At 60.2% G+C, this 57,229-nt stretch carries 35 protein-coding genes (1 of these 35 cut by a window edge); 12 read left to right on the top strand and 23 right to left on the bottom strand.

All coding sequences use genetic code 11. From position 1 onward, the window contains the following. Positions 1-1,192: sugar MFS transporter (locus GSQ82_RS17095; protein WP_158793383.1), on the bottom strand; the 1,192-nt coding region annotated here is incomplete at its 3' end. A gap of 83 nt (positions 1,193-1,275) precedes the next feature. Continuing rightward, positions 1,276-1,995, bottom strand: coding sequence for an N-acetylmannosamine-6-phosphate 2-epimerase (locus GSQ82_RS17090; protein ID WP_158793382.1), 720 nt, complete (start codon positions 1,993-1,995; stop codon positions 1,276-1,278). Positions 1,996-2,216: 221 nt separating this feature from the next. On the opposite strand from GSQ82_RS17090, the gene GSQ82_RS17085 reads away from it, so the two are divergent. Continuing rightward, on the top strand, positions 2,217-3,362 hold the full coding sequence (locus tag GSQ82_RS17085) for a lactonase family protein (RefSeq protein ID WP_254061762.1): 1,146 nt from the start codon (positions 2,217-2,219) through the stop codon (positions 3,360-3,362). Positions 3,363-3,443: 81 nt separating this feature from the next. Here the strand turns inward: GSQ82_RS17085 and GSQ82_RS17080 are convergent, their stop codons facing one another. The 6 genes from GSQ82_RS17080 to GSQ82_RS17055 all read right to left on the bottom strand — a co-directional run bounded on the left by GSQ82_RS17080 (position 3,444) and on the right by GSQ82_RS17055 (position 10,450). Further along, entirely contained in the window at positions 3,444-4,388 is a 945-nt protein-coding gene (locus GSQ82_RS17080) for a carbohydrate kinase family protein (RefSeq protein ID WP_254061702.1), read from the bottom strand. Positions 4,389-4,514: 126 nt separating this feature from the next. Beyond that, positions 4,515-5,438 carry a 3-oxoacyl-ACP synthase III family protein gene (locus GSQ82_RS17075; RefSeq protein ID WP_158793380.1) on the bottom strand — a complete coding sequence of 308 codons (924 nt, stop codon included), beginning with the start codon at positions 5,436-5,438 and terminating at the stop codon, positions 4,515-4,517. A 402-nt stretch (positions 5,439-5,840) separates the two neighbouring features. Continuing rightward, positions 5,841-6,077, bottom strand: a complete 237-nt coding sequence (locus GSQ82_RS17070) for an acyl carrier protein (RefSeq protein WP_158793379.1) — start codon at positions 6,075-6,077, stop codon at positions 5,841-5,843. Next, complete coding sequence (locus tag GSQ82_RS17065; RefSeq protein WP_158793378.1) at positions 6,074-7,549, bottom strand: SGNH/GDSL hydrolase family protein; 1,476 nt, start codon at positions 7,547-7,549, stop codon at positions 6,074-6,076. The genes GSQ82_RS17070 and GSQ82_RS17065 overlap by 4 nt, the downstream gene beginning before the upstream one ends. Further along, on the bottom strand, positions 7,550-9,043 hold the full coding sequence (locus GSQ82_RS17060) for a GDSL-type esterase/lipase family protein (protein ID WP_158793377.1): 1,494 nt from the start codon (positions 9,041-9,043) through the stop codon (positions 7,550-7,552). 3 nt (positions 9,044-9,046) lie between these two features. After that, positions 9,047-10,450 (bottom strand): MBOAT family protein, encoded by a 1,404-nt coding sequence (locus GSQ82_RS17055; protein ID WP_158793376.1) that lies wholly within the window; start codon positions 10,448-10,450, stop codon positions 9,047-9,049. 432 nt (positions 10,451-10,882) lie between these two features. Between GSQ82_RS17055 and GSQ82_RS17050 the strand changes: the two genes are divergently transcribed. Together GSQ82_RS17050 and GSQ82_RS17045 are read left to right on the top strand one after the other, a co-directional pair. After that, entirely contained in the window at positions 10,883-11,362 is a 480-nt protein-coding gene (locus GSQ82_RS17050; RefSeq protein ID WP_158793375.1) for a septal ring lytic transglycosylase RlpA family protein, read from the top strand. Positions 11,363-11,583: 221 nt separating this feature from the next. Further along, positions 11,584-12,573: an alpha/beta hydrolase gene (locus GSQ82_RS17045; protein WP_158793374.1), complete on the top strand. Its 990-nt coding sequence runs from the start codon at positions 11,584-11,586 to the stop codon at positions 12,571-12,573. Between the two features lie 13 nt (positions 12,574-12,586). On the opposite strand, the gene GSQ82_RS17040 is transcribed toward GSQ82_RS17045, so the two are convergent. The 15 genes from GSQ82_RS17040 to GSQ82_RS16970 form a co-directional block, all read right to left on the bottom strand. Continuing rightward, a complete protein-coding gene (locus tag GSQ82_RS17040) occupies positions 12,587-15,241 on the bottom strand; it encodes a heterodisulfide reductase-related iron-sulfur binding cluster (protein WP_174243087.1) in 2,655 nt (884 codons plus the stop codon). Between the two features lie 32 nt (positions 15,242-15,273). Beyond that, complete coding sequence (locus GSQ82_RS17035; protein WP_158793373.1) at positions 15,274-16,248, bottom strand: electron transfer flavoprotein subunit alpha/FixB family protein; 975 nt, start codon at positions 16,246-16,248, stop codon at positions 15,274-15,276. After that, the gene (locus tag GSQ82_RS17030) at positions 16,245-17,003 is read right to left on the bottom strand and encodes an electron transfer flavoprotein subunit beta/FixA family protein (protein WP_158793372.1); all 759 of its coding nucleotides are present in this window, start codon (positions 17,001-17,003) and stop codon (positions 16,245-16,247) included. Before GSQ82_RS17030 ends, GSQ82_RS17035 begins: the two co-directional genes overlap by 4 nt. A 337-nt stretch (positions 17,004-17,340) precedes the next feature. Beyond that, entirely contained in the window at positions 17,341-20,868 is a 3,528-nt protein-coding gene (locus tag GSQ82_RS17025) for a serine/threonine-protein kinase PknK (protein WP_158793371.1), read from the bottom strand. A gap of 88 nt (positions 20,869-20,956) precedes the next feature. After that, positions 20,957-22,018 (bottom strand): 3-oxoacyl-ACP synthase III family protein, encoded by a 1,062-nt coding sequence (locus GSQ82_RS17020; RefSeq protein ID WP_158793370.1) that lies wholly within the window; start codon positions 22,016-22,018, stop codon positions 20,957-20,959. A gap of 6 nt (positions 22,019-22,024) precedes the next feature. Then, positions 22,025-23,746: an FAD-dependent oxidoreductase gene (locus GSQ82_RS17015; RefSeq protein WP_158793369.1), complete on the bottom strand. Its 1,722-nt coding sequence runs from the start codon at positions 23,744-23,746 to the stop codon at positions 22,025-22,027. 19 nt (positions 23,747-23,765) lie between these two features. Further along, a complete protein-coding gene (locus tag GSQ82_RS17010) occupies positions 23,766-25,577 on the bottom strand; it encodes a thiamine pyrophosphate-binding protein (protein WP_158793368.1) in 1,812 nt (603 codons plus the stop codon). 209 nt (positions 25,578-25,786) lie between these two features. Further along, a complete protein-coding gene (locus GSQ82_RS17005) occupies positions 25,787-27,604 on the bottom strand; it encodes a mismatch repair protein (protein ID WP_158793367.1) in 1,818 nt (605 codons plus the stop codon). 286 nt (positions 27,605-27,890) lie between these two features. Beyond that, positions 27,891-31,424 carry a TonB-dependent receptor gene (locus GSQ82_RS17000; protein ID WP_158793366.1) on the bottom strand — a complete coding sequence of 1,178 codons (3,534 nt, stop codon included), beginning with the start codon at positions 31,422-31,424 and terminating at the stop codon, positions 27,891-27,893. Positions 31,425-31,969: 545 nt separating this feature from the next. Further along, on the bottom strand, positions 31,970-32,617 hold the full coding sequence (locus GSQ82_RS16995; RefSeq protein ID WP_158793365.1) for a GntR family transcriptional regulator: 648 nt from the start codon (positions 32,615-32,617) through the stop codon (positions 31,970-31,972). A gap of 110 nt (positions 32,618-32,727) precedes the next feature. Next, positions 32,728-34,269 carry a glycosyltransferase family 39 protein gene (locus GSQ82_RS16990; RefSeq protein WP_158793364.1) on the bottom strand — a complete coding sequence of 514 codons (1,542 nt, stop codon included), beginning with the start codon at positions 34,267-34,269 and terminating at the stop codon, positions 32,728-32,730. A 9-nt stretch (positions 34,270-34,278) separates the two neighbouring features. Continuing rightward, on the bottom strand, positions 34,279-36,501 hold the full coding sequence (locus GSQ82_RS16985; protein ID WP_158793363.1) for a penicillin acylase family protein: 2,223 nt from the start codon (positions 36,499-36,501) through the stop codon (positions 34,279-34,281). Between the two features lie 68 nt (positions 36,502-36,569). Next, positions 36,570-39,872 (bottom strand): glycoside hydrolase family 38 C-terminal domain-containing protein, encoded by a 3,303-nt coding sequence (locus tag GSQ82_RS16980; RefSeq protein ID WP_158793362.1) that lies wholly within the window; start codon positions 39,870-39,872, stop codon positions 36,570-36,572. 96 nt (positions 39,873-39,968) lie between these two features. Then, on the bottom strand, positions 39,969-41,282 hold the full coding sequence (locus GSQ82_RS16975; protein WP_254061701.1) for an ectonucleotide pyrophosphatase/phosphodiesterase: 1,314 nt from the start codon (positions 41,280-41,282) through the stop codon (positions 39,969-39,971). A 188-nt stretch (positions 41,283-41,470) separates the two neighbouring features. Next, complete coding sequence (locus GSQ82_RS16970; RefSeq protein ID WP_158793360.1) at positions 41,471-44,851, bottom strand: carboxypeptidase-like regulatory domain-containing protein; 3,381 nt, start codon at positions 44,849-44,851, stop codon at positions 41,471-41,473. Between the two features lie 405 nt (positions 44,852-45,256). Between GSQ82_RS16970 and GSQ82_RS16965 the strand changes: the two genes are divergently transcribed. From GSQ82_RS16965 to GSQ82_RS16925, 9 genes are all read left to right on the top strand, one after another. After that, positions 45,257-46,510, top strand: coding sequence for a Zn-dependent hydrolase (locus GSQ82_RS16965; protein ID WP_158793359.1), 1,254 nt, complete (start codon positions 45,257-45,259; stop codon positions 46,508-46,510). Positions 46,511-46,742: 232 nt separating this feature from the next. Beyond that, positions 46,743-48,101, top strand: a complete 1,359-nt coding sequence (locus tag GSQ82_RS16960; RefSeq protein ID WP_158793358.1) for an FAD-dependent oxidoreductase — start codon at positions 46,743-46,745, stop codon at positions 48,099-48,101. Next, entirely contained in the window at positions 48,088-49,512 is a 1,425-nt protein-coding gene (gene preA, locus GSQ82_RS16955; protein ID WP_158793357.1) for an NAD-dependent dihydropyrimidine dehydrogenase subunit PreA, read from the top strand. The genes GSQ82_RS16960 and preA overlap by 14 nt, the downstream gene beginning before the upstream one ends. Positions 49,513-49,576: 64 nt before the next feature. Beyond that, positions 49,577-50,980 (top strand): dihydropyrimidinase, encoded by a 1,404-nt coding sequence (gene hydA / locus GSQ82_RS16950; RefSeq protein ID WP_158793356.1) that lies wholly within the window; start codon positions 49,577-49,579, stop codon positions 50,978-50,980. Further along, positions 50,971-52,416, top strand: a complete 1,446-nt coding sequence (locus tag GSQ82_RS16945; RefSeq protein WP_158793355.1) for an NCS1 family nucleobase:cation symporter-1 — start codon at positions 50,971-50,973, stop codon at positions 52,414-52,416. The genes hydA and GSQ82_RS16945 overlap by 10 nt, the downstream gene beginning before the upstream one ends. Before the next feature lie 362 nt (positions 52,417-52,778). Next, a complete protein-coding gene (locus GSQ82_RS16940) occupies positions 52,779-53,363 on the top strand; it encodes a hypothetical protein (protein WP_158793354.1) in 585 nt (194 codons plus the stop codon). Between the two features lie 211 nt (positions 53,364-53,574). Continuing rightward, a complete protein-coding gene (locus GSQ82_RS16935; RefSeq protein WP_158793353.1) occupies positions 53,575-55,641 on the top strand; it encodes a PP2C family protein-serine/threonine phosphatase in 2,067 nt (688 codons plus the stop codon). A 52-nt stretch (positions 55,642-55,693) separates the two neighbouring features. Further along, entirely contained in the window at positions 55,694-56,839 is a 1,146-nt protein-coding gene (locus tag GSQ82_RS16930; RefSeq protein WP_158793352.1) for a PP2C family protein-serine/threonine phosphatase, read from the top strand. Positions 56,840-56,851: 12 nt separating this feature from the next. Beyond that, positions 56,852-57,229, top strand: the 5' portion of a protein-coding gene (locus tag GSQ82_RS16925) for an ATP-binding protein (RefSeq protein ID WP_158793351.1). It continues 69 nt past the right edge of the window; the window shows 378 of its 447 coding nt (coding positions 1-378); the start codon lies at positions 56,852-56,854; its stop codon lies beyond the right edge, outside the window.

The following is a 57,229-nucleotide window of genomic DNA, read 5'->3' as shown; positions in this document are numbered from 1 at the left end:
AGCAGAGCAGGACGATGGCGTAGCTGTGCTGGTAGCCGAAGGAGTCGGCGAGGAAGCCCTGGATCTCTGGGATGACTGCGCCGCCGACGACCATGGTGACGAGGATGCCGGAGCCCTGGCTGGTGAATCGTCCGAGATCTTTGACGGCGAGCGGGAAGATGCAGGGCCACATAACGGAGTTGAAGAGTCCGCAGAAGACGACGGCCCACATGGCGACGCTGCCGTGCGTGACGATGACGGTGGCGATGAGCAGGGCCGCGAGGAGTGAGACGAAGGCGAGGGCTCGCTGGGCGGGGATCTTGCGGAGCGCGATGAAGCCGATGAAGCGGCCGATCATCGACAGTCCCCAGTAGTAGGAGACGTAGTGGGCGGCGACTTCGTGGGAGAGGCCGCCCATGGAAGGTTGGCCGAGGAAGCTGATCATGATGCTGCCGATGGCGACTTCGGCGCCGACGTAAAAGAAGATGCCGAGGGCGCCGAAGCGAAGGTGGCTGAACTGCCAGGCGCTGCCGCCGTCGGAGGGTGCTGCGGGGTCGGCTTTTTCGATGACGTTGGGGAGTTGGACGAGGGCGGTGATGGCGGCCATGGCGAAGGCGCAGATGGCGAGGATGAGGTAGGGCATGCGGACGGAGTGGGCAAGCTGGGCGGCGGTGGCTCCGACGGCGATGAAGATGAAGGCTGCGCCGATGCGGGGCGCGGTGGTGGTGGCGATGGAGTTGAAGAAGCCGACGAGGTTGAGGCGGGAGGCGGCGGTGTCGGGGGTTCCGAGGGCGCCGACGTAGGGGTTGATGGCGACCTGCAGGAGGGCGAGGCCGCTGCCGACGACGAAGAGGGCGAAGAGGAAGAGCGGATAGAAGATGATGATCGACGCGGGAAGGAAGAGAAGCAGGCCGAGGCCCATGACCGAGAGCGCGACGACGATGCCGGATTTGTAGCCGAGCCTGCCGACGATCCAGCCGGAGGGGACGGACATGACGAAGTAGGCTCCGAAGAAGCAGAACTGGACGAGGAGCGCGGTGACGTTGGTGAGGTGGAAGAGGTCTTTGAAGTGGGGGACGAGGATGTCGTTGAGCGCGGTGATGAAGCCGATGCCGAAGTAGAGGGAGACCATCAGCATGAGCGGGACGGTGTAGTTTTTCCTGCCTGCGTCGGCGAGGGTGATGGGATTTTCTCCCGCTACTCCAAGTGCCATGCTTTGTCCTCTGTCTGCGGTGCGGTGGTGTATTTCTAGCGGCTGCGATTTCGTATAGCTGACTATACAGCCATATGGTTTTCTTATGCGAGTGATTTCGTTTGGCCGCTGCGGGTGGAGGCGGCGTGGGCGAAGCGGGCGGTGATGGTCTGGGGGCGGGTGATGGCTGAGCCTACGACGACGGCGGTGGCACCGAGGTCGAGGGCGCGGGCGACCTCTTCGGGGGTGGTGATGTGGCCTTCGACGAGGACGGGGAGGGTGAGATTTTTGACGAGGGACTCGACAAGGGGCCAGGAGGGGGTGCGGTGGTTGGCGGTGTCGGCGGTGTAGCCGTAGAGGGTGGTGGCGACGGCGTCGGCTCCGGCTTGCTGGGCGGCGAGGGCGTCGGCGAGGGTGGCGATGTCAGCGAGGACGGGGCGGCGGAGTTCGGCGTGGATGCGGGGGATGAGCTGGGGGAAGGGCTCGGCGGCGGTGAGGCGGCGGAGGGTGCAGTCGAGGGCGATGATGTCGGCTCCGGCTTGGGCGATTGAGTGGGCGGAGGCGAAGTCGGGAGTGATGTAGACGTCGCCGTGGGCGTCGTAGGTTTTGGTGATGCCGATGATGGGGAGTGGGGTGAGGGCGCGGAAGGCGGCGATGCGGGCGGGGCCTTCGGCGCGTAGACCGCCTGCTCCGCCGTGCAGGACGGAGGTGGCGATGCGAGTGAGGGTGTCGAGATCATCGAGGGGATCGCCTTCGGAGGCCTGGACGGAGACGATGAGATGTCCGCGGAGGGATTCGAAGGGCGAGTTGGATGGGCTTGGCACTTAGTGTGTGTTCGTTCGACGGTGCTGTAGGTGACAGGTTATCTGGAAATCTGCGGATGCGGTCAATCTTCCTTCCGGCGCCTCTAGCCCCGGCAGCTTGCGATGCCCGATCGTTCCCCTGGGTTACACGGTCAGCGATGTGGTTCGGGTGTGGCTCGATGCGATCGTTTGAAGTTCGCGTTATGGTGGATGGGATGGATCGAGGAGGATGTGTGCGGCAGATGACACGGCGTGGGTTTGTCTATGGTTCAGCGGCGGTGGGGTTGGTGGCGCGGCGTGGATTTGCGCAGGCGGATGCAGGAAAGCTGCTGCTGGTGGGGACGCAGACTTCGGGAACGAGCAAGGGGATCTATGCTTACACGTTCGAGGCGGGCTCGGGTGAGTTGAAGGCGCTGGGGCTTGCGGGGGCGGCGGACAATCCTACGTTTCTGGCGATGGCTCCTGACCGGAAGACGCTGCTGGTGGCGAATGAGCTGGATCAGTATGAGGGCAAGCCGGGTGCGGCAGTTTCGACCTACACGCTGGACCGGGGAGCGGCGCGGCTGACGAAGGTGAGCGAGGTGGCTTCGATGGGAAGCGGCACGTGCCATGTGTCGGTGGATGCGACGGGACGGTGTGCGTTCGCTGCGAACTATGGCTCGGGCAGTGCGGCTTCGTACACGTTGGGAGCGGGAGGGGCGTTGAGTCCAGCGCCGGTCTCGTTCTTCCAGTACAGCGGGAGCGGGTCGGATGCAGAGCGGCAGAAGGGTCCACATGCGCATCGGGTTACACTGTCGCCGGATAACCGGTTTCTGCTGGTGAACGATCTGGGGCTGGATATGATTCATATCTACCGGCTGGATGCGGCTACGGCGAAGCTGACTCCGCATGAGCCTGCGGTGTGGCGTTCGGCTGCGGGTGCGGGGCCACGTGCGCTGCAGTTCCATCCGAACGGCAAGGTGGCGTATTGCGTGGAGGAGATGGCGGCTACGGTGGCGGTGTTGCGATGGGATGCAACGCACGGAACGCTGGAGACGATGCAGGAGATTGCGTTGCGTGCTCCAGAGTTCAAGGGGCTGAGCAGCGGCGACGATATCGTGATCGACCGCGAGGCGCGGTTCGCGTATGCCACGGATCGCTTCGACGATATTGTCGTCACGTTTGCGATCTCGCCGAGCGATGGAAGACTGACGCTGGTGGACCGAATGCCGTGCGGCGGAAAGGTGCCGCGTCATCTTGCGCTGGACCCGAGCGGACGATGGCTGCTGGTGGCGAATCAGGTCTCGGACACGATCTCGGTGCTGGCTCGCGATGCGCGTACGGGCAAGTTGACGGACGCGGGGAAGAACTTTCCTCTGTCGAGGCCGCAGTGCTTGGTGTTTGCTTAGTTCTTCAGGCGGTGCTCGACGGACTGAGGCTTGATCTCTCTGAGTAGGGATAGTTCTTCCCGCTTCGAGATTGAAGAGGCCTCAGCTCACCTCCGGAGTAACGTATCGCTTGCCTGCTTCCATGAGCTGCAAGATCTCATCGACGGTGCCGATGCAGCCACGCGCTCCGGCACGGGTGCAGTTGAGCCCTGCAGCGGCACAGGCATAGTCAAGCTGGCGCTCCATGGGCCAGCCCTGGAGATATCCGTAGGCAAATCCGGCGTGGAAGAGATCGCCGGCGCCAGTGGTATCGGCGGTGGAGACCCGGAAGGCTGGACGCTGAATCGCTTGCTTGCCATCCCATGTCAGGATGCCGGCCAGCCCAAGTGTGGCCCCGGTCAGGCGACAGTGAAACTGGTCATGGAGCATCATCAGAGCCTTTTTCAAATCAGGCTCTCCCGTCAATGCTGTCGGAAATTCACGGCTGGCAAGTGCGTAATCGACCATCGGCAGCAGGTCGTTGATACCGGGACGGATGACATCCAGATCGGCGATGACGGGAATACCTGCCTCGCGCGCCCAGGTCGCGGCTGTAATCGCTGCGGCGGTGTGATAGCCATCCACGAGCAGCGCTCGCGCGGAGGTGATCGATTCGCGATCGATGTCCTCCGGCTGCATCGTCAGGCGGGGATCACGATGACACAGAACGGTGCGTTCGCCCGAGCCGTCAACGAGGATGATCGACTGCGGGCTGGATGCATCTTCCACCGTGACGATACGACTCTCGACGCCGACTGCGTCAAAGGCGGCACGGTGAAGGCGCGCAGCGTCGTCGTCGCCAAGGCGTCCGATGTAGCGTGTGCGCAACCCCCAGCGGCTGCAGGCGATTACGGCAGTGGAGATCTCGCCGCCGAGCACGATACTGCGCTCGCTGTACTCGGTCTTGGAGCCAAGGGTGGGAAATAAAGTCAGAGGTATGACGGTATCCGTGGCGTTGAGACCGACTCCAACCAGGTCAACCTTGGTAACGTGAGGCTGTTTATCCATCACTCCCATCCTAGAGGCAGGAAGTGATATCGCAATAATGCGAGTCTGATTCCGCTCACCAAAGAGCACGGCGGCTGCGAGACGAAGAATATGGTCTTCATGTTAGCGACAGGGTGTGAGTCTTAGTCAGGCGGGGAGGGCGAGGATGCTGCCCCAGTTGAAGCCTGCGCCAAAGGCTGTGAGGAGGATGGGCGCAGTGGGTGCGGGGTTGGCGGCGTGCCACTCGGAGGCGGCGATAAGGAGCGAGGCGGAGGAGGTGTTGCCGTAGCGATCGACGTTGACGAAGAAGCGTTCTTCGGGGAGCTGGAGGGTGGAGGCTACCTTGCGGATAAGGTTGAGGTTGGCCTGATGCATGAGATAGGTGCCGACCTCGGCAGGCGTGAGGGAGTTTTTGGCGAGGAGATCCTGGATGGAGCGGGGGATCTTGCGAGAGGCCTGCATGATGACGGAGAGGCCCTTCATCTCGAGGGTGCCGGAGTGCTGGAGTTGGAGGGCGTCGGCGTAGTTGCCGTCGGTGGAGAGCGAGGTGTCGGCGATCTTCGCAAAGCCGTGGGTGGGGGAGACGATGCAGGCACCGGCGCCGTCGCCGAAGAGGATGGCGGTATCCGGGTCAGCGTCGGAGATGCAGCGGGACATGATCTCGGAGGCAACGACGAGGACGTTGCCGTAGCGGGGGGCGAGGTCGGCGGCGAAGGCGAGGGCGATAAGGGAGCCGGCGCTGGCGACGGGGATGTCGATGGCGGGGGTTGCGGTGAGGCCGAGTTTGGCGGCGAGGACCGAGGCTGGGCCGGGGAAGGCGCGCTCGGAGGAGCCGCTGCTGAAGAGGATGAGGCCGATGTCGGCGGCGGTGAGCGCGGCGTTGGCGAGGCAGATGTTGGCGGCGGCGAGGCCGAGGTCGGCTACAGTGGTGGCGGCGGGGGCGTAGCGGCGCTCGCGTATGCCGGTGGTCTTTTCGATGGAGACGGCGTCGCGGCCGGTGCGGGCGGCGAGGGCTTCGTTGGTGATGACTTCAGCCGGGACGTGGTGGCCGAAGGAGAGTAGGTAAGGCATCGTCGTGCTCCTGATGCTTGGACTGATCTGCGAAGGATTCGCTTGTTGCTTGGGTTTGGATGTTTTGGAGCTACGGCTGTTCGCGAAAAACTTCGCTCAGGATGACATATTTGATGAATGGGAGACGATTCGCGCCCCCGGAGACCCTACCTCGCAGCCTCATGCGCCGCCTCAGCCGCAGGGCTCAAAAATAAATCTCTAAAACCTGTCACATTTTTTCAATCCTGAATACGACCGCTAAGCCACCACCATCCACCACGCTAACTACCACAACTCACCAGCAGGAAACCACGCCCAGCCACCACGTTTTTGCAAAAACCCCAGCAAAACACCCTATTCATCCCATGAAATAAATCTGCAAATTCCAGCCTGAAAAATGGCTCACTTCGCCGGGTATAGAGGCTAGGTTTCGCGGCTGGTTAGGTAGGCTTCGATCTTGGTGACGGTGTCGAAGCGTTCGGGGACGAGGTCGGAGTCGGGGATTTTGACGTTGAACTCCTGCTCGAGACCGGTGACGAGGTCGGGCAACGTGAACGAGTCGAGGGTGCCGGAGTCGAAGAGGCTCTCATCGGGAGCAGGGTCGTTGGGGAGGTCGGAGACTGCGTGGATGACCTTGAGGATGCCTGGTTGTTTGCTCATTGCGCGTCTCCTGCAGCCTTGTCTGCGGCTGCCTTATCTCTTGCGGAACTGTCTGCTGCGGCCTTGGAGGTTGGGTCCTGATCGGCGTCGTACTGCTGGACTATATCGGAAAAGAGGGCACCGGCCAACTCGTTGTATCCCTCGGCGGTGAAGTGGGTGTGGTCGGGCTGAGCCCAGGCGATGGAGACCCAGTCGCGCATGGAGCCGAAGCCTCCCATGCGTGCGCGCTGGTCCCAGTAGGCACAGTTCATCTGGCGGCAGACGGTGCGCTGGGCCTGGACGATGCGGTCGACTCCGGTGAAGGCGGCCCAGCCGTGGCGGCCGTTGTGGAGGGCGCGGTCGGGCGGTCCGATGACGAGGATGGAGGCGCTGGGAGCGAGGCGGCGGCAGCGCTCGATGATGCGGCGGAAGAGAGCAGCGTAGGAGTCTTCGGTCCAGTTGTGATCCCCGGCTTCGTTGGTGCCGTAGGAGAGGACGATGAGAGCGGGGTTGGCCTGGAGCATCAAGGTCTGCTGGAGGGCTTCGTTCCAGCGGAGGAAGAGCGAGGCTTCTGCGCCGTTGATTCCGGCGGCCTCGTAGGTGACGCCGGAGGCGTTTTCGGTGGAGAGGCCGAGGAGTCGGACGGGAGCTTCCTGGGTAGTGCGGACTTCGATGTGGTGTGGGCCGGGGGCGAGGGTGGTGTCGTAGTGGCCTGCGGTGTTGGCGGTGGATGGGTCGGTGCTGGCGGTGGGGATAGTGGTGAGCTGGGTGTCGCCGTCGTAGACGTCGATGGTGCCGCCGTTGGGTTGGATGAGGTACTGGACTTCGAGGGAGGAGGCGTCTGCGTCGAGGGAGACCCAGTTCCCTGCTCCGGTGGTGGAGAGGCTGATGCCGCCCATGCCGACGAGGCCGTCGCCGATGTCGCGGAGGTGGGTGCCGAGGGCGATCCAGCCAGTGGACTGGGCGCGATGGGTGCCATGAATGCGATAGCCGGTGAAGGGATAGCCGGGGTATTGAAAGCCTGCGCCGCCATCGCCGAATTTTGTTTGGAAGAGGGTGCGCATGGCGCCGGTGAAGATGTCGGCGGCGGTGTGGGAGTCGCCGAACTGGATGATGCGGATGAGGCTGGAGTGGGGGTCGAGCTGGGCTTGATGAAGCTGGTCGAAGAAGGGGCGGAGGGCCTTGGGGTTTTCGACGCCGAGGCGAGGGGTGGCGAGGTTCTGGGTGATGCGCGCGGCGATGGCTTCGCGGCTGCTGTACGGGATAGGGCGGAGGGAGACGGCGGTGGCCGTCTTGGTAGATTTTTTCGACTTGGTGGATTTGGTTTTGGCTGGCTTTGCGGCGGGGGCGCGCTTTGGTTTAGGCGTGGTGGTGGAGAGGGTTGAGGCGTGGAGTAGTCGCGGGGTGATGCTGCTGGCGAGAGTCAGGAGGAGGAGCGCGAGGAGGGTGCGGCTGATCTTTGGGTATCGGAGATGTGGGGGGGTGATCGGCATCTATTGGACTCCGATCGGGTGGGCTGGATTGATTTGCTTCGCGAGAGGTGGCGTGGGCTTGGCTGAGTGGCCGGGCGAGGCGGCGGATGCGATGGGCGGGGACGTGCGTTGGGCGGTCGCGTGATTTTGCATGTACCGTTCGTAGCCTATCAGGAGCTGGCTGGTGAGAAGCTGGGCGACGATGCGGGCTCCCTGGGGGGTGGGGTGGATGAGGTCGGCGGCGACCATGCGGGGGTGGCCGTCGTACCAGCGGGACATGGTGCCGTTGCCGCCCATGGCCTGGTAGGTGTTGAAGAAGCCGCAGCCGGTCTGCTGGGCGACGCGCCGCTGGATGGCGACGATCTCGGGGATGGCGGGCATGGTGGAGATCTGGTCGCCGCTGCGGTCGCCGCGGTCCATGGGGCTCATGATGAGGATGGAGGCGTTGGGGAGGGCGGCGCGGACTCGACCGATGGCGCGGATGAGCTCGGGCTCGTACTGCTTTTCGACGTAGGCGGGGTAGCTGGACTCGTTGGTGCCGTAGTTGATGACGACGAGGTCGGGGTTGCGGTGCTGGAGGGCGAGGGCAAAGGTGGCGGGGTTGAAGGCACGGGACATAACCGTGGTGGAGGCGCCGTTGAGGCCGATGCTGTCGTAGGTGAGGCCTCTCTCCTGCGTGCTGAAGGCTACGCCGAAGAGTTGGACGGGGTTGCCGGAGACGGTGAGTTCTACGGTTTTGGTTCCGGCGGGGAGGGTGATGGAGGAGGCGTCGTCCTTCTTGGTGTCGGCGGCGGTTTGGATGGTGCCTGCGGGGTTGCCGTCGGCGGTGATGTCGAGCGCGCCGCCATTGGGCTGGGCGAGGTATTGGACTTCGATGGAGGTGGAGTTGTGGGCGATGAGGTGGATGGTGCTGGAGGCTCCGACGGGGCCGGTGAAGATGACTCCGCCGAGGCCATAGTTGGCTTCGTGCATGGAGCCGACGGCGGTGTCGATCTTCCAGTTGGAGCCGGAGACGTCGACGCCGTGGTGGCCGTACCAGGCCCAGGGTTTGGCGATGAGGATGAAGCCGGGACCGGCGTTGCCGAAGCGCTGCTGGAGGAGCTCGCGGGCGTCGCCGGTGATGAGGTCGGCGGTGGTGGGCGAGTCGCCGTAGTGGACGATGCGGACGGTGGGCTGGCTGCGACCGGAGCTTAGATTTTGCAAGGCGGCGTAGAAGTGGTCGAGCGCGCCGTTGTCGTCGATGAGGAACTGGGTCTCGGGGGAGGAGTTGGCGAGGGCGGAGGATGTGCTGTGGCCGGGTGCGAGGGGGTCGGGGATGGCGAGGGCGGTGGGAAGGGCCGGTGGGGCGACTTTGACGATGGGGAAGATGGATGCGCGGCCGGTAGGGAGCTGGGCGATGGGACGGAGGCTCGCGGGGTCGAGGCCTTTGCTGCCCGCGGTGCCGTAGTGGACGGCGAGCAGGATGGCGGCGAAGGTGGCGACGGCCTGGAGGGTTTTGGTGGGGAAGGTGGGCATGGGCTAGAAGTTGCTGTAGACGAAGGAGGTTGAACCGCGGCCGGAGAGGAGTTCGATCAGGAGGACGACCGATGCGAGGCCGGCACCCTGGAGGACGAAGGGTGCTTGGCTGAAGAGTTCGACGCTGCGGTCGAACCATTTGGCTGGGATGGCGTGGAGAGCGACGCCGATGATCATGACGGCGAGCATGGGGAGGGTGATGTTGGTGACTGAGAAGGTCATGGAGCCGAGACGGGCAAGGACGGATTGGGCGGTGGCGACGTCGGGCGAACGGAAGAAGATCCAGGTGAAGCAGATGAAGTGGAAGGTGACGAAGATGCTGAGGTACCTGGCCCAACGCGGCATGGGGGTTGCGGGACGCTTGCCGTATTTGGTCTGGCGAATCTGTTGGAAGATGCGGTGGGTGGTGAGGGCGATGCCGTGGATGAGACCCCAGAGGAAGAAGGTCCAGCCGAGGCCGTGCCAGAGGCCGCCTAAGACCATGACGATGATGGGGTTGATGTAGTTCCAACCCTTCCACTTGCGGGAACTGGGGAGGGAGAAGTAGAGGTAGTCGCGGAGCCAGTTGGAGAAGGTGATGTGCCAGCGGCGCCAGAAGTCGGCGATGTTGAGGGACTGGTAGGGGCGGTTGAAGTTGTCGGGGAGGGTGAGGCCGAGGAGCAGGCTGACGCCCATGGCGATGTCGGTGTATCCGGAGAAGTCGAAGTAGATCTGGAGGGCGTAGGCGTAGACGCCGAGGAGGACCTCGGCTCCGCTGTAGAGGGTGGGGGTATCGAAGACGCGGTTGGCGATGTTGTTGGAGAGGAAGTCGGCGATGAGGAGTTTTTTGAAGAGGCCGGAGGAGATGAGGAGGAAGGCTCGGGCAGCCTGGGTCTGGGTGAGGGAGAAGGGTTGTTGGAGCTGCTTGACGAGGTCGGAGATGCGGTTGATGGGACCGGCGACGATGACGGTGAAGAGGGTGGCGGAGGTGAGGTGGGTGAGGTAGCTGCGGGTTCCTTCGCGGGTGCCGCGGAAGAGATCGATGGTGTAGGTCATCGACTGGAAGCAGTAGAACGAGAGGCTTAGCGGGAAGACCCAGCGGTAGAGTGGACCGAGGTCGATGAGTGCTACGGGGATGCACTTGGTGGAGGCGAGCAGTCCGACGTTGAGCAGGACGCTGACGGAGACGAGGACGCGGCGGCGAGGTGTCTGAGCGCGGGGGATGTTCTGGAGGCCGAGGCCGACGAGGAAGTCGATGGACGCGGCGGCGAGGAGGAGGATGGGGTAGAACCAAGCGAGGCGGGCGAGAAAGAAGAGGTTGGCGGCGAGGAGGAGGGAGAGGCGTGCTTGTTGCCAGCGGAAGCAGACCCAGAAGAGGGTGATGACGAGGGCGGCAAATGCGAAGTACGCCGGGCTGAGGGGCGACATGGTGGAGCTCCATCCGGGGCGGATTGCTGACGGAAGAGGACCTGGCGGCTTCCCTGTCCGATCGACGCTGGTGAGACGGTTGGCGGCGAAAAGGGGTGTTTTTGGGAAGATGCGACGGGGCCGCTTTCTACGCCCATCGTGACATGAGCCTGTGTGCGGCGCCGAAGGAAATAAAAAATCGGGACCCAGGTACCCCCTAAATTAGCCGTTTTGGAATTTGGCCGTGTTAACCCGCCTGTAATGTGCACTTAGGAGGGTGCGATTTTTAAGAAGATTTTTGGGGTGTCCAGGCAACCTGAAAACGGGTTGACAAGAGGCTTTGGGTGTGGTGAACCGGGGCTCATTTTTGTGGCGAAAAATTACTGTTTAATGCCGTAATTTCATATACTTAAGCCTATGGTTCTTACACCCGGAAACGAACGTACAGCAACGATGACAGGAAGGTGCCGGACGGCGTTTACGCTGGCTGCGCTGGTTGTCCTGTCGGCCTTTGCGAGCGACACCGCCACTCCGGCATCCGCCTACGCGGCGGAGACACCCGTGACGATGCATGATGTCAGCCCGGCGGAGATCGTGACGACCGTGCCTGTACCAAAGATCACGGTTCTAACCCGCATCAAGAGCGGATTTGCCAGTTGGTATGGCGAAGTCCTGCAGGGTCACCTCACGGCGAGCGGACGGCGGTTCGACAAGAATGAACTGACGGCAGCGCACCGGACCCTTCCATTTGGCAGCAAGGTGAAGGTGACGGATCTGCGCAACAAGCGGTCTGTGATTGTGACGATTACGGATCGGGGAGTCCTGTTCCCCGATAGGGTGATCGACCTGTCGCTGGGCGCGGCGAGACAGTTGAACATGGTCAGGATGGGCGTCGACCCGGTTCGGCTGGAGCTGCTGAGCTTTCAGAACTAGCTTCCGCTGAGCGGCTGGGTGATCTCTTCCCTGGCGTTTGGCGGATCTAACTCACTTCTAACTCTTTTACGCGCTTCAGATTTTCCACAGAGGCGATGCGTTCTTGCGCGTGCCCGGGAGGATCAGGCGTGCGCAGGGGCTCTTTTGTCTGTTGGTTAGACGGCTACGGGACAGATTCCGATGGGCTGCGATGGAGATTGGTGCCGGGATAGGATGGCTGTATGCCTGTCGATCTTAAACTGCAGACTCTTTTGGACGCCGCAAAGGCGTTGGGCCATCCACCGACACACGAGTTGACGCCGGAGCTGGCGCGACAGCATCGGGCGGAGATGATGGAACGGTTTGTGGCGATGCCGGAGTACGCCGGGGTACGGGTGGAGGCGAGGACGATTGTGGTGGAGGCTGAGGGCTCCGCTTCTGCTGATTTTGCTTCTCGGGGTGCTGGGAGGGAGATTGGGGTGCGGGTTTATACGCCGCCAGGTGGTGAGCGCGGGCCGCTGCCGGTGATGGTGTTCTTTCATGGTGGTGGGTGGGTGACGGGGACGCTGGAGACGCATGATCCTTACTGCCGGGCGTTGGCTACAGAGGCTGATGTGGTGGTGGTTTCGGTGGATTACCGGCTGGCGCCGGAGCATAAGTTTCCTGCAGCGGTGGAGGATTGCACGGCGGCGACAGAGTGGGTGCTGGCGCATGCGGGGGAGCTGGGCGGGGATGCGTCGCGGGTGATGGTGGGCGGGGATAGCGCGGGGGCGACGCTGGCGGCGGTCGCGGCTTTGCTGCTGCGGGATAAGGGGGTAACAGGGCTGGTGGGGCAGATGCTGCTGTATCCGATTGCGGGCTACTACGATCCGCCTACGGGGTCGTATCTGGAGAATGCAGAGGGGTATGGGCTGACGCGGAAGGCGATGATCTGGTTCTGGGATCACTACCTGAGCGATAAGGCGGAGGGGAAGGACTTTCGGGCTGCGCCGCTACTGGCGGCTTCGCTGGCGGGGTTGCCGAGGGCGTTTGTGGTGACGGCGGAGTATGACGTGCTGCGGGATGAGGGGCAGGCCTATGCGAGGCGGATGGCGGACGAGGGAGTAAAGGTGACGCACGTGTTTGTACCGGGGATGAACCATGCGTTTGCGGCTTCGGCGAATGAGTTTCCGTTTTTGACGCAGGCGAAGGATGTGTTGCGGCAGGCGGCGGGGTGGGTGAATGCGGGTTAGCGGTCCGGGCGGCTTAGCTGGGCTTTTTCGGGGTCCACTTCTTGCGGGTGGGTGGTGCCTCGGTTGATGCGGTTGGGGTGGTGGGTTCTGGGTCGGAGTCGCTTGCAGACGCTGGAGCGGCGGTCTGCATGGATTTGGGTTGCCACTTTTTACGTTCAGGGGATGGTGCGGCGGGCTGGGCGGCAGGCTGATCTGCTGGTGCGATGGGAGGGACTGAAGTCGGAGTGAGGTTTTGTTCGGGAAGTGAAGTCGTCGCTGACTTGGGTTGCCATTTTTTGCGCTCAGGGGATGACGGGGCCGATGGCGGTTCGACGATGGGAGTTTGAGCGGGGGCAGGGGTTGTCGGGGTGGTTGGAACGTCTGCTGGTGGTGTGGCGGTAGAGGCTTTGGGTTGCCACTTCTTGCGTTCGGGAGAGGGGGATGTTGGAGTCGCGGTGGCGGCTGGCGGCGCTTCGCTAATGGCGGCGGTGGTGAGAGGTGCGGGGATTGGTTCCGGTGTTGGCGATGGGGCGGCGATGGCTGGGGCGGTTTCGATTTGCGGGGGTGGTGCAGGGGTAAGGCCTTTGCTGCGGCGGACGCCTTCGAGGAGGAGTTCGGCGACGTCTTTGATGGTGATGTCTTCGGATGCGGCTTTGCTGGGGGTGCTGCCAAGCATGCTCTTGCAGAAGGGGCAGCCTACGGCTAGGACTTTTTCTCCGGTGGAAGGGGCGAGGGTCTGCTGAACTTCGCGAAAGCGGTTGTCGGAGATGCGCTCGTCTCCCTCTTCCTCTTCTTTCCAGAACTGGGCTCCTCCGGCTCCGCAGCAGAAGGAGTTTTCGCGGTTGCGGGGAAGTTCGGGGGTGGAGTTCGAGAGGATGTGGAGGAGGTTGCGGGGTGGCTCGTAGACGTCGTTGTGGCGGCCGAGGTAGCAGGGGTCGTGGTAGGTGATGGTGGCTTCGCTGGGCGTGGGGGTGAGGCGCTTGGTGGCGACGAGGGTTTCGAGGTACTCGGTGTGGTGGAGGACCTTGTAGTCGCCGCCGATCTGCTTGTACTCGTGGCCGATGGAGTTCATGCAGTGGGGGCAGCTGGCTACGATGAGTTTGGGCTGGACGGTGTTGAGGGTGGAGACGTTCTTGTCGGCTAGCTGGCGGTAGAGATACTCGTTGCCGGCGCGGCGGGCGGAGTCTCCGGTGCAGCACTCTTTTTTGCCGAGGACGGCGAAGTTGACGTCGGCGTGTTGCAGGAGTTCGACGAAGGCGCGGGCGGTCTTCTGCGCCTGGGGATCGTAGCTGGCGGCGCAGCCTACCCAGTAGAGGACGTCGGGGGTGGGGTTTTCGTCGGTGGTTTTGACGTTGAGGCCGTCGGCCCAGGCGAGGCGCTGCTCGTGGTTGATGCCCCAGGGATTCTGGGCGCGCTCCATGCCGCGGAAGGCGGATTGGAGCTGCGAGGGAAACTCGCCTTCGATCATGACCTGATTGCGGCGGATGTCGATGATGTCGAGCATCTGCTCGTTTTGTGTGGGGCAGACCTCCATGCAGGCTCCGCAGGTGGTGCAGGCCCAGGCGGCTTCGGGGGAGAGGGCGAACTGGAGGAGGGGGTGGGGGCTGGCTTGTCCTTTTTCGAAGGGGGCAGGAGTGAGAGCGAAGGGGCTGTGCTGGGCGGCGAGGTCGTTGAGCTCCATGCGCTTGTTGATCTCGAGAGCGGCGGGGCTTAAAGACTTGCCGGTGGCGGTGGCGGGGCAGACGTCCTGGCAGCGGTTGCACTGGATGCAGGCGTAGGCGTCGAGGAGGCGAGGCCAGGCGAGGTCTTCGAGTTTGGCGGCACCGATGGTCTTTGCGTTGGCTTCGTTACTTTCTGATTCGAGGTCGAGGGCTGCGGGTGGAAGGACGCCGGAGGTGGGTTCGCGGGCGACGAGGTACTTGGCCGGAGCCATGAAGATGTGGATGTGTTTGGTGTAGGGGAAGTAGGCGAGGAAGGCGAGGACGGAGCCGAGTGCTCCCCAGTAGCCGAAGATGCGGAGGGCTTCGGCGTGGGCGGGGTTGATGAGGTGCGAGAGAGCCGTGGCGAAGGGTTGGAATCTGTCGGGGCCTTCGAGGGCGATTTTGGCTGCCGCTCCGATGGCTCGGCTGCCGACGTGGAAGAGGATGAAGGCGGAGACGATGAGGGAGTCGGTGGGGATCTTGCGGCGAAGGACGTCGGGGTGGAGGAGGGTGCGGGGGTTGAAGCGGAAGTCGGTACGGCTGGGGAGAGCGAAGCGGCGGATCACGAGGGCGATGACACCGAGGAGGACGAGGAAGCTGAGGATGTCGGCGAGCAAGGTGTAGGCCACGATGAGGAAAATAATGGCGATGGCGAGTGAGAGGAGGTTCGAAGAAAAGCTGATGCCTTGTGGTATGAGAACGTAGCCTTCGATGGCGTCGACGATGTTAACAAGACCGTAGAAGACGAAGCCGTAGAAGATGAAGGAGTGGAAGAGGCCGATGGTGGGGCGCTTTTTGAAGGTACGGCTCTGGGTGAGGGTGGTGATGAGCGCGTAGCCGATGCGGACGGGGAGTTGGTTGAGGCGGGGTTCGGGGTCGGGAGTGCCGCGGCGGATGCGGAGGTAGAGGCGATAAAAACCTTGCGCTCCGAGGGCGAGGGTGACGGCGGCGAAGAGGAGGAAGGCGATCTTGTGGGGGAGTGGAAGCATTGTGCCGGCACCGCTCGCTTCTTATCGGATGATTATTTTTTTAACTCAGTGAGGATGGCGGGAACGAGTTGGGAGACGTCGCCTACGATGCCGTAGTCGGCGATCTTGAAGATGGGGGCTTCGGCGTCGCGGTTGATCGCGACGATGGTCTTGCTTTTGTTCATGCCCGAGAGGTGCTGGACCGCGCCGGAGATGCCGATGGCGATGTAGGTCTTGGGCTGGACGGTCTTGCCGGTCTGGCCGACCTGTTCGGCGTAGGGGCGCCAGCCGGCGTCGACGATGGCGCGGGTGGCTCCGACGGCTGCGCCGAGATGGTCGGCGAGGGCTTCGACGTATTGGGTGAAGCCTTCAGCGCTGCCGACGCCGCGGCCTCCGCTGACGACGATGTCGGCTTCGGTGAGGCCGACGCGGGAGCTGCGTTCGATGTTCTTGCCGGTGACTTTGAGGCGCGGGGTGGGAAGGTTGAGATCGACGTCGAACTGCTCGGCGGACTCGGTGCGTGGAGTGGCCGGGGTGTAGATGCCGGGTTTGATGGTGACGACGGCGATGGGTGATGTAGCTTCGATGGTCTCGGTGACGCGGGCGAGGTAGGTGTAGCGTTGGGCGGTGAGGGTGTCGCTGCTGGCTTTGAGGCTGATGACGTCTTCGAGGAGCGGGGCGTCGAGTTTGATGGCGACGCGGGGGCTGTACTCGCGGCCGCTGCGGCTGGCTCCGATGAGGATGACGCTGGCTTCGCCTTCTGTGGCGATCTGGGCGACGGCGGCGGACCAAAGCTCGGGGTCGTACTGGGCGAGGGCGGGTAGATCGGCGACGAGGACCTGGTCGGTGGCGCGGGCAATCTCGGCAGCGATGGGGGCTATGTTGCTTCCCTCTCCGCCTCCCAGAACGAGGGCAGTAATGGAGGTGTCGCCTCCTTTTTGGTGGGCGAGTTCGCGGGAGGCAGTGACGATCTCCCAGGTGCTCTTGCTGACTTTGCCGTTGGCGTGCTCGACGACGATGAGAATCATGCGATCACCCTGGCTTCGTTGCGGAGTAGGTCTACAAGCTGCGCGGCGGCGGCTGGAGCGTCTTTGCCGTCGAGGATCTTGTTGAGACGGCTTTTGACCTGGATCTCAGCGGCGAGGAATTTGAGTTTGGGGGTGACGTTGAACTGGTCGAGGGACTCTTTGCGAAGCTCTTTTTTCTTGGATTTCATGATGTTGGGAAGTGTGGGGTAGCGGGGTTCGTTGAGGCCCTGCTGGGTGGTGACGACGGCGGGGAGTTCGAGGGTGAAGGACTCGCTGCCTTCGTCGGCGTCGTGTTTGCCGGTGAGGGTTGTGCCGGAGAGTGTCAGGGCGGAGGTCCAGGTGGCCTGGGGCCATTGGAGGCGCTCGGCGGTGGCGGCGGCGAGGGCGTGGGAGTCCCAGTCGGCCTGCTGGCCGCCGGAGAAGATGAGGGTGGCTTCTTCCTGGGTGGCGATCTGGGCGAGGACCTTGCTGAGGGCGATGGGGTCGAGGCGGAGATCGGTTTCGACGTGGATGGCGCGGTCGGCTCCCATGGCGAGGGCGGTGCGGAGGGCGTCCTGGGTGCGGGCGGGGCCGACGGCGATGGCGATGATCTCAGTTTCGACACCTGACTCGCGGAGGCGCAGGGCCTCTTCGACGCCGTACTCGTCCATGGTGTCCATGACGAGCTTGCTGTTTTCGAGGGCGACGGCCTGGTTGGTGATGCGGACGCTCTCTTCGGCGTCGAGAACCTGGCGGAGGTAGGTCAGTATGCGCATGTATTCTCTATGCTCTCTGTGTTCACTTCATTATCCATGGCGTTCATTTTAGGCGTTCGTTGTTGCGCCGTTTGGATGGCGAGGCCTTTGCTGGAGGCGGATTGCCCTGACGGGGGAAGGATACTGAATGGATATTCAGAAAGTCAACGAAGGGCTTGGAAGAGGCTCAAAGGATGTGGCCTGACGGCCGGTCGCCCTGCGCGGGCGGCGATCACTTCGTGATTTGTGTATCCCTCGGGTGCCGCTCCCGATGGTCGCCATAATCTTGTGCCGACCATCGGGAGGGCCGGGCGAAGCGGTATACACCCCACGAAGTGGGCGCTCGCCGCGCAGGCGCCTAGTGGCTGTGGGAGGTTTCGGCGGTGCGGGGGTGGGGTGCGGCTCCGCCTGGGGCGAGGAGTGTCTCCTGGATGTGCATGGCCTTGGCCCAGGCCTGCCAGCGGTTGTAGGAGGCGAGGGCAGCCAGGGCGTGCTTATGGGCGGGTTCAGGCTCGCCGATCCCGGCGAAGAAGTGGGCGGCACGCTCCTGCACTAAGGCGAGATCGTGGAGGAAGCCGCTGGCTTCCGCCGAGGCGACCGCATCCTGGTAGGCGCGGGCAGCGGTGGAGGGCAGGGTGCGCTGGCGGCAGAGTTCGGCGTGGATGAGGTCGCGTTTGTGGAGGAAGGTGGAGGGGCTGAGGGTGGACCAGTCGGTGAAGTTTTGCAGGAGTTCTGCGGCGGCCTGGAAGAGGGGTTGACGCTCTTCGGGCTGGACTTCGAGGGCGCGGCCGAGAGCGGCGAGGGCGCGGTAGAAGGCGAAGTCCCACTCGACGACCTGGCCACGGAAGGCGGCGAGGAGAGGGAGAGCCTTTTCGGAGTAGTCGAAGGCGGTCTCGTAGTCGCCGTAGAGATAGTGGAGGCGCATCTTCGCGACGTAAAAGTAGCCCATCTGGTTGAAGTTCGAGGTGGCGAAGATGGAGGCGAGGTCGCGGTCTTCGTCGTAGGTGTCGTCGGTGAGGCTGAGGCGGCGACGTGTGCGGCCCATGAGAGCGAGGGCGAGCTGGCGCTCCAGCATGCAGTGGAAGGCGGAGATGAGGACGCGTCCACGGACGATGGCGAGCTGTGCGTCGGCGGCGTGGACGATCTCGTCCAGCGGAGGGCCGGTGAGAGCGAGATACATGACGCTGGCTGCGGCGCTGAAGCAGCCGTAGAGGAGATCGTTGCCTTCGGTGGCTTCGAGGCCGAGGCGTGCGCCCTGCTGGGCCAGAGCGATGTTGGTTTCGAGCGGGTTGAGCCAGTGGTTGATGAACCAGGCGTGGAGGAAGGCCACCGAGGGACTGATGGCCTGGTTGAGGCGCTGATCGAGATCGATGGCGAGGCAGCTGAACTCGTGGGCGAGGCGGACGTTGCCGGTCATGGCACGGACGACGGCGGCGTACATGGCAACGACGGAGGGGGCGTCGCTGCCTACGCCATGGGTGAGGGTGAGGAGAAAGGATTTGAGGACGCAGAGGGCGAAGAGCTCGGGCTTCTGGCTGATGTGCGCTGCGGGGCCGATGAGTTGCAGGATCTGGATGATGCGGGCGGTGTGGGCGTCCTGGAGCGGGGGGAGATTGATGAGTTCGGCGGGGGGGCGGTTGGCAAGGGTTGCGCCGATGGACTGCATCTCGGCCCCGATGGCGGCTCCCTGCCCTGCGCGATCTTCCGGCAGATCGAGGCCGAGCTGGCGGGCGGCGTCGGAGGCGAGTTCGGCGGCACGTTCGGGAACGCCGACGGAGAGCATCTGCATGGATGAGGCGAGGAGATACCGGGCGGCTTTGTCGGGGACTCCCGCTTGTTTCCAGAGAAGCGCCTGGGCGTGGATGAAAGCGGGGTCGGTGTCGTGGAGCTGCTCGATGGCGGTGGCGGCGCGGAGGCTGAGCTCGCGGCGATCGAGGGGGTCGAGCTCGTCGAGGACGGCTTCGCGGAGCTTGTTGTGGGTGAAGCGCCAGCCGTAGCCGTGGCCTTCGAGGATAGCTGCGTTGCCGCAGACGATGAGGAGCTGATGAAGATCGAGGGCGGGGTCGGCGGCGCGGAGGACTTCGAGGTCGATGTCGCGGCCGAGAACGGCGACGAGCTGAATGGAGCGCTGAGCCCAGGCGGGAAGGCGCAGGAGACGGCGTCGGACGTAGGACTGCATGCCGTCGGAGAAGACGCTGGCGGGAAGCATGTCGGCGGAGATGCGGTCGAGACGGCCGGAGTCTTCGGCAAGTTGGCGGACGGCTTCGACGAGGAAGAAGGCGTTGCCTTCGGTCTCGCGTTCGAGGAAGGAGAGCAGGATGGGGTTACTGCCCATGGCTGCGCCGAGCATGGAGACGGACATCTGGCGGATCTCCGCGGGACTGAAGCGCGGGATGTGAAGGACGCGCATTCCCTGGCTCTGGGCGGCAAGCTGCGGGCTCTCGTTGTCGCGATAGGAGGCTACGACGAGGAGCTTGCCTTTGGGGGCGAGCTGGGCCAGACGGAAGAGAAGCTTGAGACTTTCGCCGGCGACGTGACAGTCTTCGACCTCGAGCAGGATGGGATCGGGGTGACGGGCGAAGAGCTCGACGATGACCTCGAACAGGCGTTCGGAGAGCACCTGTGGATCGAAGGCGAGGATGTTGGGGATGTTGTGACCGAGGATGCGCTCGATCTCGGGGAAGACGGTTTTGAGGACGGCAGCCTCTTCGTCGTTGATGCCGGCGACGAGGGCGAGGCGGAGGACGCTATCGCGAATGATGGAGTAGGGTGCGCCTGCTTCTTCGGCTCGACCGCGGAGGACGAGGAAGCCTTCGATGTGGGCGCGGGAGCGGAGTTCGTCGAGGAGGCGGGATTTGCCGACGCCGCCTTCGCCGCCTACGAGCCATCCGCTGCCGTTGCCTGCGGCTGCTTCGTGCAGGGCGATGAGGAGCTGGGAGAGCTCCTCGGTTCGTCCGGTCATGGGGGCGGCCTTGAGATAGCTCTCGCGGTGGGCGGAGGTCTCGTGGGGAATGTCCATGCCGGCAGCGAGGGCGAGGTCGGCGAGGAGGCGTGAGGCGTCGGTGTATCCGCGCTGAATGGGATCTTCGGCGAGGAGGCGCTGGATGATCTCTCCGACGGCTCCGTTGGCTTTGAGCGGATGAGGCTCGGAGGCGTGACGGCGATTGCGCTGTTGGGCACGGATCTGGGAGAAGGACTTTCCGGTCAGCATCTCGCAGGCGATGGCGGCGACGGCGTAGAAGTCGCTGGCGGGGGTGGGCGGCGCGCCGAGAAGAACCTCGGGGGCGATGAAGTCCGGGGTTCCGGCTACAGTGTCATCGGAGAGGCCGGAGACGCCGAAGTCGAGCACGGTGACGTGGTTATTGGTGACGAGAATGTTGGAGGCTTTGAGGTCGCGATGAACGACACCGTGGCGATGGAGGTAGGAGAGGGCTTGGAGGATCTGGAAGAGGAGATCGAGCTGGAGCTGGAGCGGCTGGCCTTTGGCCGCGCTGACGACGGTCTGGGCGTTGGGAAGCAGCTCCATGGTGAAGAAGGGCAGGCCGTTGGTCTGGAAACCGTAGTCGAGAACGCTGACGATGTTGGGATGACGAAGCGAGGAGAGGACGCGGAACTCGGAGGCGAGGGCAAGCATGTTGCGTGCGCCTGAGGAGGTTTGGGTGAGGACGCCGGTGCGGATGGTGGAGTGAGGCGAGGTGATCTGGAGATGAGTCTGAGAGTAGAGCGGCTGGGAGCGATTAAAGCTGATGATGGGCATCTGGAGGGTGCGCTTGAGAGCGACGATCTCTCCGGTGATGCGGTCGTGCGAACGAAAGACCTCACCCATGCCGCCGATGCCGATCGACTCGAGGAGCTCGTATCTTCCGCCAATTCTATCTGTGATCATGTATTCCCTTACCTTACGGGTGGGCCAAGGTAAGAGCAATTATTTCAGTTTCTAAATGACAAAGAAAAGACACTTTAGGGTAAGTGCTTTACGGTTGTTGTCGTTGCAGCAGGACGGCGTTGGCGTGCATGTCCGGGCCAAGGGCGAAGAGAACGAGATTGGGTTGGGTGATGGGTTCGTTTTTTACGGACCAGGCGAGGGTTACGGGGATGTTGGCGACTGTCATGTTGGCGAACTGTTTGATGGTCTCGATGAACTGCGCGGGCTGGATGGCCTCCTGCCAGGCGGTGAGCAGGGTTTGAGAGGCCTGGTGGGTGATGAGGGTGATCTCGGAGGCCTGAATGCGATTGCGGGCGAGGAGATCGAGCACTGCGGCGGGGGCTGCTTTGCCGCCAAAGCTGCCGAAGGCGGTGAATCCTGCGGGGGTGATGTGGAAGACGGGGTTGCTCCAGAGGTGGGAGTGGCCGCCGATGGGAGGGTTGATGTCGTAACGCGTGCCTTGGGTGAACATGGTTCCGAAGTTGGAGGAGTCGGTTAGGGTGCACTGGTCGATGACCTGCCAGAGAGTGGGATCGCTGGAGAGGCTGAGGACGGCGGCTCCGGCTCCGTCGGCGGCGGAGATGGACTGGACGGTGTGGTAGTCGACGTGGCGGGTCCAGTTACCGGCGACGGCGATGAGGATGGTCTGGGCTCGGCCTGCGCGGATGAGCGCGTCGGCAAAGACGAGGCCAGCGTTGAGATTGGAGAACTCGTTATTGAGAGGGACGACCCAGGTGCGCGCGGGGAGTCCGAGGCGTTCATGGAGAAGGCAGAGGTCGTTGGGATCGGGCCAGGGGCTGATGGAGGCAAAGCCCAAGAGGATGTCGACCTGCGAGGGCTCGATGCCGGCGTCGTCCATGGCTCGACGAGCGGCGGGGATCATGATGGTCATGAGATCTTCGTCCGGACTGAGGACGCGGCGCTGATCGTACCCCTGGAAGGGATTGCCGGGTGTGGGATGCTCTTTCAGCCAGTCGAAGATGGGGTCATCGTTGGTGCGGATGGCGGCGGGGACGGAGTAGCCGAGGCCTGTGATCCTCGGCTGCAGGTTTGATGTTGCCGGTTGAGGAGATGAGGCTGCGTACTGTGGCTCTTGCTGTGGCTCTAACATGGAGGCTCACTTTTTTTGTTTTGTTTTGTGGGGTGGTGGATTGGGAGTAATCCAGGTGGGGGCGGGAAGGCCGAGGCGCTTCTGCAGGACGATCTCTGCGGTCTGCAATGCGCCTTCGACCCAGGTCTGGTTGGTGGAGTAAGCTTCGCCGCAGATGTAGCAGGGGAAGTCTGCGACGGGTTGGGTGATGTCTTCGAGAACCTCCCACGACTTGTAGCCGCGATTCCAAAAGTGGACGCCGCCACCGTAGGGATCGGCGGACCAGTCCATGAACGCGGCTTCGAGCGGCTCGGGAGCGTACTGGACGTTGTGCATCTGGACGAGCTGGCGGTGCATCTCCTCGACCATGAGTTTGGGCGCGGGGTGGTCGTCCCAGTTTTTGCGCAGGAGTTTGGAGAAGTCGTCGGTGGGTGCGGCGGCGTTGGGCATGGGCTGGCGAGCGAACAGGGCTGCTGGTGTGGCTGCGGCCTTGAGGCGATGCGGGAGTGAAGGGTGATGTCTGGCTGGAGCTCCGGCGAGGCCAGCCCAGAAGTCGACGTTGAGCAGATCGTTGTAGGCCATGATGAGCGCGTTGCCGGTGGGTGAGGGTGCGCTGCCGTCGGGTTCGACTGGCCAGTAGAAGCATTGGCGGATGGGGATGTCGGTGAGGGAACGGCCCTGCGAGACGCCGACCGAGGTCCACCAAGGATAGGCGTAGGCGACGAAGAGCTTGTAGAGGGGGATGGGCTCGACGGAGTTGATCAGCGTCTGGACGTGCGGTGCCCTAGCGGGGTCGAGGACCGGGCCTTCGGGCTTGAGGAGCTCGAGGGAGCGGCGCGGCATGGCGAGGATAACGGAGCGAGCCGTGACGGAGGGGCGGCCGTCGCTGAAGTGAAGGATGACGCCGGTGGTGTTGTCGTCGAGGGTGATCTGGTCGAAGCCGGAGAGCCACGAGTTGGGGATGACCTCGCCGCCGGCTGCCTTGAATTTTTTCTCGAGGGTCCAGGGAACAGCATCGTAGCCCTGGTTGAAGAGGTAGTACTTTACGCCGGGGGTGAAGTCGAAGTACTCGGCGAGGAGATCGACGGCGTTGGCGTTGGAGCCGAGGCAGTCGTAGCCGACGAGGGTGCGGGCGATGGAGTAGGCCTCGGGCGTCATAGTGCGGGCGAGGAGGTTCCAGAAGCCGTGTTCGTAGAGGGGAGTTCCGTCGACGATGGCGTTGCGGAGATACTCGCCGAGGGCTTCGCCGGTGAGATGGTTGACGCCGGGAAGGAGCTTCGCTGCGGCCCAGCCGATGAGGGCGCTGGGAGTATTTTGGCGGACGAACTCGGACTCGGCCCAGTCCAGATCGTATGGGAGGTCGGATGGAGTCTTCAATTCGGAGAGGCGCAGGTGCTGGCGACGGAGATAGGCTATGTTTTCGTCGCAGTCGACGACCTGCTCGAAGCGCGGAAGCTTGAGCTCGTTCTCGACGAGGCTGCGCACCAGGACCTGCGAGGAGACGTAGCGCATGCCGCCGATCTCGGTGACGGTGTTCTTGAAGCCGGGAGGACGCGCGGAGAGGAGACGTCCGCCGATGCGGTCGCCGCCCTCGAATACGGCGACCTTGAGTTTTTTCTTTTTTGGCGCCCACTTCTTCAGGGTCTTCGATTGCGAGGGATCGGCTGTGATGAGACGCCAGCCGGAGTAGATGCCGGAGACACCGCCGCCGATGATGGCCACGTCGTATTGCGGAGAGGAGTTGCTCATGGAAGTACGCTCGCTTTCGCTATTGAGTGACAGGTGGATTTGGGGCAGGCGGTTTGGGCGGGAAGAAGGGGTCTAACGCGGTGCGGTTGATGCGGGCGACGACGACCTGAGGCTTGTTGTGGTTGTTGGCGCGGTCGAGGATGGTGGGCATGAGAGCTGTGAGCTGAGCCGGATCTTCGATGAGGTAGGCGTCGGCTCCGAGGCCTTCGGAGAATTTGACGAGGTCGGGAGTGCCTAGCTGATAGAGGTGGTCCCAGACGTCGGGATCTTTGGCGTCGGGGTAGAGATAGGTCATGCCCTGGGTGACCATGTGGAGGTCGTCGTCCTGGAGCACGACCCAGATGGCTCCGATGTTGTAGGTGGCGGCGGTGGAGACCTCGGAGCCGTGCATCATGAAGGCGCCGTCGCCGACGAGGCCTACGCAGGTGCGGTCGGGGCAACCCATCTTTGCGCCGATGACAGCGCCGACGGCGAAGCCCATGGGTCCCATTGCGAGAGCGCTGTGGAGCTGCATGGGCGCATCGACGACGAAGTAGTGAAGGCCCCAGCCGACACAGTTGCCAGCGTCGAGCATGATGGTGGACTCGCACGGGAGGGTTTGCTGGAGGACGCGCACGAGGGCTGCGGGTTCGATGGGAGCGGAGTTGGAGGCGTACTGGCTGGGGCTGTAGAAGGGTGAGTGCTGCTTGATGGCGGCGAGGGTCTTCCTGCGGTTTTGAACATCGGCTTCGACTGGGGGAATCTCTTTCGAGAGGGTGTGGGCTTCGCGGATGAATGCTCCGACTTCGCCGACTACTCCGAGGGTGATGGGGAAGGCTCGGGCGATGGCGTTCTGATCGAGATCAACCTGGATGAAGGAGCCGGTGGGAACGAGGATGGGATTCCAGTTGTTGGTGGAGAGACCGCGGAGTCCCGTGCCGAGGACGAGAAGGGCGTCGTAGGCGGGTTCTTCCGCGGGCTGCATCCACATGGCGGGCCAGAGGCAACTGGCGCAGCCGTAGACGCGCAGGGAGAGCTCGTGGGTCTCGGGGAAGATGCCCTTGCCGTCCGGGGTGGTCATGATGGGGATGGCGTATCGCTCGGCGAAGTGGGTGAGGGCTTTGATGGTTGCGGGATCTTGTAAGACTTCGCGGCATCCGCTGCCGAGGAAGATGAGGGGACGCTTTGCAGTGAGGAGTTGCTGGAGGGCTTCGCGGACACGGTCGCGGGATACGCCGTCGGGCGTGGCGCGATATTGCGCGGGCGAGGTGGGGATGGATATGGAAGGGATGACCTGGGTGGGAACGTTGTTGGGGACGCTGAGATGCGTGGCGTTGCGCGGGATGGAGAGGGCGTCGCGCAGAGCCTGTTCGATGAGGACCTGGACGTCGGATTGGTCGGTCAGCTCTACGCTGTACGCGGTGGCCGCTTTGTAGATTGCGCTGATGTCGAGGCCGAGATCGGCGCCCTCCTGCAGGTAGCCTTTGCCGAAGAATTGTTCGGCGACCTCGCCGGTGATGGTGAGCATGGCGCTGCCGCCAGCCTGGGCGTTCATGGCACCGGTGAGTGCGTTTGTAGCGCCAGGGCCGGTGGTGACCATGACGACGCCTAGTTTGCCGGTGGCGCGGTAGTAGCCGTCGGCGATGTAGGCGGCTCCGGTCTCGTGACGGCAGACGATGTAGGTGAAGCGATCGCGCTGGTTCTTGAATTCGACGAGCAGATTTGCGATGCCGCCGCCGGGAATGCCGAAGACTTTATCGACACCTTCGAGCGCGAGATAACGTAGAAAAACCTGCGCTACAGTGAGATTTTGTGAGGGAACCAAGTGAAGAGAAGCAGTAGACGTTGCCATATATCCCTTCCGTGCAGGGTGCAGCCGTGGCCGCATGGGTACTTATAAACAGACGTGAGGAGAGTTGGGAGAAGAACAGGCACTTTTGCGATCGTATTTTCAACTTCGCCGATTATCACATGCTTTTGTTAACGCGATATATGTTTCCTTGCAGTACTGGAGTGTCTCTTTTTGTTCCTGAATGGATGGACCATATTTGTTCGGCGGTACTAGACCTTTAAGCCGATGAGTCTCATCAGCTCGATGCCGTTGCTCTTGGTGACGACGCCGTCCTGCAGCTTGAAGTCGAACTTCATCTTGCCGTTCTCGATCTCATCCTGGAGGTGGACGTTGCGCAGGCGGGGATCCGCGTGTTCGCCGATGTTGGTGAGCGCGAGATCGTGAGTGCTGATGAAGCCAATGGCACCGCTGCCGAGGAGAGCACGCACGACGCCTTCGGCGCCGATGAGGCGGTCTTTGGAGTTTGTCCCCTGGAGGAGTTCGTCGAGGAGGAAGAGGATTGGAGGTCTGGTTTCGGCGAGGTCGCAGATGTGGCGCAGGCGCGTGATCTCCGCGTAGAAACGGGAGCTACCTTCCTGGAGAGAGTCGTTGATGAGGATGCTTGCGCCGATATGTAACGGAGTGAGTTGCATACGTTGTGCGCGGACGGGAGCGCCCGCCATAGCGAGGACGGTGTTGATGCCGACGGCTCGCATGAGTGTGCTTTTGCCGGACATGTTGGAGCCGCTGATGAGGAGAACCTGCGTTTTACCGCAGATGCTGACGTCGTTGAGGACGCACTTTGCGGATGGAATGAGGGGGTGGCCGAGGCCTTCGACTTGCAGGCAGGGAGACCCCGTGACGATCTCGGGGAAGGGATCTTCGGGATGCTCGTAGGTGTATGCGGAGAGGGATAGAAGCGCTTCAATGTCGCCGATTGCGTTGAGCCAGGACCGGACTGCGGCTCCGTGAGCGCTGCGCCAGGCCTCGGCCGCGTAGGCGGTTTGAACGGTGTAAAGGAGCGGGATGTCGAGCAGACGCATGATGGGGTTATCAAGCGAGTGAATGTAATCGACGATAGTTCGCAGGCGGGCGATGGCCTGCGAACCGGAGAGATAGTGGGAGGAGAGTTGCTGCTTAATGGCCTGGAGACGCGGGGATTCGAAGTGTTCGCGTTCGATGCGGGCGAGGAGAGAGGAGAGCAGTTGGAGGTCTTCGAGGGCGTGTCCAGTAGATTGGAGGACCTTCGCGGTCTTCTTTCGCAGAGCGGCCGTGATGCAGCTTTCGACGATGACGATGGCGAAGAACGCGGCCTTTGTTCCTAGTTCCGCCCATACGATGGCTGCGGCGATGGCTGAGAGTGCGAGCAGAAGAGAGAGCCAGCGAAGCCAGGGGTGAGAGAGTTCGTTCGGTGCTTCGGCCCACTCGGTGAGGGCCTGGGGGTGGACGCTTACCTTGAGGTCTTTGCCGAGGATGGCTGCATCCTCGCGGAGGTCAAGTTTGGTGCGGAGTTCGGAGAGCGCGGCCTGGCGCTGGAAGATCTCTGCGGCCGGCGCTGGGGCGAGGAGCCAGTTGGCGAGTGCGCCTTCGCCCATGCGGGTGCGGGCGAGTGAGAGGAGCTGGAATAGGCTTCCGGGGCCGAAGAGATCGAGGTCGGTGGCGTAGAGGCTGGAGTGAATGTCTATGTGGGACGGGGCTTGGCCTGCGTTTGGCTGGGTTGTTTCTGTCCAGCGATCTTCGATGCGGGCGAGGCCATTGCGATAGAAGGCGACGGCGCGTTCGGCGCAGGAACGGCGCTGCAGGAGCTTAGCGTGGAGGATGGCGATGACGAGGAAGAGAAACAAAGGGGATAGGAGCCACCATAGCGAGAAGGCCTGGCGGTAGAGGGAGAACCAGGCTGCGACGAGGGCGGCGATAACGAGGAGAAGGCGGAGATTACCGAAGCGGAGGTGGGATTTTTCGAGTTGTGCGACGCGGAGTTCGCGGGTTTGCTGGCGTTTTTTGTACTCTTCGGACGGGGACGAGCTGAGGGGATGCACAGAGGTCATTATCGCTTACCGCTGCCGCTTCCCTGCTCTGCGCTGCTTTTGTGTGCGAAAAAATGTGGGTGTGGTGGAGATGGTGATTTGCAGGGTTTTTGCGAAATTGTGGTGGAACTGCGTGGTTTTTGGTGGTGAGTTGTGGTGATTTCGGTGGTGGGTCGTGGTGATCTGCATGGTGTGTTTTAAGAGCAGAAAAATGTGACAGGTTTCGGGATTTATTTTTGGGTAAAAAAGAACCGCCGGCGAAGAGGAGTTCTCTTCGCCGGCGGGTTGGGTTGGGATTGCGGTTGGGTTAGAACAACACTTTGAGAGCGAACTGGTACTGCCGTGGGTTGTAGCCCGGGTCGGTCTGCGAGATGGTTCCGAAGGCCGAGTTACCGAACTGCTGGTTGCCCGTGTTGTTGTTTCCGATGAAGAAGTTAGGCGTGTTGGAGATGTTGAACGTCTCGATACGGAACTGGACGGTTGCACGTTCGGTAACCGGGAAGTTCTTGAAGAGAGAGAGATCGACGTCGCGGTAGTGTGGCCCGAACATCGAGTTGCGCGGAGTGCTTCCGATGGTTCCGAGAGCTTGCGGAGCGAAGGCTGACGTATCGAAGAACTCCGTCAGGGTCTTGTGACCGAGGCGAGGATCCTTGATGGTGTCGGGGCGATCGTTGCCGCCGGCGTTTTGCGGGACGGCACGGTTGCTGTATCCGTACTGCTTGGGGGTTGGGTCAGCGGGACCGAAGTCGAACGGATTATCGGCACCGGATCCAGTCTGGTCGATCGAGAAGACCTTTCCGGACTGCCAGACGGCGATGATGTTTGTCTGCCATCCTGAGACCAAGACCTTCTTGATGCCGGTGAACTCCTTGCCGTACTGCAGCTCGTAGTTCAGCGACAGAGCAAAGCGGTTTTGAATGTCCGTATCCGTATTGCCGTATTCGACTGCGCGGATGTTGGTTGGAAGAGCGTTGCTCCAACCCTGATCGCCTTGCTGGGAGAAGGTGCTGGTATCAGAGAGCCCCTTAGCCCAGGTGTAGTTCGCATCGAATGCCAGCCCCTTGGTAAAGCGGCGCTGGAAGGAGGTCTGCAAGGCGCTGTAGTTTGAGACACCTTCTGTGGCGAGATAGCTGACGTTGTTAAGGTTCGGCAGATTCCCGTTCGCTGCGAGCGGACGTAGACCACCGACTGGGTTCTGGGCGCTGCCTACGGGAAACAGTGGATTGTAGGGCAGGGCCTGGTTGATGTTGTTGATGGACTCCGGCAGGTGCTGGCCGATGTTGCCGACGTAGCCAATGATGAAGACGTTCGCTCCAACCTGCTGCTCAATCTGCAGGTTGAACTGCTGGATGAGAGCGCTCTTGAAGTTGACCTGATCCGCTGTGAACGACAGGCCATTGATCGAAGAGAGGTTCCCAATCTGAGCTGCGGTGAAGGGGGTAGGAGGCAGAATGCCCTGGCTCAGGTTGCCGTTTTGGCCCTGTGCTGCGCAATCGCCGTTCTGGCCTGCAGGGAGAGTTCCACCGTTTTGAGCGATTTCAATCTGAACTGCGAGGCTGGATTGGCAGGACGGAGCGTTGGACGAGGTGAATGGGACGTTCTTCAGATCGCCGTTCGAGGTGTAGTTGTCGGGGAAGTAGCTGAGTCCGTAGCCGCCGCGAATGACGGTGGTGGGGCTCGCCGAGTATGCGAAGCCAACGCGCGGAGCTACGTTGTTGTACTGCGTTGGGATTCCGGTTGTGGAGCTGACGCCATTGACCCCGGCGATCTTCAGAGCGCTCGATACTGTTCCAGGTGTGTCTGAGAGAGCCTGCAGGTAATCAAAGTTTGAGATGCGGTTATGAGCTTCGGTGAAGGGTGTGAAGATGTCGTACCGAAGACCGTAGATGAGGGTCATCTTGGAGGTCAGCTTCCAGCTGTCCTGTGCGAAGACGCTTGGCTCCCAGCTGCGGTAGTCAGGCGGCGTGAAGTTGAAGGCACGCTGCTGCTGGCTGAACGCACCGAGAAGAGTGGAGGCGAGCTGGTAGCCCTGCTGCGTCAGTTGATCGGAGTTGGAGTCGGATTGAATGCCGAAGTTGTAGGCACCCACAGCAGATGCGCTTTGAACGTTGCGAGCCTGGCGGCGGATCAAGCCTGCTCCGAATTTGATGTTGTGGTTGCCCTTGGTCCAGCTAACGGTACCGGCGTACTGAAAGCTGTTGTCGATGTCCTGAAGGGGGACATAGGCACCGTCGCCGAGATCGGAGAACGGTCCAATGGCAAAGGGGGTAAGAGAGTTTGCGAAGGGGCTGAAGCTGGTCTGGCTCGCGGGGAAACCGACTGTCTGATCGGCGCCTTTGCCATAGTTGAGCGGCAGCGACAGGTTGTTGATGCGCGTGAAGCCTGCCCTGAGGTCCATGAGGAGTCCAGGGGTGAAGATGTGGGTGTAACCCAGTTCGTACTGTTGGGCGATATCGGTGGCCGGGCCGTCGAAGTCATATCTTCCGCCGCTGATCTGGAGACCGTTTTGCGTTCCGAGGCCGGGCGGGGTGAAGGTATCGACGGTGTTGTAGGCGAAGCGTGCAAAGATCAGGTTCTTATCGTTGATCCTGTGATCGATGCGGGCGTCGTAGGTGTTGGAGTTCTGAGTTTTGCTGGGACTGGTGATGTAGTTGTTTGAGAGATTGGTGTTCGTTGGCGCAGGGAACAGCAACAGGTAGTTGAGAGCGACCTGATTGATGGGAGCGCCTGCAGCGAAGGCCTGAGCCGTGCCGTTAGCGGTTGAGAGCAACGACTGGGGGTTGGTGTGAATGGCGTTATATTCAGCGAGTGTTGGTACGGTCTTGGTGTAGGTGACGCCAGAGACCTGACGGAATCCTTCGTAGTCGAAGTAGAAGAAGGTTCTGTCGCGGAAGATGGGTCCGCCGATGCTGGCGCCGTACTGATTCTGACGGAGCTCAGGCTTGCCGCCGGTGCTCTGGAAGAAGTTGCGGGCATCGAAGATGTCGTTGCGGAAGTACTCGTAGGCCGATCCGTGGAAGGCGTTCGTGCCAGAGCGGGTGACAACGTTGATGACGCCGCCAGCGGTACGACCGGCTTCCGGCGCATAGCTGTTGGTCTCGATCGTGATCTCCTGGATGCCTTCGACGTTCGGCTTTACTCCGATGGATCCGATGACACGTTCGTTGTCGTCGATACCGTCGACGACCCAGTTGTTGAGGGACTCGTCCTGTCCGTTGACGGAGAGGCCGGCGGCGTTGGTGCGGCGATCGTCTGGACGGCCACCGCTGGAGAGCGAGTTACCTGCACCTGGGTTGGCACCGGGTACGAGGGCTACGAGCTGAACGAAGTTACGACCGTTCAAAGGAAGATCCTGCACGGCCTTCGCGGTGACGGTTGAGCTGACGGTAGCGCTGTCTGCCTGAAGCAGCGGGGTGGTTGCCGTTACTTCGACGACGGTGGACTCTGCACCGAGCTGGAGGTGGACGTCGTTGCGGGCGCGGTCGCCTGCTTCAACGGAGAGGTCCTTGGTGACGGAGAGTTCGAAGCCGCCGGCTTTGACCGAGACGGAGTAGTGGCCGACGGGAAGGATGTTGAAGCTGTAGTCGCCGGAGCTGTTGGTGGTGGTGGTGCGCTTCTCGTTGGTGCCGGTGTTGGTGAGGACGACTGCGGCGTTGGGAACGACGGCGCCGGTTGCGTCGGTGACGGTGCCGAGGATGTCGGCGGTGGTGAGCTGGCCGAAGGCGGCCGAGGTGAAGAGAAGCAGAAGCGCGCAGATGACGAGCGGCTGCCTCCATGCTTGGGCGATGTAGCGTCCGCACTGGCCAAGGCGGTTGAGACGATTGCTTGATTTATGGTTCATGACTTTCCTCGATACTGGTTGTGTGGGTCGTTTAAAAGTTCAGGGCTCTCCCCGGTCTTTAGCGCAGGCGTCTGCGTAGAGACAGAGAGGCTGAGTAGATTTTTTTAACTGGAAGATGCCCATTCTTTGCTGGGCTGAGATTTGCCTTTACCCCACACCGAGTTAAAACGTTTGAATAGGGAACGATACGTATATCTCTCCCGGCTGAGGATATTGCGGGATTGGGGTGAGCCTTGTCAAACAATTTCTTGCGAGGAAAATGCGAACTAGATCGTTTTAGTAAAGGGGTCTGACCACTTTCGTGGCGGCAAGGCGCTTTTGAGAGTTCCCTTGTATAGACAGGCGGTTTTATGGGGTTTCAGGATGGCGGAGGTGCGGGATTGGTCCGACAAACTGCACGTAACTTTCGGAGTTCCCATAAAGGGAATTTAGGAGGGTCGACAGTGTTCGGGACGCTGGAGGGCTTCACGAGTGCATCTCGGTTGTGGTGGTGGCGGGAAGAGTTTCTGATTGCGTCGGGAGGTGGGGAGGTACGTGTGCAGCGATCAGTTAGAGGGGTTGAAGGTTGCCAGCAGGCGCTCGCGAACGAAGACGATGTGTTCGCGCATGGCGAGGCGTGCTTCCTTTTTATTTTCGTCTTTGAGGGCCTGGAAGATCTTCATGTGGGCAACGGGAGCGGTGGTGGCGGAGAGCTCGTATGACTTGGAACGGCAGAGCAGGCTCTTTTGCTGCACGTTTTCGAGGACGCGGGAGAGCTCTGCGTTGCCGGTGGCGGCGGTGATGAGGGCGTGAAAGCGCAGATCCTCTTCGATGTGGGCTAGCTTGTTGCCGAGCTTGAGGTGCTTCTTGGTGCGGGTGATGCTGGCGGAGAGGTCGCTGAGGAGCTTGGGGGTGATGGTGGCGGTGTCGATGGAGTGGACCTCGAGCATCTCGCGGAGTTCGTAGAGGTCGCGGATCTCCTTGGCGGAGAACTGGCGGACGTAGGCGCCGCGGCGGGATTCGATGCAGACGAGGCCCTCGGCTTCGAGGCGGTTGAGTGCCTCGCGGACCGGGGATTTGCTGATTCCGAGCTGCGTCGCGAGGGATTCTTCGGTGAGTCGAGAGAGTTCGCCAAGTGTTCCGTCCAGCACATTTTGCTTAATGCTGCGATAGGTGAGTTCAGTGAGATTTGGTATTTTCGCCAGCTTGATCATGATTGGGGTTGGTCTCGTGGATTTTACACGAATGCGGTTTATAGCCAACTCGCGTGGTTACTGAGACGGGGTTGCGGAGGGCGAAGTTTCGATTGCGGGGAGCGCCCTGGTTAGCGTCGTGCGATGTAGCCGACCTCCATCGATCGGCCGGAGAGAACGCGGTGGTAGGTGAAGTTTGCGGGGATCTGGGAGACGAGGTAGGTGTCGAGCAGGATGAGGCTGGGGGTGGAGGTGACTGCGGCGTCGAAGGTTTGGGGTTGGAAGAGGTATTTGTCGGTGGGTGTGCCTAGGGGAACGGGCTGTGGCTGGACTTGCTGGACGGGGCGGTGGGCGTAGAAGACGCTGGTGGCGATGGAGCGGGCGTCGCCCTCCCACCAGACGAGAAGGGGGCCGGACGTGGGTTGCGGCTGGCGGGAGACGGCGCGGAGGAGCTGGATGGACTCCTTTTCGGCGGAGACGATGTTGGGGCCGACGCGGGCTTCGTGGAGGTGGCTTCGGGGATGGGCGGTGAGGAGGGCGCTGGCGATGCTGAGGAAGAGAGCGGCGACGGCTGTGGTGGTCCAGAAGGTGGTGGGGGATTGCGGGCGGCGGTGCTGGAGTTGGCGGAGTTGGTCCGAGAGGTAGACGGCAGTGAGGAGTGCGAGGGCGGGGTAGGCGGGGGCGATGTAGTGGGGCAGGCGGGTTTGGGCGATGGAGAAGAGGGTGATTGTGATGATGGCGAAGATGGACCAGGCGCGGAGTTGTCGGCGGCGGAGCCCGTTGAAGAGGGCGAAGGGGTATAGGAGAGCGAAGGGTGCGGCGGAGATGAGGATTACCCAGAGGTAAAACCACCAGTGGGTGATGTGGTTTTCTATCTGGTGGGTGGCACGGGTGAGGACGTGGAAGCCGAGGTACTCGGAGACGAAGGCTGCGCCGTAGAGGTGGAAGAGGTACAGGTGCCAGGGAAGGACGGCGAGGAGGAAGAGGGCGAGTCCCTGCCAGAAGTGTTTGCCGAAGCGGATTGGGTTTCGGCGATCGATAGTTCTTTCGGCGGCTAATTCGACGGCGATGAAGACGGGGATGGTGAGGACGAGGACGAGGCTGGCTGCGCCCTTGGTCATGATGGCGATGGCGAGGCCGGCCCAGAGGAGATACCAGCCTTTGAGGTTGCGCTGTTGTACGGCGGTGAGTCCGCAGAGGGCGATGCAGCAGCCGAGGGAGAGCAGGACGTCCGTTTCGCCGACGCGGCAGACGTGGAGGAAGCCGAAGGTGCCGAGGAGAAGGAGCGTGCTGATCCAGGCGGCTAAGGTGTCTTTCTGGCGGATGAGCCAGTGGTGAAGCAGGGCGACGATGGCGACGCCGGAGAGGGCAGAGCCGGCGCGAGCCCAGAAGTCGGTGACACCGAAGAGCTTGAAGAAGATGGCCGTGATCCAGAGCATGAGCGGCGGCTTCTCGAACCAGGGTTGGTAGTTCCAGTGGGGGACGAGGGCGTTGCCGGATAGCATCTCGCGGGAGACCTCGGCGTAGATGCCTTCGTCCCAATTGGTGAGGGACTTATGGCCTAGGAGGGGTAAGAGCACGACGCAGGCTAGTGAGGTCGCGAGGAGGGTCGAGATGGTTCGGCGGTGGGCTGGGGTGGATGGGAGTCGGGTTTTGGGTGGCGAGTGTTGCATGAGGAGAGGTCAGCTTCCGGGGTGGTACTGGCGGGCGGTGTGGCCCTTGAGGTCGGAGGGGTAGAAGTAGACGTCGCGGAGATTGCCGGTACTGTAGCGCAGGGCCTGATCGTTGAAGTGAGGCGAGGATGGGTCTCCGCTCTCGCCGCCTGCGGTGACGGCTTTGGCGCGGACCTTGTCGCCGAACTCGACGACGGCGACGAAGCTGTTTCCGCTGGTGCCGTACCACTTCTTCGTGCCGGGATAGGGGCGTGCGCCGAAGGAGGCGAGCGAACCCCAGAGCGAGGAGGTGAAGCCGACGGGGATGCTGGGGGCAGCGTCGTTGAAGGGCTGGACGATGTCTCCGGTGATGCGCTGGTAGCGATTGATCTCGCCCCATGGGGTCTTCCATGTGCCGAAGTCGGCGGTGAGGCGGTCGGAGGAGGTGACCAGGGAGTTGAGAAGGGCTTGTCGAGGGACGCTGGCGGCGATGTAGTTTTCTACGAGGACGCCTGCTTTTTTGGCGTTGTCGAACTCGAGGCGGCGGATGTCTTCGCCCCAGGTGACGGCGAGGGATGTAGGGATGGAGGAGGTGCTCCAGCGGGTGTCCCAGGTGCGGAGGGTGGCGATCTGGCCGGCGAGCTTTGCTTTGAGCGGATCGGTAGCGGGAAGGTCGTCCCATGCTTTGAGGAGGGCGGGGATGGTCTTCTCGAACCAGGGGAGGTAGCTGTCGTAGGCTGCGGTGATGAGGGAGTCGAGGGTGAAGTCTTTTTTGTCCTGCAGGACTCTGACGGCGTGGAGGCCGCGGGCGGTTTCGGTTCCGGTTTCGACGTAGGCGGGGAAGTCTTCGCTGCGGAGGCTGCTGGCGCCAGCGCCGGACCAGGGCCAGTTATTGCTGTTGTAGAGCCAGCCGCTCTCGGGGTTGTGAAGCTGGGGGAGCTCGTCGATGTTGAGGAGGCCGTGCCAGTCGGTGTCGGGGTTGCTGCCGTCTACGGGTTTGGTGAAGTCGAAGCGGGTGTTGCGGCGAGGGATGAAGTTGCCGTGGAAGTAGGCGATGTCGCCGTCGACGTCGGCGAAGATGGTGTTGTTGGAGGAGTTTGCTTTGAGCTCAAGAGTCTGCCGGTAGGAGGTGTAGTCCTTGGCCTTGGTGCGGATGTAGGACTGGGTGAGGGCTTTGATGGGCTCCTGCATGAGCTGGATGCTGACCCATCGGTCGTTCTCTTTGCGGATGATGGGGCCGTGAGAGGTGTAGAAGACGGTGAAGGTTTTTTCGGCCGGGCCGTGATCGGTCTTGTAGGGTACGGTGATTTGTTTGGAGGTGAGGGGGCGCTGTTCGTCTCCGTATTTGTAGAAGAAGCTGTCGCCTTTTTTGACGACGGCTTCGAGGTACTCGTCGACTGCGTCGACTCCGCTGGAGGTGTGCATCCAGCCGACGTGCTCGTTGAAGCCCTGGTAGACGAAGAACTGACCCCAGGTGACGGCGCCGTAGGCATCGAGGCCTTGGTCGCTGACCATCTGGAGTTCGGAGCGGAAGAAGAAGGAGGTGTGGGGGTTGATGAGCAGGAGGGCGTGGTGGTCGCGGGTGTTGGAGGGGGCGATGGCCATGCCGTTGGAGCCGGTGGGTTCGGGTGGGTCGCTGTCGTGGACGAAGGCTGTCTGGATTTGCGGCGCCGCGGAGTTGTCTGCGGCGAGGATGGGGGGATTGCTGTAGAAGGCTTCGAGTTGAGCGAGGTTTACGCGCTCGATGTCGCCGCCGATGCTGCCCTCGGTGAAGGAGAGCGCCATCCACGGCTCGAAGTGGCGGATGACGCGGGGCTTTACGGCGGGGTGTTTGTAGAGGTAGAAGTTGAGGCCGTCGGCGAAGGCGTTCATCAGGGCTTGTAGCCAGGCGGGGCTGGCGGCGTATTGCTGTTGGAGCTGGGCGGGATCGATGAAGAGTTTCATGCGCAGGTCTTGGTAGACCTTTGATTCGCCCTCGGTCTCGGCGAGTCGACCCATTGCGTTGAGGTAGTTGGTTTCGATGCGGTTGAAGTCGTCCTCGGCCTGAGCGTACTCCATGCCGAAGACTGCGTCGGCATCGGTTTTGCCGTGGATGTGGGCGATGCCCCAGTCGTCGCGGAGGATGGTGACGTTGGCGGATTCGTGTTGCCAGCGGGAGAGCTCGGAGTTATTCGCTGCGTGAAGCAGGGGCGCGGAGGAGCAGAGGATCGCAAGAGCAAGAAGAGAGGGCTGCAGGGAACGGCGGGGCTTCATGGCTGCTTCTCTCCGTGGACGGTCTGGAGTGGTGCCGACTGGGTTGCGCAGTCTGCGATGAATTTAGTTTACGGGTGTGTCGGCGTCGCGGCTGGTGTGTAGTCGGCTCGAACGGTGAGGATCTCGTATGGCTTGATGTCGAGCGAGATCGTACCGTCTTTGAGGTCGGCTGGAGCTTCGGCTTTTTCCATGAGATTGGTGGCCGTGGCGGTGGTTGATCCGTTGGGTATGCGCAAATGCACGGTGGCGGGTTGACCCGCCCACTCATAGAAGCGGAAGAGGAGGGCGTTGGAGTCTTCGGCTTTTTTGACTGCGGAGATGATAACGTTCTCAGGCTGGATGCTGGCGAAGGAGAGGCTCTGCGGCATTGCGCCGGTGTGTGAGGCGACTTGTACGGCGGTCATGGGGTCGTTGAGCTCGTAGCCGCGATGGATGGTGAGGGCGTGCTTCCAGTCGCCGGTGTGGGGATAGAGCGCGTACGTGAAGCGCTGGATGCCGCGGTCGGCGTTGGGGTCGGGCCAGGTGGTGGAGCGGAGGAGCGAGAGGCGAAGGACGTTGCCGGCGGCGTCGTAGCCGTACTTCGCTTTGTTGAGGAGGCTGAAGCCGTGCTGGGCGTCGCCGAGATCGGCCCAGCGCTGGGCGGGGACTTCGAAGCGGGCGGTCTCCCAGGAGTTGTTGCGTGTGGTCGGACGCTGGATGGTGCCGAAGGGGATCTCGTAGGTTGCGTTGGGCGAGGAGGCGGCGAGGGGGAAGGCGGCTTTGAGCAGAACGTGGGTCTCGTGCCAGTCGACGATGTTGTTGATCTCTACCTGGTCGGAGTCGGCGTAGAGGACGATGTCCTGGGTGAACTTCGAGCTCTGCCAGGTGCGCTGGATGCGGATGGTGCTGCGGAGTGCGCCGGACTCGATGAGTTTGACGGAGTCGACGGAGGTGATGGTGGTGAAGTGGTCGAGGGTACCGGGGTCGATGTTCCAGGCGTCGTAGTCTTTGGGCTTGTCGATGAAGGTCTGGAGCTGGTTGCCGCAGGCGCCGGGGGCGAGGCTCTCGTAGCTGGATTGCTTGAGGAAGATGCTTTGGATGCAGCCGTTGGATGGATCGATGGAGACGCGGAGATTGTGGTTTTCGAGTGTGAGGTTGTGGGCATGGAGATCGGTTGGGGCGTGGCGGGGGCCGGCGGCGACGTGGAGGAGTTTGTAGCCGAGCGAGGGGACGTCGTGCACGTCTACCAGGAGCTTGTAAGTGTGGTTTGCAGGATCGCTCTCGAGGATTTGGGATGGCTGCAGCGAGTTGTTGGCGTCGAGGACTTCGACTCCGGCGGGACTCCTTGATGAGAGTTGGACGTTTATCTCTACGAGGCCGGAGCGCTGCCAGCCAAGGGGATTGAAGACGAGGACGGGGACGCCGGTGGGGACGACGGTGTTGATATTGGCGGCGACGGCTTGAAGTGAGGAGGTGCTGATGCCGCCAGCGATGCGGCGGACTTGGCGGTAGTCGTCTTCGGCTTCTTTATAGATGGTGGCGATGCCGGAGCCGGCTGCGAGATCGTGAAACTGGTTGAAGGTAATCTTCTTCCATGCTTCGGTGAGATCGTCGCCGGGGTAGGTTTTGCCCTGGAGCCAGGCGAAGGAGGCGTAGCGTTCGGCGTCGAGTGTAACGACTTCGCTCTCGCGCATGTTTCGTTTATGCCCGGCTTGCGTGGTGTAGATGCCGCGGTGGTATTCGAAGTAGAGCTCGTCGTTCCAGGTGGGGACGTGGATGGCGCCCTCGGAGGGTAGGGATGGGGATTTGTAACCGTCGGCGATCGAGGCGTAGTTCCAGCGGGGAGAGTCCTGATCGAGCTTCTTTTCCACGCTGGAGAAGAAGTCCTGCGCGAGGGTGAAGCGCATGGCGGGGGCGACCTGTCCGGGTTTGGACCAGGCTTCTCCTTCGTCGAGGACCATGCGTGTGGGGCCGCCGCCGTGGTCGCCTATGCCGTAGAGATCCATCGATTCACGGAGGCCGGGCGCGAGCTTGGCTTGATGGACGGCGTCACGCGAGACACGGACGGGGTCGAGGTCGGTGTGAACGTAGTCGGTGGGAAAGTAGGTGAGGACTTTGCTGCCGTCGGGAGACTGCCACCAGAAGAGGCTGAAGGGAAGCTGATGGGTGTCGTTCCAGTGCATCTTCTGCGTAACGAAGTAGTCGACGCCGGAGCGCTTGTAGATCTGTGGGAGCTGCCAGTTGTAGCCGAAGGAGTCTGGGTTCCAGCCGATGCGGATGTCTTTTCCGTACTCCTTCGCGTAGAAGCGCTTTCCTAGAAGGAGTTGACGGACGAGGGATTCTCCGTCGGGAAGATTGAGATCGGGCTCGACCCACATGCCACCGACGAGTTCCCAGCGGCCTTCGTCTACACGTTTCTTGATGTCGTCGTTGATGGCGGGATACTTCTCTGTCAGCCAATCGTTGTAGGCGGCGGCCGATTGCGTGAACTTGTAGTCCGGGTACTCGCGCATGAGTTGGAGCGCGGTGGAGTAGGTGCGCTTGACGGCATCGACGGATTCGGTCCAGGGCCAGAGCCATGCTGCGTCGATATGGGAGTTGCCGACCATGTCGATCGACATCTGATGCAGCACGGGCTGGAGGGTCTGGAGAGCGGTCTGCGCACGATTGAGAGAGGCGTCGAAGGCTGTCTGGTCGCCGGAGTCTAGCGCGTGGAGGTCGACGAGTTCGAGGTCGTGGTCCAGCTCGCTGAAGCGGCTGGGAGCCAGGAGTGGCAGAAGCTCCGCGGCGGAGGCGGCTTGCTTGCGAAACTGCTCTGGGTTGGGACGGTTGGTTGCGGGCTCTACATTGAGTGTGATTCGAGAGATCTCTCGGGTGCCGGCGGTGGGAAGAAGTTTGACGGCGACCACGATTTTTTCGCCGGGTTTGGCGTCGTCGAAGAGGACGATGGATTCAAGGTCTTCGCCCATGGCGGCACGACGGCCGTTGAGATAGATGATCTCGGTGACGGGGCCGTCGGCTCCAACTTTAAACTGAAATGAGATTCTGGAGCCGGTGAGATTGTAACCGTGGAAGTTCTTCGGCACCTCGATGGTGCGGCGAAACCACTCCGTCTCGCTGGGGAGTCGTTTTTGGATCGGAGCTACTGCCCACGCTGAGTCGTCGAAGTTGATCTCTTCGGCGTGCGGCGCGTCGGAGGAGCTGTACTTCCATTGGCCAGCGGGGAGAATTCGCAGATCGTCGAGCCGGCTGAGGACTGCTTGGGACTGTAGGGAGAGTTGGCCGGTCGGGGAGGGGACTGGCTGAGCCAGCAGAGGCGAGGAGAGAACGGATGATAACCATACGGCTTTCCAAACGTAAGACCTGAACGAGCTGCCAACTTCTTGCGACATAATCTCTCCCTGACTCTGATCGTCTCCAATGCTAATGCATTAGCCTATCGTTGAACGACCCATGCGGGAAGACGACGTGCTTCGATTGCCAGAAGACTACTTCGATACCAGGGCGGAGGGTCGCGTGCTGGGTCGTTTGAGAGCGGGCAGGAGCGGCTTTATCTCGCCATCGTTCGGTGCGGGAGTGAGGCCGAGCAACTGAGCGATGAAGTCGTAGACATCGACGTTAGGGAAGCTTGGCAGCTTCGTTCCGGGGCGTATGTCGGGGCCGTTGACTACGAAGAGGGCTTTCATCTCGGGCATGCGGGTCACGTCGTATCCGTGCTCACCGACGGGAGGTTTGCGGGAGTTATCGTGGGCGCGGAAGATGTAGGGACCGTTGGGCACGATGACCGGGTCGCCCTCGCGCGGGTTTTCGTTGAAGTGGAGATAGGAAGGCACATCGGCGCGGCGGTAGACGGTGAAGCGTGGATCGGGGTGGGCTCGAAAGCTCTCGTAGGCTTTGGCGGCGTCGGCGGCGGTCTCGGGATAGAGAAAGGCTCCGTCGGTCTTGAAGTGCGAGAGGTCGGCGTAGGCATCGAGTGTGATCCAGTCGCCTTGTACTTTGATCATGCCGTGATCGGCGAGGATGATGAGGTCGATGGGCAGATGGGTGGCATCGAGCTTCTGCTTGAGATCGCCCATGAGGGTGTCGACGTGGTGGACCTGCTCCTTTTCCTCATCGGAGTCGGGGCCGTAGTTGTGTCCGGCGTGATCGGTGTTGCTGTAGTAGAGGGTGATGAAGTGCGGGCGCTCCGTCGGGGGGAGCTTGAGCCATGCGATGACCTGGTCGATTCGTTTTTCGTCATCGAACTTGTCGTCGAAGTGGACGTACTCATCGGGACGCTCACCGGCGATCATCGCCTCAGATCCTGGCCAGAAGAAGGATGCGGCGCGCATTCCCTGCTCTTCGGCGAGCGACCAGAGCGGGGTTCCGCTGTACCAGGTGCCGTCTAGATTGGTCTTCGTGTCTTTGTAAGAGTAGCTGGCGTTGCGTGCAGGGTCGTAGAAGGTGTTGCCCACAAGGCCGTGATGCTCTGGGTAGAGGCCGGTGATGATTGTGAAGTGATTGGGGAAGGTGACGGAGGGATAGGACGGGAGCATGCCTTCGGTGGCGGTGGCTCCGGTGCTTGCGAGGTTAGCTATGTTTGGCGCGCCCCACTCCTGCGGGTAGTTGTAACGGAAGCCATCGAGCGATACGAGCACGACGTAGTGCTTCTTCTGCTGTAGCGCCGAGTTAGGAGGGCCGCCGACATCGACGATCTTTGCGGTGTCGGGATCTGGCGGCGGAGTGGACTGGGATGTCACGGCATGTGGGATGAAGAGAGCGGCGCAAAGGCATGAGGCCGAGATGAGATGCCGGACGGACAAAGAATGCTCCTTGGTAGATTGCATTGGCGAGCCTGGAGATTAGACGGGTTTATGAAAGGCATAGACGCAGCGTCTGCATAATCTTTTATTTGTGAGCTGGAACCAGGCTATGTGTCAGATGCAGCATTAGGTGCAGAGCAAAAAAAGGCGACAGCCGAAGCTGCCGCCTTTTGGTTTCAGTGAAATGGTTAGAAGGAGAATTTGGCTGCGAGTTCCAACTGTCTTGGTGTGTACAGGAAACCACTATTGTTCGAGCTGGTAACTGCACCGAAGGCGGTTGTACCAGTTTGACCGTACTGATAGGTCGCAGTGCCGGTTGTTGTGCCGGTGGACTGGAGTTGGTAGCCGGTTGTGCTGATGCCGTCGACGTTCTGATGGTTGGCGATGTTGAAGGCGTTCGCTATCAGCTGAAGGCGATATCTCTCAGTGATAGCAAACTGCTTCTCCAAACGAAGATCGTCGACGATCTTTCTTGGATATTGGAAGGTGTTGCGTCCGACCTGCGGGATGTAGGTCGAACCGGAGGCTCCATTCCAATCGCTCAGAACGGCGTTGCCTGCGAAGCCAGAGACGGTCTCCGTGTAGGGTAGGCCATTCTGCATCTGGAAGGAGTTATCGAGCTTCCAGTCATTGATCAGATACTTCAGCCAGCTATCGCGACTTAGATTGGGGAAGCTGTAGAGAGCATATCCAACGAAGCGGTTAGGTACGTTGTAGGCGGAGTTGCCGTAGTTGGCACGGGGATTCCCGTAGGGGTCGTACCAGTTATTCCCGGAGACTGTGGTCGTCGCATTCTGCGCGTAGTCCAGAGCGTGAGACCAGGTGTAGTTGGCGTCGAACTGGATGCTGCGGAAGGTGTTGTTTTTGATCTCAAATACAACGGCGTGGTAGCTCGAGTTGATGTTGCTGGTCACTTCGGTGATTGCCTGATACTTCGTAGCTACAGCGCCGAACAGAGCGGTGTTGCCGTAACTGCTGTAGGTTGGAACTATGAAGGAGGCACCGTTCCGCAACGGTCCTTTGTTGGAAGGATCGATGGCGGTGATGGTTACAGGCGTCGTTACGGGGTTCAGGTTCAGGTCGAGGAAGTTCGGCAGTTCCCTGCCCAACGCACCCATGTAATAGACCTGAAAGACGGTGTTCCTGCCGAGATCCTGCTGGATCTGCAGATCGAACTCGTGCACCATCGGGTTCTGCAGATTGGAAGCGAGATAGTAGGAGCTTGGCGTAGGAGCAGCGCCGGTAGAACCGACGATATTTGGGAACTGGGGTGCGCCTGCCGCGTTTGGCTTGTAGGTGGTGGTGTACTGTCCGTTCGGGCTGCCAGTATCCAGGAGCACGTTCAGGAGAACACCGTTGGTGATGCGTCCGTAGTACATGCCGTAGCCGCCGCGCAGCACGGTTTTGCCGGTGCCGTAGAGGTCGTACGAGAAGCCGAGACGGGGGCCGACGTTGTTCTTGTCGCTTGGATTATTCGTAAGCCCAGGATACGGAGTGAAGTTTGCAGTTGCAGACGTGAGGTTCGCGACCGTGGAGGGGAGAGCTTCGTAGTCGTATCGAACGCCAAGTTGCAGCGTCAGGCGTGGGGTGAGCTTCCAGTTGTCCTGGGCGAAGACGCCGTAGTCAAAGGTGTTGATCGCAAAGACAGGCGACCCGAAGCCCTGAACGAACGAGGAATAGCAGGGAAAGGCGCCGACGCCGGTAGCACTGCTGGTCGCCGCGGAAAGAGCACTGCTGTTACATGTATTGCCCTTACCATCCTTTGAGTTCAACAGATCGTTGATGTAGTTGCTGACGTAGCCGTAGGTAATGTAGCCGTTGCTTTCGTAGGTGTTATTGATGAGGTCGTTGTTATGGACCGTGTCGACACCGAACTTGAAGCTGTGGTTGCCCTTGCTGTAGTAGAGGGTGTCTCCGATCTGCCACTTCCGTTCGTCTGGAAGAGCTTTGCGATAGGAGTAGTACGGAGAACCCAGGAAGAACGCGGACGATGTGGCCAGTGCGATCTCGGGAACATTGCCGCCTGCGCCGACAAGGTTGCCGAGCGTGTAGGCGCTGTAGGGCTGCTGACTCTCGTCGTTCAACTCCCGGCCATACTGGTAGAGCAGCTCGTTACTTATATTCGACTTGATGAGGCTGGTGAGCTTGGTGACACCGTAGTCCAGCTTAACGAAGTCGTTGCCCCAGGTGTCGACGGCATAGTTGTCTGTGGGGGTGGTTTGAACGCCCCCGGGTGAGTCCCAACGAAGCCGGTGGTAGAGGACGCTGACGTGCTCTTTCGGGGTGATCTGATAGTCGATCTTCGGAGTGTTGATCTCCTGATAACCGGCGCGAGGAACGGTTCCGAGGTCTGACAAGAGACCGAGAATGCCGTTTGTGTAGGCGGATGCCGCGGCTGCATAGCTAATCCCCTGGCGGGCGGCCAAGGTGCAAGTCTGGCTGTCGAGAGTGTAGTTGGAGTTGGTCGAAGCGCTGCCTGAGAGGAAGCCGTTGGCCAGGTTACAGGTAGGATTGCCCACGATGGACGCCAGGGTCGTATCCGGCTGCGCGAAGAAGGCGCTTGGCTTGTTCGGGACTGCAGAGCCAGGGAAGATGCGGGAGTGCTGATCGTAGGTGTAGATCCAGAACAGCTTGTCCTTGATGAGCGCGCCGCCTACGGTGAAGCCATAGATCTTGCGCAGATCTTTTGGTTTGAGCGGGGTGGTGAGGAAGCTTGTGGGTATGGTCGCGCCGTTCGCGAAGACCGGGGTGGTGATGGTGGAGAAGTCGTTGAACGCGGCCCAGTTGCTTTGCCGGTCGTAGAAGTACAGCTCGCCGTGGAGCTGATTGGTGCCGCTTCGCGTGACGGAGTTGATGACTCCTCCGGCTGCTCGGCCATATTCTGCCGCATAGACACCGGAGTTGACTGCAAACTCGCGGACTGCGTTCTCAGAGGTGGAATACGCCTCGCGCGTGCGTCCGCGCTCTTCTGCGTAGTAGGCCTGGTTGTCGTCGGCACCATCAATTTCGATGTTGTTGAGGATCGGGCTGATGCCACGGATACTTACCAGACCGAAGCCGTTCGAGTCCGATACAACGCCAGGGGTGGTCATGGCAAGGCTTGACCAGCGGCGGTTGTTGACTGGAAGGTTGTCCAAAGCACTTTTGTTGAGAACAGAGGACAGATCCGGGGATTCGAAGTTCAGGATCGGTGTATCCGCTGTTACTTCTACTATCTGCGCTGCTCCGCCTGCGGCGAGACGAGGCGCCACGGTAGAAAGTTGACCAACCTGCACGATGACATTCTCTGCCTTGTATTGGCTGAAGCCTCCAGCCGATACTGTAACGGTGTAAGTGCCGGGCTCCAGAAGGGGAGCTTTAAAGTAGCCGCTGTCATCTGCGGTTAGGGTAATCTCGGCGTTGGTGCCATTGTTGTGGATGGTTACGGTGGCCTTCGAGACGATCGCATCGGTTGTGTCGAATACTGTTCCGCCGATGGCGCCCTGCGTGCTTGACTGCGCAAGCATTGGGCCGACACACAGGCAGAGCACGGTGGCAAGCAGCGCGATCTTACTCAATATGTTTGTCATTCTGTTCTCCTCAAATGGGTGACGTCCACAAAACGCATGAGATCCGTTACAGATTCAATTGTTCGCGTGAACTACCTATGTTTGGTCGCCGCGTTCGATGCGCGGTGATACTTCATTGATGTTTTATGAACAGAACTTTTGCTCTGCATGATCGGTTCTACCGGCAAGCGCCGGTTCCAGCGATATGCATGAAGTTCTGTGCCTCTAGTGTATCGCGCATTCTGGCGGATGAATCTAAAGTAGATCCTCCAGATGAAATAGATATGAACAGATTCGGGCAGGAGATTTGGCGTGTATTTCAGGTCTGCACGACGTGTGATTTTGGCTCGTGACGAATCCTGGATACTGCACTCTCATATGCTGGTGTGGCTAGAGGAGTAATCTTTCATCTTCAGGAGGAGACAGATGGCGGTGGATTCGCTCAGGGTTATCTCTGACTTGCAGGAGCTTCGCTCACTAACCGCAGACACAGGTGGGGCGCAGCGGATTGCGTGGAGTCCTATGTGGCTAAAATCACGTAACTGGTTTCGGCACAAATTGGAGGAGTTTCCGGTAGAGCATCACTATGATGCTGCGGGAAACTCCTGGACGACGCTTCGCGGAGATTCGGATCGCGCTCTTGTTCTTGGCAGCCATCTCGATTCGGTTCCGAATGGGGGATGGCTGGACGGGTGCCTGGGAGTTCTCGCCGGTCTTGAGGTACTGCGTGGATTTGCGGAGGAGTTCCATGGCAGGCCTCCGATCACAATTCGACTGGTGGACTGGGCGGACGAAGAAGGAGCGCGATTTGGGCGGAGCTTGTTTGGATCTTCCGCATTTGCAGGAACGCAGACGATTGAAGCAGATCGCAAGCGCGTCGACAGAGATGGAGTTCGCCTGGAGGATGCTTTGCATGAATGCTGGGTCGATGTGGAGCGAGTCGGCGATGCGGCTGCGGAACAGAGGAACGCGGGGGCCTATCTGGAGTTACATATTGAACAGGGGCCAGTGCTTGAGACGATGGGCCTTCCGCTTGGCGTGGTGCTGGGAACTAAAGGAGTCGAGCGACACGCGATCGTCTTTCATGGGCAGGAGGCGCATTCAGGATCGACTCCGATGGGTGCGCGCAGGGATGCGTTGGCGGCGGCGGCAAAGCTGGCACTCGAGATTCGAGCGATTGCGCGGAAGCATGCTGACGCCGTGGCGACGATGGGAAGCGTAAAAACTTTTCCTGGGATTGTGACAGCGGTGGTGGGACGGTGCGAGACGACGCTGGATATGCGCGACCTTGAGGCTGGCGTCCTCGAGTCGATGTTTGTGGAGGCGAAGGCAGCGAGTGAACGCTTTGCCGCGGAAGAGGGTTGCACGGTTGCATGGACGAAGATCTGGAGTATTGAACCAATTCCATTTCATAGCCACTTGATCGCACTATGCGATGAGGCGATTCGTGAGACGGCTGGAACGTCGCATAAGCTGCCCTCTGGTCCGTTGCACGATGCTGCAGAGGTTGCACGTGCGAATATTCCGACTGTCATGATGTTTGTCCAGTCGCTCAACGGACTTAGTCATAACAAAGCAGAGGATACGAGAGTGCAGGATCTGAAGCTCGCAGTGGAGGGATTTGACAGACTTGCCCGTAAGACAGCGAAGTGGCTTATGACAGAGATGGCAGCAGGCTAGTAAGAATGAGGCGGCACCGTTAGGCTAGCCATTATCGGAGATAGTGCATAATAGTCATTCCTGTTTCATGACAGTAGAACGAGACCGCAAGGAGGATCATGTCGTCTTCCGTGATGCACCGGCTATTGGTTCAAGGCAGTTTGTGTTGCACTGCGTTTAGTGTCGCGAAGTTTTGCGATATGGAGCTTTGCTTTCATGGGTGCCGTCTCTTTGCGTACAAGGGAGCGTTCTAATGAGCGAGCGGATTCCCTTTTTTCAGCAGAGTGCCATACCACCAGAGGTGATTGAGCGTTTTGGCGATCTGCATCCGTCGTTCGATAGACAAGCGGCTGTCGTTGAGGCGAATCGTTGTCTTTACTGCTTCGATGCTCCATGCACTGGCGCTTGCCCTACCCATATTGACGTGCCCAGCTTCATTAAGAAGATCGCCAGCGGCAACCTGAAGGGATCTGCGCGAACTATCCTCGATGCGAACATTCTTGGAGCTAGCTGTTCGCGTGCTTGTCCTGTGGAGGTACTGTGCGAGGGCGCATGCGTTATGCATCGCTACAATAAACAGCCGATTGAGATTGGGCGACTGCAGCGCTTTGCGATGGATGCTCTGCATAAGAGTGGCGCTCCGTTGCCGTTCGAGCCTGGGGCAGACACAGGGCTCAAGGTTGGGCTGGTTGGTGCAGGACCTGCATCGCTTGCCTGTGCTGCGGAACTTCGACGTCGTGGTATCCATGCCGATCTATATGACGCTCGACCGCTGCCGGGTGGACTGAATACATACGGAGTTGCCGAATACAAGCTGCCGCTGGTGGAGAGTCTGCGCGAGATCGAGATGCTTGCGCAGCTGGGAGTGCAGTTTTACTTTGAGACGATGATCGATGCGGAGAAGCTTGCTGAGATCGAGCACACCTATGATGCGGTCTTTCTGGGTATGGGGATGGGCGCGATTCATCGACTTGGAATCGGCGGCGAGGAACTGGGTGGAGTAACGAATGCGCTCGATCTGATCGCTGGGTATAAGTCGGGGAAGATTACGATGGTTCCTCGTCGTGTGGTGGTCATTGGGGCGGGAAATACTGCGATCGACGCTGCAATCGCTGCACGTCGGCTTGGAGCAGAAGAGGTGCAGATTGTGTATCGACGTGGACCGGAGCAGATGTCTGCATTCAAGTTCGAGTACGAACATGCGCGAGCCGAGGGAGTTAAGTTTCTGTGGCACACACAGCCGACCGAGATTCTCGGCGACAGATCCGTGGAGGGGGTGGAGTTGATAAGACTTGAGGCCACGGAGGATGGGTCGATTGTTGCGCAAACTGATTCGGCGTTCTGCGTGGAAGCAGATTTGATCGTCTTATCGATCGGGCAATCGACATACACGGCTTTTCTTGATGAGTTCCGAAGTAAATCAGGGAAGGTGCAGCTTGAACGCGGGCGCGTTGTTGTTGATCGTATGACTGGACAGACGACACATCCTAAATTTTTCGCGGGAGGCGATTGCACGAACGGTGGCCGCGAGGTTGTGGATGCTGTCGCGGATGGTAAGCGTGCTGGCATAGGGATTGCTGCCTGGCTGGAGGCACATCATGTCATCGCTTAAGTCGACCTTGGAGACTACGTTCTGCGGGATACCTTGCATCAATCCGTTCTGGCTTGCCTCGGCTCCGCCGACGAACTGCGGGGAACAGATTATGCGGGCGTTCGATGCGGGCTGGGGCGGCGCGGTGTGGAAGACGATTGGCGAGCCGATCACCAACGTCAGTTCACGCTACTCCTCTATTGACTGGGAGGGACGGCGCATGATGGGCTTCAATAATATCGAGCTTATCTCCGACCGGCCGATCGAGGTGAACCTGCGGGAGATCGCCGAAGTGAAGCGAAGATATCCGAAACATGTGGTCATCGCTTCGCTGATGGTGGAGAGCAAGCGGGAGACGTGGCACGAGATGGTGCAACGTGCGGAGGATGCTGGAGCGGATGGGCTGGAGTTGAACTTTGGCTGTCCGCATGGAATGAGCGAGCGCGGCATGGGCTCGGCGGTGGGGCAGGTGCCGGAGTACTGCGAGCAGATCACTTCGTGGGCGAAAGAGAGGGCGCGGACGCCGGTGATTGTGAAGCTGACGCCGAACATATCTGACATACGCATGCCTGCAAGAGCAGCTAAACGTGGGGGAGCCGATGCTCTGTCTGCGATTAATACGATCAATTCGATTACGGGGATCGATTTAGATACGCTTCAACCTAATCCGAACGTTGATGGTAAGAGTTCGCATGGCGGATACTGCGGACCTGCGGTGAAGCCGATTGCGTTGAACATGGTGCAGCAGGTGCAAGCGGATCCCGAGAGTGCTTTGCCGCTGTCTGGGATTGGCGGCATTGGGAGTTGGCGTGACGCTGCCGAGTTTATTTTGCTGGGGTGCGGGACTGTGCAGGTGTGTACGGCTGCGATGCACTACGGCTATCGCATCGTCGAAGATATGCAGGATGGGTTGCTGTCGTGGATGGAGGATAAGGGATACAGGACGATCGAAGATTTTCGCGGTCTGTCGTTACCGAATGTCGTTGAGTGGAAGAAGTTGAATCTGAACTATCAGATCATTGCTCGTATCCACGAAGACCTGTGCATCGGTTGCCAGCTCTGTTACACCGCCTGCTGGGATGGGGCACATCAATGCATTCATCTAGATCGCGCCGCGGCGATTCCAGATACGACGAGAACGCCGGCGATGGTAGAGGCGGAGGCCGCACGAAAGATTTCGACGACGCCGATTCCGAAGCTTGATGCAGGCACCTTGGATGGTGATACTGCGGTCACTCCACTCGAGCGAATTCCGCGCGTGGATGAACATCATTGTGTTGGCTGCAATCTTTGCTCGCTTGTGTGCCCCGTAGAGGGCTGCATCACGATGGAGCGTATCGATAGTAGTCTGCCGGCAGAGAGCTGGGAGGAGCGTGGCGCAAAGGGGGCGACGCCACCTGGAGGGCGTGAAGTGATGAATACGAACACTTGATATCGCGGGGTGTCGTGAGCGGTCGTGATGCAGCTACTCCAATGTTGATGAGCCGGGAGCAATCATGGGAACTCTGATTCAAAACGGAACCGTTGTCACCGCCGATCGCATGGAGAACGCGGATGTACTAATTGAGGGCAGCACTATACGAGAGGTGCGCGCAATGATTGATCCTATGGGCCACACTGTGGTGGATGCCTCCGGCCTCTTAGTTATGCCGGGCGGCATCGATGCGCATACCCATATGGACATGCCTTTTGGCGGCACGATGTCTGCGGATGATTTTCTGACGGGCACGCGAGCGGCGGCAATTGGTGGGACTACGACCATTGTCGACTTTGCGATTCAAACTAAGGGTTCGCGCATGCGGGATGCGTTGGATATCTGGCGAGCAAAAGCTGAGGGGAAGGCGTGCATCGACTACGGCCTGCACATGATTGTGACGGACCTGGGATCGGATAACGGCAGGCAGGGCTTGAACGACATGGACGATATGGTTCGAGAGGGTGTCGCCAGCTTCAAGTTATTTATGGCATATCCGAATGTGCTGATGGTAGATGACGGAACGATCTTCAAGGCGCTACAGCAGACCGCGAAGAATGGCGCGCTGATCTGCATGCATGCCGAAAATGGAAGCGCCATCGATGTGATTGTGCAACAGGCATTGGCCGATGGAAAGACGGCTCCCGTCTACCATGCGCTAACACGGCCGACGAAGGCTGAGGCAGAGGCGGTGAACCGTTCAATCGCGCTCGCGGAGATTGCAGGCGTGCCGGTATACATCGTCCATCTGTCGAGTGAAGATGCACTTAACCAGGTACGCGAGGCGCGCGATCGAGGGGTGCCTGCATTTGCAGAGACGTGTCCGCAGTATCTTCTGCTGTCGATTGAAGACCAGATGCCGGGGAAGAGTTTTGAGGAGGCGAAGTACGTTTTTTCTCCTCCACTGCGTGAAAAGAAGAATCAGCCGAAGCTGTGGGATGGACTTGTCCACGATCATCTGCAGGTGGTCTCTACGGATCATTGTCCATTCTGTTTTGCCGACCAGAAACAGGCGGGCAAGGATGACTTCACCAAGATTCCGAATGGCGCTCCGGGCGTAGAGAATCGTTTGCAGTTGCTTTATCACTTCGGCGTGAATGCGGGGAAGATCTCGCTGCAAAGATTCGTCGAGATCACTTCGACCGCTCCGGCGCGGATATTTGGCATGTATCCAAAGAAGGGGACGATCGCTGTCGGATCCGATGCAGACATTGTGATTTGGGACCCTGAGGCGCAACATCTGATCTCCGCGTCAACCCATCACATGCGTTGCGACTATTCCATGTTCGAAGGTTGGCAGGTGAAGGGCAATGCGCGCCTGGTTTATTCGCGAGGTGAACTCGTCGTAGAGGGCGGCCGGTATATAGGCGGGATTGGGAGAGGGCAGTATCTGCGGCGAGAGGCGAGAGGAGGGGCATGGCAGTAGGGTCATCGACATCGGCGGGTCTCGATAGGGCAGCGGGAGAGATTGCAGCGGAGCATGACCCGCGTCTCTATAACGACGACCTGGCACCTACGACGGCGGCGCACCGGACCTGGGGAACATACAACTACATTGCGCTGTGGTTCTCGATGTCGATGGAAGTGACGACTTACATGCTCGCCTCTTCGCTGATTGCGGGTGGCATGAACTGGAAGCAGGCAGTCTTCACCATCTTGCTGGGGAATCTGATCGTGCTCGCGCCAATGCTTTTGAATGCGCACGCTGGCGCTAAATATGGGATTCCCTTTCCCGTGTTTGTGCGTGCGAGTTTTGGGACGCGGGGCGCGAACCTTCCAGCGATGTTGCGTGCGATTGTGGCGTGCGGATGGTTTGGAATTCAGTCCTGGCTGGGTGGACAAGCGATCGCTGCGATGATCGGCGTTTTGTGGCCTGCGACGGTGCACATGCCGGTCGTGCTGTGGGTAAGTTTTCTCGGATTCTGGTTATTGAATATGTGCGTTGTGTGGCGCGGCGTGGAATCGATACGTTTTCTACAGAGTTTTTCTGCGCCGTTTATGCTCGTGATGTCGCTGATCCTTTTATTTTGGATGCTGCATAAGGCGGGAGGTTTCGGGCCGATGCTGGCTGCACCCAGCCGCTTTCAGACGACGGGAAGTTTTTTTCACTTTTTCTTTCCTTCGCTCACAGCCATGGTGGGTTATTGGGCGACGCTCTCGCTGAATATTCCGGACTTCACGCGCTATGCCAAGTCGCAGGACTCGCAGATCGTGGGGCAGGCGTTTGGCCTTCCGATCGCAATGACCCTGTACTCGTTTATTGGGATCGCCTGCACTTCTGCTTCGGTCACGATCTTTGGCGAGCCGGTATGGTCTCCGATTACACTGCTGGGGCGATTTCACCAGCCGATGGCTGCGTTACTGGCGCTGGTAGCGTTATTGATTGCGACGCTCAATGTGAATATTGGGGCGAATGTAGTATCACCCTCGAATGATTTCTCGAATCTTGCTCCTGGCTTGATCAGCTTTCGTACTGGTGGCCTGATTACTGGATTTCTTGGGCTCGCGATGATGCCGTGGAAGCTGATGGATAGCTTTGGAAGCTATATCTTCGGATGGCTGATTGGATACTCCGGATTACTGGGCCCTGTGGCCGGGATTATGGTCGCAGACTACTTTCTGATTCGCGACACCCGCCTGGATACGGTCTCGCTGTATCGCCGGGGAGGCACTTACGAGTACACACGAGGAGTCAACCCGCGAGCGATCGTCGCGCTTGTGGGGGGCGTGGTGATTGCGTTGATCGGTCTTGCGGTGTCGGCTCTGCGATTCCTTTACGACTACGCATGGTTTGTTGGCTTTTTTGTTGCAGCTGCCACCTACTACATCCTCATGCTGAGATACAGGGTCGGACGGACCTAACTTCGTGATGCGACTGATTGATCAAACTGTCGGAGAGATGTAGCTCGCGAAGGTTACTAGAAGCGATTGATTTAATAATGGATGACCATTGTTGAAGTGCAACTTCATAGGAGATTTCGTCTCACAAAATCCGATTTGTGATGGCGCAGGAACTGAATGAATATGCACCTATTTGCAGCTTAAGTGGAACAACATTAGACACGCACAATACAGGCGCAGAGCCAACTTCAGCGAAGTATCCTCGCGCAAAACAATTACGTTGACACTGTTAGAAATCATCGCGTAGTCTCCGAGACACAAGCCCCCATCGGCCAGACACCTTGCTACTGGAATATCTATATTCACAGCTTGAGGAGATTCTTATGAAAACGCTTCGTTGTTTATTTCTCGTTGTAGCTGCCTCCTGCATGTCTCTGCCCGCATTTGGCGTCAATTTCCATACCAACATTCTCGACCCTAATATTCCGGTCGAATCCATTACATCAAACGACTTCATGTTCAGTTTTTCAGCTTGCCAGCCAGGCGAACTGCCGAACGGGGTGACAGCCGATGGCTGTTTCGCTGGCGAAAATGCTACGGGGCAGACTTGGACTTCGCTGACGTTGGAGTTCTCAGGATCCGGCATCTTGGCGGGCGGTACTGCCGACTGCACACCGGCGCCTAGCGATCCCACAACAGGAAATAACCCAAATATCTTTGCTGTGGCCTCCTGCACATCCGGCAATGAGTTCATCATGTCGTTTTCAGACGGATCCATTTTGTCGGATGGTTTACCTGTCAGCACCTTTCTCATCACAGAGAGCGGCGTCACCGATTACTCGCAGATTCCGGGAGAAGGACTTGCGAATGAAACCCCGGAGCCTCAGTCGTTTGTATTGATGTTTACCGGAATGCTTTTGCTGGGATCTTTTTTCAGCCCTCGCTTCCGTCAGTTGGTCCGCGGCTGACTTTATCAGTCTTCCGATTGACTGCTGGATACTCGAGCACGCAGGCATCATGGAACACCTGCATGTTTGCAGAAGATGAAAAAGAGATGACGGTTGTGGTGCCCTGCGCATATGCTGCAGGGCACCTTTGTCTATGATGGTGCTTCAGTATTGAACCTGCAGGAGACGGACTCCTAATTAGCAGGCAAGAACAGGATTGAGATGAGTCCATATGCGCCACGTTGTGTTGTCTATCGCGTTGTTGCTGCTCGTAGGCCTAACGGCTGAGTCTCGCGGGCAGAATACTCTCAATGTCCCGAAGAATGAATCTCAGCTCGAGGTAAAACTGGGAGACGGGACTGCGGAGTTGTCCGGAGCGTGGAAGTTTCACATCGGCGACGATATGGCGTGGGCAGGGCGCGACTTCGACGACAGCAGCTGGGGATCGATCGACCTGACACCTCCAGCGGGTTCGGCGAATCCAGAGTTGGGAATCAGCGGATTTATTCCGGGATGGACGGATGCCGGTTATCCCGACCACTCAGGGTATGCGTGGTACAGGTTGCGGATTGACGTGCAGAGTTCGCATGGAGCGCTTGCAATCAAGATGCCTGCTCAGGTAGACGATGCGTATCAGGTTTATGTGAACGGCGAGCTTATCGGCGAGTTCGGCAAATTTACTGACCGTGGAGTCACAGCCTACAGCACCCTGCCAGAAGCTTTTCGGCTTCCGCGCGAGCTGCGTACGGGACCCATGACTATTGCCATAAGAATGTGGATGGACAGTGCGACACCTTTTAGCACCCCTGACGCTGGTGGGATGCATGGACCTCCTGTGTTGGGACATGCAGCAGTGATCGGAACGCTGGTCCAGCTGGATTGGGATGACATCGGTCACGATATCGGCAGCGGCTTTGTGGAACTGCTGATTCTGTTTCTCGCGTGGCTGATCGCCATCAGCCTTTTGTGGATGGACCGCACGGAGGCTGCGTATCTGTGGCTGAGTCTGGTGTGCGCTGTGACGATGTTGAGTATCGGCGTGGTGCTCATCGTCAACTTTTCTACATGGATCCCACAGGTGGATCGCGTTTTATTGACCGATGTTGTGCTGGGGCCGATGCGAATCGGACTTTGGGTGCTGTTCTGGGGATACTGGTTCCGCGTCGTTCGGATGGACTGGATCCAACGTGCAGTGTGGACGATGGTGCTTCTGCTGATGATCGGTACGGTCATGCTGCGTCCTCCGCTGTATGGAGAGAAGATTCCCGTGCATGCGGCGGTGTATCTCTCCCCTGCCCTGCTAGCGGTGAAGCTGGGTCTGGCGGTACTGCTTTGCGCGATTACGTTTTGGGGAATCAGCAAGCAGAAGACAGAGGGTTGGCTGGCACTATCTGCGGTGCTGCTGGTTGCTGTCGCGCTTTATCAGCGAGAGCTCGTCATCCTGCATGTACGAACGAGCTTCAACGTACTCGGATTCAACGTTCATCTTGGAACCATCTCGACGATCTTCTCCCTCTTCCTGATCACATTCATGTTGCTGCGGCGCTTTTTACACACGCAGCGCAAGCGGGAGCAGTGGAAGGCTGAGATCGAGCAGGCGCGGCAGGTGCAGCATGTTCTGATTCCGGAGGAGATCCCCACTATACGGGGACTCGCAATCGAGAGTGATTATCGTCCGGCACGCGAGGTTGGAGGGGACTTCTTCCAGATTATTCCGATCCAGAGCGACGGCAGTGTGTTGATCGTTGTAGGCGACGTGACGGGCAAGGGATTGCAGGCGGGGATGCTTGTCGCGCTGATCGTTGGTGCTATTCGTACGTCGGTGCGCTATCACACTGATCCGCTGACTCTGATGGACAGCCTAAACGATCAGCTGTGCGATCGAGGAGGCGCTAGCGCCACCTGCCTGATTCTTCGAATTGCGGCGAACGGAGAGGTGACGCTGGCGAATGCCGGACATCTGCCACCCTATCTGAATGGAGTGGAAATGCAGATGGAGGGCGCGCTACCGATTGGTGTGATTCCGGGTGCGGATTTTCTCGTGATGCAGTTTACGCTGGCACCTGCGGATACCTTGATGCTGATGTCGGACGGAGTTGCAGAGGCGCAGGATGCACATAAGGAGTTGTTCGGGTTTGGGCGGATCGAAGAGATGTTGCAGAGGCCGATATCCGCGGCTACACTTGCATCCGCAGCGCAGGCGTTCGGGCAGGAGGACGACATACTCGTCCTGCGAGTTCACAAGGAAGCCCAGCCTCAAAGTGTGATCAACGCCGGAGCAGCGCTGGTGGTGACATAATGATTTCGTCCAGCAGAGATGATGATGAAACAATTTTATTTGTGGGAATATCATGAGCGCCCCTTCCATCTCACCAACTCGCGATACAGAACTGATCGATTTGCAGCAGCAGGTCGCACGGCTGCAGGCTCTGCTGGAAGCTACCCGGCAGGTCCACTCCACCACCTCGCTGGACCAGGTGCTGATGCGCGTGCTCGAAATCGTGGTGCGTGAGCTGGAGATGCCGGGCGCAGTGTTCACCGATCCTCCGTTGACGTACGGGATGGCGAGTTCCGTAGAGTGCGAAAACTGCCGGTTCCCTCTGCGCGACAAGGAAGGCAAGCTTCTGACGGAGCTTGTGGTGACGGTACCCCCGCAGCAACAACTCTCGATTTATGAGCAGGATTTTTTGGAAGGGCTTGCGCTGCAAGCGGCGGTGGCGGTTGAGAATGCGCATTATCATCGGCGAAACCTGGAGTGGGTGCGGGTACAGCGGGATCTGGACGCGGCGCGACTGATCCAACGGAGTCTGTTGCCGCAGGAGATGCCGACCATCGCCGGCTACTCGCTCGCTATGCGTTCGAGCGCGTGCTACGAAGTGGGTGGGGATTACGTAGATATCGTCGAGCTTGCGGATGGCTCGCACATCATGGTGGTTGCAGATGTGGCAGGAAAAGGGCTTGCATCTGCAATTGTGAGCACATCGTTCCGGTCTGCGTTCCGCGCAATGGCGTTGTCAGGGCTAGGGATGGAGGAGATGGCTGCGCGCATGAACGCTCAACACTATGCGGAGGGTGCGGAGTCGCGGCGCCGATATGTCACGGCAATCTTTGTGAAGCTGGACGCAAAATCGCATGAGATTGAAGTGGTCAATGCCGGACATAACCCAGGATTTTTGATTCTTCCGGGTCAACCGATTCGGGAGATAGAGGCCAGTGGGACGCCTCTCGGCCTGATTCCAGCGATGGTCTATAAGAGCGAACGGATGACGTTTGAACCTGGTTCGCGTCTACTTCTCTACACTGACGGCCTTACAGAGGTGTTTCGAGACCTTGATGAATTTGGATCAGAACGATTACAGAATGCGTTTCTTGAGTGCAATTCATCGGAATGCAATGCTATTCTCGAGGGGCTGTGGGATACGCTCCATGAGTTTTCCGGCGGAGCGCCCCAGGAAGACGACATGACGGCAATGGCAATTCTTCGAATGCCCAGTTAGAAAGCGGCCAAGATGAATGAGATCAAAGACACGGCAGTTGAGGTCAGACTTCCATCCCGGCTAGGCTTCGAAAAGATTGCGATGGGGACTGCAGCGAGCGTCGCAAAACTGATGGGCTTCCCGGAGGATCGCATTCAAGATCTGAAGACGGCGGTTGCGGAAGCTTGCATAAACGCAATCGAACATGGAAACCACATGGACGAAAGTCTCTCGATCGGTGTGATACTTTCCGCTACGGATGACAGTCTTGAGGTGAAGGTCATTGACGAAGGTGGTGGGGTCTCTGAACGGCCGCACAGTCCGGACATCGATCGTAAGATGCATGGAGAGGAAGAAGCTCGAGGCATGGGAATGTTTCTGATTGAGGCTCTGGTAGATGAGGCAGAGTGG

The organism is Granulicella sp. L60 (genome assembly GCF_009765825.1).
Classification (GTDB): Bacteria; Acidobacteriota; Terriglobia; order Terriglobales; family Acidobacteriaceae; genus Edaphobacter.
Note: the sequence above shows the minus strand (reverse complement) of the source record. Positions and strands in the feature narration are given on the sequence as shown.

What these genes read in the sequence shown, in the direction of transcription:
- GSQ82_RS17085 (WP_254061762.1), top strand. Translation starts at nt 2,217, where the DNA reads ATGACACGGCGTGGGTTTGTCTATGGTTCAGCGGCGGTGGGGTTGGTG.
- GSQ82_RS17080 (WP_254061702.1), bottom strand. Translation starts at nt 4,388, where the DNA reads ATGGATAAACAGCCTCACGTTACCAAGGTTGACCTGGTTGGAGTCGGT.
- GSQ82_RS17075 (WP_158793380.1), bottom strand. Translation starts at nt 5,438, where the DNA reads ATGCCTTACCTACTCTCCTTCGGCCACCACGTCCCGGCTGAAGTCATC.
- GSQ82_RS17070 (WP_158793379.1), bottom strand. Translation starts at nt 6,077, where the DNA reads ATGAGCAAACAACCAGGCATCCTCAAGGTCATCCACGCAGTCTCCGAC.
- GSQ82_RS17065 (WP_158793378.1), bottom strand. Translation starts at nt 7,549, where the DNA reads ATGCCGATCACCCCCCCACATCTCCGATACCCAAAGATCAGCCGCACC.
- GSQ82_RS17060 (WP_158793377.1), bottom strand. Translation starts at nt 9,043, where the DNA reads ATGCCCACCTTCCCCACCAAAACCCTCCAGGCCGTCGCCACCTTCGCC.
- GSQ82_RS17055 (WP_158793376.1), bottom strand. Translation starts at nt 10,450, where the DNA reads ATGTCGCCCCTCAGCCCGGCGTACTTCGCATTTGCCGCCCTCGTCATC.
- GSQ82_RS17050 (WP_158793375.1), top strand. Translation starts at nt 10,883, where the DNA reads ATGACAGGAAGGTGCCGGACGGCGTTTACGCTGGCTGCGCTGGTTGTC.
- GSQ82_RS17045 (WP_158793374.1), top strand. Translation starts at nt 11,584, where the DNA reads ATGCCTGTCGATCTTAAACTGCAGACTCTTTTGGACGCCGCAAAGGCG.
- GSQ82_RS17040 (WP_174243087.1), bottom strand. Translation starts at nt 15,241, where the DNA reads ATGCTTCCACTCCCCCACAAGATCGCCTTCCTCCTCTTCGCCGCCGTC.
- GSQ82_RS17035 (WP_158793373.1), bottom strand. Translation starts at nt 16,248, where the DNA reads ATGATTCTCATCGTCGTCGAGCACGCCAACGGCAAAGTCAGCAAGAGC.
- GSQ82_RS17030 (WP_158793372.1), bottom strand. Translation starts at nt 17,003, where the DNA reads ATGCGCATACTGACCTACCTCCGCCAGGTTCTCGACGCCGAAGAGAGC.
- GSQ82_RS17025 (WP_158793371.1), bottom strand. Translation starts at nt 20,868, where the DNA reads ATGATCACAGATAGAATTGGCGGAAGATACGAGCTCCTCGAGTCGATC.
- GSQ82_RS17020 (WP_158793370.1), bottom strand. Translation starts at nt 22,018, where the DNA reads ATGTTAGAGCCACAGCAAGAGCCACAGTACGCAGCCTCATCTCCTCAA.
- GSQ82_RS17015 (WP_158793369.1), bottom strand. Translation starts at nt 23,746, where the DNA reads ATGAGCAACTCCTCTCCGCAATACGACGTGGCCATCATCGGCGGCGGT.
- GSQ82_RS17010 (WP_158793368.1), bottom strand. Translation starts at nt 25,577, where the DNA reads ATGGCAACGTCTACTGCTTCTCTTCACTTGGTTCCCTCACAAAATCTC.
- GSQ82_RS17005 (WP_158793367.1), bottom strand. Translation starts at nt 27,604, where the DNA reads ATGACCTCTGTGCATCCCCTCAGCTCGTCCCCGTCCGAAGAGTACAAA.
- GSQ82_RS17000 (WP_158793366.1), bottom strand. Translation starts at nt 31,424, where the DNA reads ATGAACCATAAATCAAGCAATCGTCTCAACCGCCTTGGCCAGTGCGGA.
- GSQ82_RS16995 (WP_158793365.1), bottom strand. Translation starts at nt 32,617, where the DNA reads ATGATCAAGCTGGCGAAAATACCAAATCTCACTGAACTCACCTATCGC.
- GSQ82_RS16990 (WP_158793364.1), bottom strand. Translation starts at nt 34,269, where the DNA reads ATGCAACACTCGCCACCCAAAACCCGACTCCCATCCACCCCAGCCCAC.
- GSQ82_RS16985 (WP_158793363.1), bottom strand. Translation starts at nt 36,501, where the DNA reads ATGAAGCCCCGCCGTTCCCTGCAGCCCTCTCTTCTTGCTCTTGCGATC.
- GSQ82_RS16980 (WP_158793362.1), bottom strand. Translation starts at nt 39,872, where the DNA reads ATGTCGCAAGAAGTTGGCAGCTCGTTCAGGTCTTACGTTTGGAAAGCC.
- GSQ82_RS16970 (WP_158793360.1), bottom strand. Translation starts at nt 44,851, where the DNA reads ATGACAAACATATTGAGTAAGATCGCGCTGCTTGCCACCGTGCTCTGC.
- GSQ82_RS16965 (WP_158793359.1), top strand. Translation starts at nt 45,257, where the DNA reads ATGGCGGTGGATTCGCTCAGGGTTATCTCTGACTTGCAGGAGCTTCGC.
- GSQ82_RS16960 (WP_158793358.1), top strand. Translation starts at nt 46,743, where the DNA reads ATGAGCGAGCGGATTCCCTTTTTTCAGCAGAGTGCCATACCACCAGAG.
- preA (WP_158793357.1), top strand. Translation starts at nt 48,088, where the DNA reads ATGTCATCGCTTAAGTCGACCTTGGAGACTACGTTCTGCGGGATACCT.
- hydA (WP_158793356.1), top strand. Translation starts at nt 49,577, where the DNA reads ATGGGAACTCTGATTCAAAACGGAACCGTTGTCACCGCCGATCGCATG.
- GSQ82_RS16945 (WP_158793355.1), top strand. Translation starts at nt 50,971, where the DNA reads ATGGCAGTAGGGTCATCGACATCGGCGGGTCTCGATAGGGCAGCGGGA.
- GSQ82_RS16940 (WP_158793354.1), top strand. Translation starts at nt 52,779, where the DNA reads ATGAAAACGCTTCGTTGTTTATTTCTCGTTGTAGCTGCCTCCTGCATG.
- GSQ82_RS16935 (WP_158793353.1), top strand. Translation starts at nt 53,575, where the DNA reads ATGCGCCACGTTGTGTTGTCTATCGCGTTGTTGCTGCTCGTAGGCCTA.
- GSQ82_RS16930 (WP_158793352.1), top strand. Translation starts at nt 55,694, where the DNA reads ATGAGCGCCCCTTCCATCTCACCAACTCGCGATACAGAACTGATCGAT.